Source organism: Bacillus sp. 11C (assembly GCF_055486375.1).
On the sequence record NZ_JBUPVZ010000004.1, the window covers coordinates 173,014 to 230,684 of the forward strand.

At 42.2% G+C, this 57,671-nt stretch carries 61 protein-coding genes (2 of these 61 only partly in view); all 61 read right to left on the reverse strand.

The window, feature by feature from the left end:
* Nucleotides 1–562, reverse strand: partial view of an aspartate-semialdehyde dehydrogenase gene (gene asd, locus ACY3LV_RS07815; protein ID WP_087991642.1) — the 5' portion only. 479 nt of this gene lie to the left of the window's left edge; 562 of the gene's 1,041 nt are visible here — the first part of the coding sequence; it begins with the start codon at nucleotides 560–562; its stop codon lies beyond the left edge, outside the window.
* Nucleotides 563–687: 125 nt separating this feature from the next.
* Complete coding sequence (gene dpaB / locus ACY3LV_RS07820; protein ID WP_087991641.1) at nucleotides 688–1,290, reverse strand: dipicolinate synthase subunit B; 603 nt, start codon at nucleotides 1,288–1,290, stop codon at nucleotides 688–690.
* A 2-nt stretch (nucleotides 1,291–1,292) separates the two neighbouring features.
* Entirely contained in the window at nucleotides 1,293–2,186 is an 894-nt protein-coding gene (gene dpaA / locus ACY3LV_RS07825; protein WP_148961801.1) for a dipicolinic acid synthetase subunit A, read from the reverse strand.
* Nucleotides 2,187–2,372: 186 nt separating this feature from the next.
* Nucleotides 2,373–2,630 (reverse strand): YlmC/YmxH family sporulation protein, encoded by a 258-nt coding sequence (locus ACY3LV_RS07830; RefSeq protein WP_464863614.1) that lies wholly within the window; start codon nucleotides 2,628–2,630, stop codon nucleotides 2,373–2,375.
* Nucleotides 2,631–2,707: 77 nt separating this feature from the next.
* Nucleotides 2,708–3,937, reverse strand: coding sequence for a M16 family metallopeptidase (locus ACY3LV_RS07835; RefSeq protein WP_148961802.1), 1,230 nt, complete (start codon nucleotides 3,935–3,937; stop codon nucleotides 2,708–2,710).
* Nucleotides 3,938–3,976: 39 nt separating this feature from the next.
* Complete coding sequence (locus tag ACY3LV_RS07840; RefSeq protein ID WP_333560416.1) at nucleotides 3,977–4,936, reverse strand: polysaccharide deacetylase family protein; 960 nt, start codon at nucleotides 4,934–4,936, stop codon at nucleotides 3,977–3,979.
* Nucleotides 4,937–5,052: 116 nt separating this feature from the next.
* Nucleotides 5,053–7,170 carry a polyribonucleotide nucleotidyltransferase gene (gene pnp, locus ACY3LV_RS07845; RefSeq protein ID WP_464863615.1) on the reverse strand — a complete coding sequence of 706 codons (2,118 nt, stop codon included), beginning with the start codon at nucleotides 7,168–7,170 and terminating at the stop codon, nucleotides 5,053–5,055.
* 172 nt (nucleotides 7,171–7,342) lie between these two features.
* Nucleotides 7,343–7,612, reverse strand: a complete 270-nt coding sequence (gene rpsO / locus ACY3LV_RS07850; protein WP_003154182.1) for a 30S ribosomal protein S15 — start codon at nucleotides 7,610–7,612, stop codon at nucleotides 7,343–7,345.
* 156 nt (nucleotides 7,613–7,768) lie between these two features.
* Entirely contained in the window at nucleotides 7,769–8,719 is a 951-nt protein-coding gene (ribF, locus tag ACY3LV_RS07855; RefSeq protein WP_148961804.1) for a bifunctional riboflavin kinase/FAD synthetase, read from the reverse strand.
* 18 nt (nucleotides 8,720–8,737) lie between these two features.
* Entirely contained in the window at nucleotides 8,738–9,667 is a 930-nt protein-coding gene (truB, locus tag ACY3LV_RS07860; RefSeq protein WP_148961805.1) for a tRNA pseudouridine(55) synthase TruB, read from the reverse strand.
* Nucleotides 9,668–9,750: 83 nt separating this feature from the next.
* The gene (gene rbfA / locus ACY3LV_RS07865) at nucleotides 9,751–10,104 is read right to left on the reverse strand and encodes a 30S ribosome-binding factor RbfA (RefSeq protein ID WP_009967251.1); all 354 of its coding nucleotides are present in this window, start codon (nucleotides 10,102–10,104) and stop codon (nucleotides 9,751–9,753) included.
* Between the two features lie 16 nt (nucleotides 10,105–10,120).
* A complete protein-coding gene (locus ACY3LV_RS07870; protein ID WP_010328005.1) occupies nucleotides 10,121–10,399 on the reverse strand; it encodes a DUF503 domain-containing protein in 279 nt (92 codons plus the stop codon).
* The gene (gene infB, locus ACY3LV_RS07875) at nucleotides 10,396–12,543 is read right to left on the reverse strand and encodes a translation initiation factor IF-2 (protein ID WP_148961806.1); all 2,148 of its coding nucleotides are present in this window, start codon (nucleotides 12,541–12,543) and stop codon (nucleotides 10,396–10,398) included. Before infB ends, ACY3LV_RS07870 begins: the two co-directional genes overlap by 4 nt.
* Before the next feature lie 19 nt (nucleotides 12,544–12,562).
* Nucleotides 12,563–12,865 (reverse strand): YlxQ family RNA-binding protein, encoded by a 303-nt coding sequence (locus tag ACY3LV_RS07880; RefSeq protein WP_087991633.1) that lies wholly within the window; start codon nucleotides 12,863–12,865, stop codon nucleotides 12,563–12,565.
* 1 nt (nucleotide 12,866) lies between these two features.
* Nucleotides 12,867–13,142: a glucose-induced regulator RulR gene (gene rulR / locus ACY3LV_RS07885; RefSeq protein ID WP_064813803.1), complete on the reverse strand. Its 276-nt coding sequence runs from the start codon at nucleotides 13,140–13,142 to the stop codon at nucleotides 12,867–12,869.
* A 13-nt stretch (nucleotides 13,143–13,155) separates the two neighbouring features.
* Complete coding sequence (gene nusA, locus ACY3LV_RS07890) at nucleotides 13,156–14,274, reverse strand: transcription termination factor NusA (RefSeq protein WP_148961807.1); 1,119 nt, start codon at nucleotides 14,272–14,274, stop codon at nucleotides 13,156–13,158.
* Nucleotides 14,275–14,308: 34 nt separating this feature from the next.
* Nucleotides 14,309–14,779, reverse strand: a complete 471-nt coding sequence (gene rimP, locus ACY3LV_RS07895) for a ribosome maturation factor RimP (protein ID WP_003231915.1) — start codon at nucleotides 14,777–14,779, stop codon at nucleotides 14,309–14,311.
* Between the two features lie 327 nt (nucleotides 14,780–15,106).
* Nucleotides 15,107–19,420 carry a PolC-type DNA polymerase III gene (locus ACY3LV_RS07900; RefSeq protein ID WP_333560420.1) on the reverse strand — a complete coding sequence of 1,438 codons (4,314 nt, stop codon included), beginning with the start codon at nucleotides 19,418–19,420 and terminating at the stop codon, nucleotides 15,107–15,109.
* A gap of 109 nt (nucleotides 19,421–19,529) precedes the next feature.
* A complete protein-coding gene (proS, locus tag ACY3LV_RS07905) occupies nucleotides 19,530–21,224 on the reverse strand; it encodes a proline--tRNA ligase (RefSeq protein WP_333560421.1) in 1,695 nt (564 codons plus the stop codon).
* Between the two features lie 32 nt (nucleotides 21,225–21,256).
* Nucleotides 21,257–22,525, reverse strand: a complete 1,269-nt coding sequence (rseP, locus tag ACY3LV_RS07910; protein ID WP_333560422.1) for an RIP metalloprotease RseP — start codon at nucleotides 22,523–22,525, stop codon at nucleotides 21,257–21,259.
* A gap of 6 nt (nucleotides 22,526–22,531) precedes the next feature.
* On the reverse strand, nucleotides 22,532–23,683 hold the full coding sequence (gene dxr, locus ACY3LV_RS07915) for a 1-deoxy-D-xylulose-5-phosphate reductoisomerase (protein WP_148961811.1): 1,152 nt from the start codon (nucleotides 23,681–23,683) through the stop codon (nucleotides 22,532–22,534).
* 60 nt (nucleotides 23,684–23,743) lie between these two features.
* The gene (gene cdsA, locus ACY3LV_RS07920) at nucleotides 23,744–24,553 is read right to left on the reverse strand and encodes a phosphatidate cytidylyltransferase (protein ID WP_333560423.1); all 810 of its coding nucleotides are present in this window, start codon (nucleotides 24,551–24,553) and stop codon (nucleotides 23,744–23,746) included.
* Between the two features lie 3 nt (nucleotides 24,554–24,556).
* Nucleotides 24,557–25,339: an isoprenyl transferase gene (locus ACY3LV_RS07925; protein WP_333560424.1), complete on the reverse strand. Its 783-nt coding sequence runs from the start codon at nucleotides 25,337–25,339 to the stop codon at nucleotides 24,557–24,559.
* A gap of 121 nt (nucleotides 25,340–25,460) precedes the next feature.
* The gene (gene frr, locus ACY3LV_RS07930; RefSeq protein ID WP_087991625.1) at nucleotides 25,461–26,018 is read right to left on the reverse strand and encodes a ribosome recycling factor; all 558 of its coding nucleotides are present in this window, start codon (nucleotides 26,016–26,018) and stop codon (nucleotides 25,461–25,463) included.
* Nucleotide 26,019: 1 nt separating this feature from the next.
* Nucleotides 26,020–26,742: a UMP kinase gene (gene pyrH, locus ACY3LV_RS07935; RefSeq protein ID WP_039073977.1), complete on the reverse strand. Its 723-nt coding sequence runs from the start codon at nucleotides 26,740–26,742 to the stop codon at nucleotides 26,020–26,022.
* Between the two features lie 145 nt (nucleotides 26,743–26,887).
* Entirely contained in the window at nucleotides 26,888–27,769 is an 882-nt protein-coding gene (gene tsf / locus ACY3LV_RS07940; RefSeq protein WP_087991624.1) for a translation elongation factor Ts, read from the reverse strand.
* Nucleotides 27,770–27,870: 101 nt separating this feature from the next.
* Nucleotides 27,871–28,611 (reverse strand): 30S ribosomal protein S2, encoded by a 741-nt coding sequence (rpsB, locus tag ACY3LV_RS07945; RefSeq protein ID WP_039073975.1) that lies wholly within the window; start codon nucleotides 28,609–28,611, stop codon nucleotides 27,871–27,873.
* 143 nt (nucleotides 28,612–28,754) lie between these two features.
* Nucleotides 28,755–29,258: a Swarming motility protein SwrB gene (locus ACY3LV_RS07950; RefSeq protein ID WP_148961814.1), complete on the reverse strand. Its 504-nt coding sequence runs from the start codon at nucleotides 29,256–29,258 to the stop codon at nucleotides 28,755–28,757.
* 28 nt (nucleotides 29,259–29,286) lie between these two features.
* Nucleotides 29,287–30,051 carry an RNA polymerase sigma-28 factor SigD gene (gene sigD / locus ACY3LV_RS07955; RefSeq protein ID WP_010331078.1) on the reverse strand — a complete coding sequence of 255 codons (765 nt, stop codon included), beginning with the start codon at nucleotides 30,049–30,051 and terminating at the stop codon, nucleotides 29,287–29,289.
* A gap of 22 nt (nucleotides 30,052–30,073) precedes the next feature.
* Nucleotides 30,074–30,574 carry a chemoreceptor glutamine deamidase CheD gene (cheD, locus tag ACY3LV_RS07960; RefSeq protein ID WP_087991621.1) on the reverse strand — a complete coding sequence of 167 codons (501 nt, stop codon included), beginning with the start codon at nucleotides 30,572–30,574 and terminating at the stop codon, nucleotides 30,074–30,076.
* Entirely contained in the window at nucleotides 30,571–31,200 is a 630-nt protein-coding gene (gene cheC / locus ACY3LV_RS07965; protein ID WP_087991620.1) for a CheY-P phosphatase CheC, read from the reverse strand. The genes cheD and cheC overlap by 4 nt, the downstream gene beginning before the upstream one ends.
* Before the next feature lie 18 nt (nucleotides 31,201–31,218).
* Nucleotides 31,219–31,689 carry a chemotaxis protein CheW gene (gene cheW / locus ACY3LV_RS07970; protein WP_087991619.1) on the reverse strand — a complete coding sequence of 157 codons (471 nt, stop codon included), beginning with the start codon at nucleotides 31,687–31,689 and terminating at the stop codon, nucleotides 31,219–31,221.
* Nucleotides 31,690–31,710: 21 nt separating this feature from the next.
* On the reverse strand, nucleotides 31,711–33,726 hold the full coding sequence (cheA, locus tag ACY3LV_RS07975; RefSeq protein ID WP_148961816.1) for a chemotaxis protein CheA: 2,016 nt from the start codon (nucleotides 33,724–33,726) through the stop codon (nucleotides 31,711–31,713).
* 5 nt (nucleotides 33,727–33,731) lie between these two features.
* A complete protein-coding gene (gene cheB, locus ACY3LV_RS07980; protein WP_148961817.1) occupies nucleotides 33,732–34,802 on the reverse strand; it encodes a protein-glutamate O-methylesterase CheB in 1,071 nt (356 codons plus the stop codon).
* A gap of 1 nt (nucleotide 34,803) precedes the next feature.
* Nucleotides 34,804–35,700, reverse strand: coding sequence for a flagellum location/number ATPase FlhG (flhG, locus tag ACY3LV_RS07985; protein WP_333560425.1), 897 nt, complete (start codon nucleotides 35,698–35,700; stop codon nucleotides 34,804–34,806).
* Nucleotides 35,691–36,791 carry a flagellar biosynthesis protein FlhF gene (locus ACY3LV_RS07990; RefSeq protein ID WP_333560426.1) on the reverse strand — a complete coding sequence of 367 codons (1,101 nt, stop codon included), beginning with the start codon at nucleotides 36,789–36,791 and terminating at the stop codon, nucleotides 35,691–35,693. Before ACY3LV_RS07990 ends, flhG begins: the two co-directional genes overlap by 10 nt.
* Complete coding sequence (flhA, locus tag ACY3LV_RS07995) at nucleotides 36,791–38,824, reverse strand: flagellar biosynthesis protein FlhA (protein ID WP_464863616.1); 2,034 nt, start codon at nucleotides 38,822–38,824, stop codon at nucleotides 36,791–36,793. Before flhA ends, ACY3LV_RS07990 begins: the two co-directional genes overlap by 1 nt.
* A 32-nt stretch (nucleotides 38,825–38,856) precedes the next feature.
* Entirely contained in the window at nucleotides 38,857–39,939 is a 1,083-nt protein-coding gene (gene flhB, locus ACY3LV_RS08000; RefSeq protein WP_148961821.1) for a flagellar biosynthesis protein FlhB, read from the reverse strand.
* Nucleotides 39,939–40,718, reverse strand: a complete 780-nt coding sequence (gene fliR, locus ACY3LV_RS08005) for a flagellar biosynthetic protein FliR (protein WP_003238525.1) — start codon at nucleotides 40,716–40,718, stop codon at nucleotides 39,939–39,941. Before fliR ends, flhB begins: the two co-directional genes overlap by 1 nt.
* Before the next feature lie 7 nt (nucleotides 40,719–40,725).
* Nucleotides 40,726–40,995: a flagellar biosynthesis protein FliQ gene (gene fliQ, locus ACY3LV_RS08010; protein WP_003220888.1), complete on the reverse strand. Its 270-nt coding sequence runs from the start codon at nucleotides 40,993–40,995 to the stop codon at nucleotides 40,726–40,728.
* Nucleotides 40,996–41,009: 14 nt separating this feature from the next.
* Entirely contained in the window at nucleotides 41,010–41,675 is a 666-nt protein-coding gene (gene fliP, locus ACY3LV_RS08015; RefSeq protein ID WP_087991608.1) for a flagellar type III secretion system pore protein FliP, read from the reverse strand.
* On the reverse strand, nucleotides 41,668–42,327 hold the full coding sequence (gene fliZ, locus ACY3LV_RS08020) for a flagella biosynthesis regulatory protein FliZ (RefSeq protein WP_333560427.1): 660 nt from the start codon (nucleotides 42,325–42,327) through the stop codon (nucleotides 41,668–41,670). The genes fliP and fliZ overlap by 8 nt, the downstream gene beginning before the upstream one ends.
* Before the next feature lie 14 nt (nucleotides 42,328–42,341).
* On the reverse strand, nucleotides 42,342–42,704 hold the full coding sequence (gene cheY, locus ACY3LV_RS08025; protein ID WP_014476812.1) for a chemotaxis protein CheY: 363 nt from the start codon (nucleotides 42,702–42,704) through the stop codon (nucleotides 42,342–42,344).
* A 25-nt stretch (nucleotides 42,705–42,729) separates the two neighbouring features.
* Nucleotides 42,730–43,860 (reverse strand): flagellar motor switch phosphatase FliY, encoded by a 1,131-nt coding sequence (gene fliY / locus ACY3LV_RS08030; RefSeq protein ID WP_333560428.1) that lies wholly within the window; start codon nucleotides 43,858–43,860, stop codon nucleotides 42,730–42,732.
* Nucleotides 43,850–44,848 carry a flagellar motor switch protein FliM gene (gene fliM / locus ACY3LV_RS08035; protein ID WP_003220879.1) on the reverse strand — a complete coding sequence of 333 codons (999 nt, stop codon included), beginning with the start codon at nucleotides 44,846–44,848 and terminating at the stop codon, nucleotides 43,850–43,852. The genes fliY and fliM overlap by 11 nt, the downstream gene beginning before the upstream one ends.
* A 33-nt stretch (nucleotides 44,849–44,881) precedes the next feature.
* Nucleotides 44,882–45,304: a flagellar basal body-associated protein FliL gene (fliL, locus tag ACY3LV_RS08040; RefSeq protein ID WP_333560429.1), complete on the reverse strand. Its 423-nt coding sequence runs from the start codon at nucleotides 45,302–45,304 to the stop codon at nucleotides 44,882–44,884.
* Nucleotides 45,301–45,516 carry a swarming motility protein SwrD gene (swrD, locus tag ACY3LV_RS08045; protein WP_087991602.1) on the reverse strand — a complete coding sequence of 72 codons (216 nt, stop codon included), beginning with the start codon at nucleotides 45,514–45,516 and terminating at the stop codon, nucleotides 45,301–45,303. The genes fliL and swrD overlap by 4 nt, the downstream gene beginning before the upstream one ends.
* A gap of 38 nt (nucleotides 45,517–45,554) precedes the next feature.
* On the reverse strand, nucleotides 45,555–46,349 hold the full coding sequence (flgG, locus tag ACY3LV_RS08050; protein WP_087991601.1) for a flagellar basal body rod protein FlgG: 795 nt from the start codon (nucleotides 46,347–46,349) through the stop codon (nucleotides 45,555–45,557).
* 21 nt (nucleotides 46,350–46,370) lie between these two features.
* Nucleotides 46,371–46,793, reverse strand: coding sequence for a flagellar hook assembly protein FlgD (gene flgD / locus ACY3LV_RS08055; RefSeq protein WP_148961826.1), 423 nt, complete (start codon nucleotides 46,791–46,793; stop codon nucleotides 46,371–46,373).
* Nucleotides 46,790–48,250 (reverse strand): flagellar hook-length control protein FliK, encoded by a 1,461-nt coding sequence (locus tag ACY3LV_RS08060; protein WP_333560430.1) that lies wholly within the window; start codon nucleotides 48,248–48,250, stop codon nucleotides 46,790–46,792. The genes flgD and ACY3LV_RS08060 overlap by 4 nt, the downstream gene beginning before the upstream one ends.
* Nucleotides 48,251–48,262: 12 nt before the next feature.
* The gene (locus ACY3LV_RS08065) at nucleotides 48,263–48,877 is read right to left on the reverse strand and encodes a MotE family protein (RefSeq protein WP_087991597.1); all 615 of its coding nucleotides are present in this window, start codon (nucleotides 48,875–48,877) and stop codon (nucleotides 48,263–48,265) included.
* An 11-nt stretch (nucleotides 48,878–48,888) separates the two neighbouring features.
* Complete coding sequence (gene fliJ / locus ACY3LV_RS08070; RefSeq protein ID WP_087991596.1) at nucleotides 48,889–49,332, reverse strand: flagellar export protein FliJ; 444 nt, start codon at nucleotides 49,330–49,332, stop codon at nucleotides 48,889–48,891.
* A gap of 2 nt (nucleotides 49,333–49,334) precedes the next feature.
* A complete protein-coding gene (gene fliI, locus ACY3LV_RS08075; protein ID WP_087991595.1) occupies nucleotides 49,335–50,651 on the reverse strand; it encodes a flagellar protein export ATPase FliI in 1,317 nt (438 codons plus the stop codon).
* Nucleotides 50,648–51,400, reverse strand: coding sequence for a flagellar assembly protein FliH (fliH, locus tag ACY3LV_RS08080; RefSeq protein ID WP_148961828.1), 753 nt, complete (start codon nucleotides 51,398–51,400; stop codon nucleotides 50,648–50,650). Before fliH ends, fliI begins: the two co-directional genes overlap by 4 nt.
* Nucleotides 51,393–52,409, reverse strand: a complete 1,017-nt coding sequence (fliG, locus tag ACY3LV_RS08085; RefSeq protein WP_087991592.1) for a flagellar motor switch protein FliG — start codon at nucleotides 52,407–52,409, stop codon at nucleotides 51,393–51,395. Before fliG ends, fliH begins: the two co-directional genes overlap by 8 nt.
* Nucleotides 52,410–52,421: 12 nt before the next feature.
* Entirely contained in the window at nucleotides 52,422–54,029 is a 1,608-nt protein-coding gene (fliF, locus tag ACY3LV_RS08090) for a flagellar basal-body MS-ring/collar protein FliF (RefSeq protein ID WP_333560431.1), read from the reverse strand.
* A 45-nt stretch (nucleotides 54,030–54,074) separates the two neighbouring features.
* Entirely contained in the window at nucleotides 54,075–54,395 is a 321-nt protein-coding gene (gene fliE, locus ACY3LV_RS08095) for a flagellar hook-basal body complex protein FliE (RefSeq protein WP_148961830.1), read from the reverse strand.
* 11 nt (nucleotides 54,396–54,406) lie between these two features.
* Nucleotides 54,407–54,859: a flagellar basal body rod protein FlgC gene (flgC, locus tag ACY3LV_RS08100; RefSeq protein ID WP_289347220.1), complete on the reverse strand. Its 453-nt coding sequence runs from the start codon at nucleotides 54,857–54,859 to the stop codon at nucleotides 54,407–54,409.
* Complete coding sequence (gene flgB, locus ACY3LV_RS08105) at nucleotides 54,859–55,248, reverse strand: flagellar basal body rod protein FlgB (protein WP_148961832.1); 390 nt, start codon at nucleotides 55,246–55,248, stop codon at nucleotides 54,859–54,861. The genes flgC and flgB overlap by 1 nt, the downstream gene beginning before the upstream one ends.
* 381 nt (nucleotides 55,249–55,629) lie before the next feature.
* Entirely contained in the window at nucleotides 55,630–56,409 is a 780-nt protein-coding gene (codY, locus tag ACY3LV_RS08110; protein WP_003238551.1) for a GTP-sensing pleiotropic transcriptional regulator CodY, read from the reverse strand.
* Nucleotides 56,410–56,448: 39 nt separating this feature from the next.
* Nucleotides 56,449–57,671 carry the 3' portion of an HslU--HslV peptidase ATPase subunit gene (gene hslU / locus ACY3LV_RS08115; protein ID WP_087992062.1) on the reverse strand. Its footprint extends 181 nt past the window's final position, so the window shows 1,223 of its 1,404 coding nt (coding positions 182–1,404); its start codon lies beyond the right edge, outside the window; it ends in the stop codon at nucleotides 56,449–56,451.

The following is a 57,671-nucleotide window of genomic DNA, read 5'->3' on the forward strand; positions in this document are numbered from 1 at the left end:
TGATCGCGGGCTCAATTTCTTCTTGATTTAAAATCGCCTGTGTTTGGCTGTAAAGCTCTTTTACAGCTTCATTTCCCGCTCCTGAAACCGCCTGGTAAGTTGATACGATGACTTTGTTTAAGCCGTATGCTTTGCGGATCGGTTCAAGAGCCGCAACCATTTGGATTGTAGAGCAGTTCGGATTGGCAATAATGCCGTTGTGTTCATGCAAGTCTGCTTCATTCACTTCAGGCACAACAAGTGGTGTATTTTCGTCCATACGGAACGCACTCGTATTATCTATAGCAATAGCGCCGCGTTTTACAGCTTCTGGTGCCAATGCCTGTGATACGCTTCCGCCGGCGCTGAACAAAGCAATATTTACCCCTTCAAAGCTCTCGGGAGAAGCTTCCTGAACAGTCAGCTCTTGGCCTTTAAACGTGACTTTTGTCCCCGCAGAGCGTTTGGAAGATAGCAATGTAAGTGTGTCCATTTCAAAGTTTCTGTCTTCAAGTGTTTTCAGCATTTGTTGTCCTACAGCCCCTGTCGCTCCGACAACTGCTACGTGTAAACCTCTTCCCATCTGTAAAACTCCTTCCGCCAATCAGCATCATTGAATTGATTTGACTATGATTTTACGTTTTATTTTACCATAGAATATGCGGGTGATGACCGAATTTTTTAGTTTGGGAAAGATTTTCTGTAAATTTAGTCATTTCCCTGATAATTCTCAACCAGAACCGGCTGAAGCTGCTGATGCATAACCGCCTTTTCAATGGTTTGCGGAAGCAGATCCATTTTGGCTACCATTGAATTCGGTTTTTTAAATGGATCGTCTTGCCCGAATGGAATAAAAAAGATATTTTTTGTTGACATGAGCCTCATTAAATTTGTTCCGTTTAAACCGAGAGCATCATTTGTCGAGATACCAAGAACGACTGGCCTATTGTTTCGGATTGTCGCTTTTGCCGCCATCAGCACCGGACTGTCTGTCATAGCATTTGCAAGCTTGCTCATTGAGTTGCCGGTTAAGGGCGCAATGACCATGCAGTCAAGGGGCAGCTTCGGCCCAAGGGGCTCTGCCTTTACAATCGAATCAATGGCCTCATATCCGGTCAGGTCTTCAATTTTTTTAACCCATTCCGCTCCTTCTCCAAATCGGGTATTTGTGGATTTTACGTTAAAAGTGACAACCGGACGGACTTCTGCCCCTCCGTTGACCAGGGCCTCAATTTGCGGGAAAACCGCTTCATATGTGCAGTGCGATCCAGTCAGCCCAAACCCGATTCTTTTTCCTTTTAATGACGACATGCTTACTTCCCCTCCTCAGCTTGTAATTCAGCCAATAGCTTGCTCAAGACGTTTGCGAGGATTTGCCCAGCTGTTTTAGGAGCGACAATTCCTGGTAGACCAGGGGCAAGAAGTGCTTTAATCCCCTGTTTTTCGGCATATTTGAAATCCGTTCCCCCGGGACGTGAGGCCAGATCCAATATTAAAGTTTTTGGTGTCATGCTAGAAAGTACCTTTTGATTTAAAATCATACTCGGTATTGTATTAATACAAATATCTATATCTTTTACATACTCTTTCAGCTCATCGGTATGAAAAGGGACGAGTCCCATTTCAGTAATACGTGCCAAATGCGCTGAACTTCTTGCCCCCACTTTTACATTCGCTCCAAGCGCGGCAAATGTGCGGGCAATCGTCATCCCGGTGCGCCCCAGACCTAGAACGGCCACCTGAGATCCGTGTATCGTATAATCCGTGTGCTGAATAGCCAGCATAATCGTTCCTTCTACTGTCGGAATAGAATTGTATATCGCAATGTCATCCCGTTCAAACAGCTTAACAAGTTTTCTGTTTGCTTGAGCTGCAATGTTTTCTAAATAGGCGTTAGAAATTCCTGAGAAAATGACACAGTGTGCAGGTGTTTTGTCGAGATGCTCCTGTTTTAACACAACCTCTTCATTCGAAAATACAGTCGATACGACACCTTCTCCTGTTGTTGCAGACACTGGGAGAATAACACTGTCTATTTGCTGAAAAGGAATTTCATCAATGTTGCATTTTACTGCTCCGGTAAAACCGTGATCCAATTGGTCAAAACCGACAAGATAGATGTCAGCCTGCTGTTCAGTGAGCTTTCTTATTATTTCGAGCTGTCTTGCGTCACCGCCGATAACTGCAATTTTCAATCCGGTTAACATTTTAAACGTTCACCTTCTTTGTATATACTGGATCTCTAGTTGTTAAGCTCCCCTTCATCTTATGATCAAAAGGAAATACCGGTGAATTAAAACGCGCTTTTTTCATAGAAAAAAACACCGGCTGCCGAAGCCGATGTTTCATAAGTTTACTTTGGAGCCCGCACTACATTCTTTTGGGCTTTTTTCTTACTCTTGCCGAGGAGACATTTCCTCAGGCACGTCTAATATGATCATATCTGATCCGATTTTTTGAATATGATGCCAGGGGACACGAATGTCTTGACCATGTTTTCTCAAACCAAACCACTTAATTGTCGGAATGAGGAGTGCCGTAATCTGTCCATCCTGTTCATTGATTTCTAAATCGGTCTGGCCGAGTACTCCCAGCCGTTCAGCTCTTTTGATGTCTACAATTTCCTTTCCTGATAATTCACTGAGCCGCATGTCTGTCACCCCCTTGTACTATGTATGATTAAAGGAATTAAAAAATGCCTGCTCCGTTATGGGGCAGGCTTTTCCTTTTAATATGGCATATTGCCGGAGGGGCTGATGAGTGCCAGTGCATAATCTTCAGTAAACAGTTGTCTGGCAAGGCCGTTGACTCGCTCTAAGTTTACGGCGTTTAATTCCTTGATGATCTCATCTAAAGTTTTATGTTTGCCGAGCAGCAGTTCATTTTTTCCATTTCGGCTCATTTTGCTGTTTGTGCTTTCTAAGCTCAGCATCAAGCTTCCCTTCATTTGCTCTTTGCTGTTTTCCAACTCTTTAGAGGTAATACCTTCGCGTTTTAATGTAGCAAGGGTTTCTTGAATTGTTTCTGACAGCTGCTGAAGCTGATTTGCACCGGTCCCGCCGTAAATGGTAAGCATACCGCTGTCCTCATAAGAGCTGTGATAGCTGTAAACAGAATAAGCGAGCCCTTTATCTTCACGGACATCCTGGAACAGGCGGCTACTCATGCTGCCTCCGAGCACATTATTCAGGACAATTAAATCATAAATGCGTTCATGGCCAACCTCAAGGCCTTTAAAGCCAAGGCATAAATGAGCCTGCTCTGTTTCTTTTTTTCTCGTCAGTTTTTCCGTGTAGAAATCGGGCTTCGCGAGGCCTGTCGCTTTGCCTTTCGCCTCGTATGACCCGAACCATTTTTCTACATCTTTGATAAAACTGTCAGATATATTGCCCGCTACCGAAATGACCACTCGGTCCGGTGTATAATAATCATGCATGTATTGTCTGAGAGAGTCGCCGTTGAAGGAAGCAAGCGTTTCTTCCGTACCAAGAATAGGATAGCCTAAAGAATGATTGCCGTAAGTGGCTTTGCTCAGTAAATCATGCACAATGTCGTCCGGCGCATCTTCGTACATTTTAATCTCTTCATATACTACATTTTTTTCTTTTTTCAGCTCGTTTTCATCAAACGTGGAATGAAAAAACATATCTGCTAATACGTCCAGTGCGTAATTTGCATGCTCGTCAAGCACCTTTGCATAGTAGCAGGTATATTCCTTTGAGGTAAACGCATTGACCTGACCGCCAATACGATCAAAAGATTCTGCTATTTCGCGTGCAGATCTTGTGCTCGTCCCTTTAAAGAACATGTGCTCTAAAAAGTGAGAAATCCCGTTTATCTCCGGCTTTTCGTGCCGCGAACCGGTGCCGATCCACACGCCGATCGCAACAGAACGGACTGTCGGGTTATTTTCCAGCACAACTCTTACACCATTTTGACACGTATATCGTTTAATCAAATTTGTTCCTCCTATTCAAAGACAAGCTGCCTGCATCAGTTACTTCAACAGTCTTGTTTCATCCATTAGTTCGGTGACTGTTCCAAGCGCGTATCCTTTATCTTTTACCTTTGTAATCAGCGCTTCAAGACTTTCAGCCGTAGAGTCAGTCGGATGCATTAAAATCATGGCACCATTATGTATCTTGCTTAACACTCTCGTTTGAAGTACAGACGGAGCCGGTTTTTGCCAATCGATCGTATCAACTGTCCACATAACTGTTCCCATCTGTTTCTCAGCTGCAATGTCGACGACCGCTTTTCTAAAACTTCCGCTCGGCGGAGCAAACCACTTCGGCTTAACACCGAGCGTTTTTTCTATTTGCTCATTTGTCTTGTCGAGCTGCTCGGAAATTCTTCCTGTAGTCAGTTTGCTCATATCCGGATGATTGTATGAATGATTTCCGATTTCATGTCCTTCTTCCGCAATCTTCTTAGCAAGCTGTTCATTTTTCCTCACCCAATTGCCTTCTAAAAAGAACGTAGCCTTGACCTGATGCTTTTGCAGAACAGGGAGCATTTTTTCTAAATATTCATTTCCCCATGCCACATTGACTAAAAAAGCCACCATCGGTTTGTCAGGATTTCCTTTATAAATAGGCTCAGGCTGAAGAGACTCAAGATGAATGTTTGGTTTTACTTGCCTGTACACCAAATCGTTTTCCCGAAACTCGCCGTGCTTTTTCATTTTTTTATATGATTTTTCAATATTGACCATCAACCCATTGTAACCGGGAATGGTTTTCCAGACCTTATCTACTCTGGCATCCTGGGGCCTAACTTCATATTCCGGCGCTTTTTGAAGCAATTCTTCATATAGCGGGTCTTTGGACGCCGTGACAGTCACCGTATCTTTTTTCATTGCCCCTATATAATCAAGTGTGTGCGGATTTTTCATCATCTCAAATGAGACAAAAAAAAGAAATAGAAAAACGGCAAACGGCACAAATTTTTTGTACATGTTCTGTCCCCCCTCACCTCACATTATGAAGGATAAGGACAAGGTAGAACCTGCCTGCATTTTAAAAGCTTCAAAATAAAGAAGCCGGGTCTCCCAGGCTCCTTTTATGTTTTCATTTAAGATTGTTGTTCTTCTTTTTCTTTCTCTTCACGGAGCACCGCTTTACGGGATAAATTGACTCGTCCTTGTTTATCAATTTCAGTGACCTTGACAAGAATCTCGTCCCCGATTTTCACAACATCTTCAACTTTTCCTACGCGTTCAAGCGCAAGCTCTGAAATGTGCACCAAACCGTCTTTTCCGCTGAAAATTTCAACGAAAGCTCCGAATTTTTCAATTCGTTTCACTTTACCTAGGTAAAGCTGGCCGACTTCAACCTCTCTGACAAGGTCTTCAATGATCTTTTTCGCTTCTTGGTTGCTGCTTTCAACTGTTGAAGAAATAAAGATGGTGCCGTCCTGTTCAATATCAATTTTAACACCGGTTTCTTCGATGATTTTATTGATTTGTTTTCCGCTTGGCCCGATGACATCGCGGATCTTATCAGGATTAATGGCCATTGTTAAAATCTTAGGTGCATATTGAGAAAGCTCTTTTCTTGATTCGCTTAATGTCGCAAGCATACTGTTAAGAATTTCCATTCTTCCTTTTTTCGCCTGCTGAAGCGCTTCTTCAAGAATCTCTCTGGAAAGTCCTTCGATTTTAATGTCCATTTGCAGCGCTGTGACGCCTTTTTCAGTTCCGGCTACTTTAAAGTCCATATCTCCAAGCGCGTCTTCCATGCCTTGGATGTCAGTCAGAACAGTGTAATGTTCGCCTGATTTGACAAGACCCATCGCAATACCCGCAACTGGGGCTTTAATTGGTACACCGGCATCCATCATTGCAAGTGTGCTTGCGCAAATACTTGCTTGAGACGTAGAACCGTTTGATTCAAGCACTTCTGATACAAGACGGACAGTGTAAGGGAAGTCTTTTTCAGACGGAATAACTGGCTCAAGCGCACGCTCACCCAGTGCTCCATGTCCGATTTCACGGCGTCCCGGTCCGCGCATTGGCCCTGTTTCCCCAACGCTGAATTGCGGGAAGTTGTAGTGATGCATAAACCGTTTCGACTCTTCGACACCTAAGCCGTCAAGGATTTGCACATCTCCAAGAGCGCCTAGCGTACATACGCTGAGAGCCTGTGTTTGTCCCCTTGTAAACAGCCCTGATCCGTGAGTTCTTGACAAGAGGCCGACCTCAGAAGAAAGCGGGCGGATTTGATCGACACCGCGGCCATCCGGTCTTACTTTCTCTTCAGTAATCAACCGGCGCACTTCATTTTTCACCAGCTTGGACAAAGTCTGCTTCACTTTCTTGATTGTGTCTTCATCATGCTCTTCATCCTCGAATTTCGCCACAACTGCTTTTTTCACTTCATTAATGGCATCTTCGCGGGCATGCTTTTCATGAACCTGGATGGCTTTCAGCAAATCTTCTTCTGCTAAAGCTTTTACTTTTTCACTAAGCTCTTCATCAATTTCATAGAGCGCAATTTCTGATTTTTCTTTGCCGACTGCTGCTACAATTTCTTCTTGGAATGCAATCAGGCGTTTAATTTCTTTATGGCCGAACATAATGGCTTCAAGCATGGTTTCCTCAGGAACTTCATCCGCTCCCGCTTCTACCATGTTAATGGCATCTTTCGTGCCGGCAACGACAAGATTGATGTCGCTTTTCTCAAGCTGATCGACTGTCGGGTTAATGATAAATTCATCATTAATGCGTCCGACAGTAACCCCTGCAATCGGTCCTTCAAACGGAATATCCGATACAGAAAGAGCCAGAGATGAACCGAACATAGCAGCCATTTCAGAAGAGCAGTTTTGGTCAACACTCATGACAATGCTGATGACTTGAACTTCATTACGGAATCCATCAGCAAACAAAGGGCGGATCGGACGGTCGATTAAACGGCTGGCAAGAACCGCTTTTTCACTTGGACGCCCTTCTCTTTTAATAAATCCGCCCGGAATTTTCCCTACCGCATATAATCTTTCCTCATAATTTACAGTAAGCGGGAAGAAATCAAGCGGTTTTGGTTCTTTTGAAGCGGTTGCTGTACTAAGCACTGCTGTATCACCGTAACGGATCATAACAGCACCGTTTGCCTGTTTGGCAAGCTGGCCGGTTTCAACGGTAAGCGTTCTTCCGGCCCAATCTATGGTAAAGACATGTTTTTCTTGTCCCATACGATTACGAACTCCTCTCTTCGTTGTGTGAAATAATCAATTACTCCTATTATGAACGAAATGAATTGAACATATCAATGTCAAAGTAGTATGTAAAAGGATTTCAATGATTTGTTATAAGAAATTTCGCTTTAATACGATAAAAAAGCGGGAATCCTCCCGCTTTTTACGATTATCGACGTAAGCCTAGTTTGTTAATTAACTCACGATAACGAGTTACGTCTTTATTACGTAGATACGTAAGAAGATTACGACGCTTACCTACCATTTTAAGAAGACCGCGACGTGAGTGGTGGTCTTTCTTATGAGTACGTAAATGCTCGTTCAAATTGTTAATTGAGTCAGTTAGGATAGCGATCTGAACTTCTGGAGATCCAGTATCAGATTCGTGTGTTTTGAACTCACTGATGAGTTGGTTTTTACGCTCTTGAGTAATTGCCATCCTGTTTCACCTCCAAATCATATTTAGCCCCAGTTACCTAGCAACCGTCGGTGACTTCGGATTGCCAAGCAATGGTTTTAAGACTACGCAAACTATCATACTAAAAATCGCGCCTATATGCAAATATTTTAAAATGAAATTTGTGTACATTGCATGTTATTTCCGCAAATTGCTGAAATAACGGATGGCTTCCTGCTTGTCTTTCTCAATTTGCTCTGTTAATTCTTTGATGCCATTGAATTTCCGCTCGCTCCGAATCCGTTTATACCACTCAATTTTTATAGCGGCTCCGTATACCTCTTGATCAAAATCAAACAGATTGACTTCGATTGAAGGCTGCTCCGGGCGTTTTTCATAAAATGTCGGCTTATAGCCGATATTGCAAACGCCGTTGTAGACTTCGCCGTTCACTTCCGCTTTTACGGCATATACACCCGTCGGCGGAACGATATAGCTGTTATTTAAACCGACATTTGCTGTCGGAAACCCGATGGTCCGCCCTCTTTTATCACCGTGAATGACAATTCCTTTTATAAAATAAGGCTGTCCAAGCAAGACATTCGCCAATTCAACGTCTCCGTTTTGAAGCGCGGTACGGATATACGAGGAACTGATTTTTTTATCTTGTTCCGTTAATTTTTCTACCATTGTGCACTCAGCTTCTCCATCTAAATCATTCGGCATGGTCTCCATTGTTCCCTTACCGTATTTGCCGTACGTAAAGTCAAAGCCCGCAACAGCGTGCTGTACATTAAGACCGACAATATACTGGTCTGCAAACTGCTTAGGAGAAAGAGAAGCAAATGCTTCATTAAATTTAACGACATACAGAATCTCTGTGCCTAATTGTTCAATTTGGTTTATTTTATCTTCCAGAGGCGTAATCAGATCCTTTGGCTCCTGATTCCTCCTCAATACATGGGAAGGATGAGGATGAAAGGTCATCACAGCTAATGCCAGGCCCTTTTCTTCAGCTATCTGCTTCGCTGTGCCGATTACCTTTTGATGTCCTAGATGAACGCCGTCAAAATACCCTAACGCCATCACAGACTTTGCCTGCTCCTCTTTGATTAAATGATGAGGATGTGTAATATGTATCGTCTTCACAGAACGGTCACCTTTTTTCTATTGTTCGCTTTTTTGCAGCAATACTTTTGCCGGCTTTAACAGCCCTTTTTTTGTAGGATGGGGAAAATAGATCGCCAAACAATTTCCAGATTCCGTAAAGACAGCAATGCGGTCTTCGCTTGTCATCTCAGAAAACTGCTCGGGCGTCTCAAGCAAAGCCCCATTTTCTACTTTCTTAGCTAATGTATCACTTATGATCCATTTCGGCAAATGATTGAGCGCGCCTTCAATAGGAACTGTATGCTCTCCCACGGTCCCGGACTGGGCCTGTGTTTCAAGTTCATCAAAGGTAAAGCATTCGTCAAGAGAGAAGTCTCCGGATGCCGTACGGATTAAATGAGACATATGAGCCGGATATCCGAGTTTTTCTCCGATCATAACCGCCAGCGTCCTTACATAGGTCCCTTTGGAGCATGTCACTGTAAACCGAAAGCTTGCCGTTTCTCCATTATGTTTAATCTCTGTCGTCAGGGCAATGTCTTCAATAGTAATCATACGTTTTGGACGTTCTACCTCAATACCTGCTCTTGCGTACTCGTATAATTTTTTGCCGTTTACTTTGACAGCGGAATACATGGGAGGAATTTGCTCTTGTTTACCCTTTAAGCTATTTAAAACTTTTACTGCATCTGCTTTATCAATGGCTTGATTGACAGGCTTAGTTTCAACCCTTTCGCCAGTCTGATCCTCTGTTGTCGTTGAAAAGCCAAGTGTTATTTCCGCATCATATGTTTTAGACTTTTCAGTCAAGTATTCGACTATTTTTGTCGCCCTTCCCACACAAATCGGAAGTACACCAGACACTTCTGGATCGAGTGTTCCCGTATGTCCTACTTTTTTTGTTTTTAACAGTTTTCGGATCTTCATGACACAGTCGTGCGATGTCATGCCAACCGGTTTATGTAAAAGGAGAACTCCGTTAACCATTTGTCTTTCACTCCTTCTTTTGGTTTTTTCTCTTTAAAACGAAGAAAAGAGGACAGACGATATACGCCTATCCTCTCCATTTTTTATTCAGATGGTTTCTCTGAATGTAATTCGTGAATCAGCGTTTCGATTCGATTTCCGTAATCGATTGATTCATCGAACTCAAATTCAATTTCAGGCGTTTTTCGAAGTCTGATGCGGCTGCCGATTTCAGATCGGATAAATCCTTTCGCCTTTGCCAGCCCTTTCAGCGCTTCCTCCCGTTTTTTCTCGTCGCCGAGAACCGAGATATACACCTTTGCAATTTGCAAATCACCTGATACACGTACATCCGTTACAGTCAGAAAACCTATTCTCGGATCTTTCAGCTTGCGGCTGATAATATCACCGAGTTCTTTTTTCATTTGCTCGCCGACACGGTTTGCTCTCATACTCAATTCAATCACCTCTAAGTTAAAACCACTCTGTCCTAGTGATCGTCCGTTCAATTTCAGGAAAAGAATCGATAAACGCTAGGACGCGCTGCAGCTCTTTTTCTGTTTGAACGCGAGAGGAAGAAACAGCGGCGATTCCGAAGCTGGTCCTTTGCCATGTGTCCTGATAGTCAATCTCCGAAATCGAAACATTGAACTTGTTTTGAACCCTGGTTAAAACCCGCTTCAGAACGGCACGCTTTTCTTTTAGCGATCCTGCATCATAAATGATGCATTCACATTCCGCAAATCCGATCACTTTCTTTCAATTTCTTGCATGACATAAGCTTCCAGGATGTCACCTTCGCGAATGTCATTGTATTTCTTAATTGTAATACCACATTCATAGCCTTGTGAAACTTCTTTCACATCGTCTTTAAAACGTTTCAAAACGTCTACTTCGCCTTCGAAGATGACGACGCCGTCACGGATTAAACGGAGGCCGCTGTCGCGCGTAATGGTTCCTTCAGTAACATATCCGCCGGCAATTGTACCTATTTTAGATACTTTGAATGTTTGGCGTACTTCTACTTGGCCAATTACTTTTTCTTCATATTCAGGATCAAGCATACCTTTCATGGCAGCTTCAATCTCGTCGATTACTTTGTAAATGATACGGTGAAGACGAATATCTACATTTTCAGCTTCAGCCGTACTCTTAGCATTTCCGTCCGGTCTCACATTAAACCCGATAACTATTGCATTGGAAGCAGATGCCAAGATAATGTCAGATTCAGTAATTGCACCAACGCCTGTGTGGATGATTTTCACTTTAACGCCTTCTACTTCAATTTTTTGAAGTGCGGCCGTTAAGGCTTCAGCAGATCCTTGAACATCAGCTTTTACGATGAGGTTAATGTCTTTTACATCACCTTGTTTAATTTGCTCGAATAAATCATCAAGACTGAGTTTCGCTTTATCGCTGCGCTGCTCTTCAAGCTGTTTCGAAGCACGGGCTTCCCCGACAGAACGAGCTGTTTTTTCATCCTTAAAGACAAGGAATTGGTCTCCAGCTTGAGGGACATCGTTCAAACCGGTAATTTCAACCGGAGTTGACGGGCCGGCAGTTTTTACACGGCGTCCAATATCGTTGACCATGGCACGGACACGGCCAAATGTATTGCCGACTACGATAGGATCACCGACATTCAGTGTACCAGTCTGTACGAGCAATGTCGCAACTGACCCTCTGCCTTTATCAAGTTCCGCTTCAATAACCGTTCCTTTTGCCTGGCGGTTCGGATTCGCTTTCAATTCCTCTACTTCACTGACAAGCAAAATCATTTCAACGAGTTCATCAATGCCTTTTCCAGTTAAAGCAGAAAGCGGAACAAAAATAGTTTCTCCGCCCCAAGCTTCAGGGACAAGTCCGTATTCCGTCAGTTCTTGCATCACACGGTCAGGATTTGCGGATTCTTTATCAACTTTATTCACAGCAACAATAATTGGAACCTCAGCTGCTTTTGCATGGTTAATCGCTTCTACGGTTTGCGGCATTACACCGTCATCTGCAGCCACAACCAGAATCGTAATATCAGTTACTTCTGCACCGCGTGCACGCATTGTCGTAAATGCGGCGTGGCCCGGAGTATCCAAGAACGTAATTTTCTTGCCGTTCTCTTCAATTTGGTAAGCACCGATATGCTGGGTGATTCCGCCTGCTTCTCCTTCAACAACCTTCGTTTTACGGATGCTGTCAAGAAGCGTCGTTTTTCCATGGTCAACGTGACCCATGATTGTCACGACAGGAGGACGAATTTCAAGATCCTCTTCTTTATCGGGCTCTTCATATTTTTCCAGTTCTGTTTCTTCAAGCACAATGACTTCTTCTGTTTCTACACCATATTCTGATGCAATGAGTTCGATTGTATCTTTATCAAGCTCTTGGTTAATGGTTGCCATTACGCCAAGAAGCATCAGCTTTTTAATGAGTTCTGAAGGCTCTTTGCCAAGCTCCTCAGCCAATGCGCCGACTGTTAAAGTGCCGGAGAATGTAATTTTCTCAGGAAGCTCTTTTTTCGGCTTTACAGGCTTTTGCTGATATTGATTCTTATTGTTGTTGTTGCGTTTATTTTTTTTGTTGTTGTTATTCTTCTTGTTTTTGTTAAATTGATTATTCTGCACGTCATTCTTCTTTCCGTCTCGAATTTTATTTGGTTGATTTCCAGCAGATTGCTGATTAACCCCTTGCGTCTGTTTGTTTTTGTTCGTTTCTGCAGGCTTTTGAGATTTAACGGCTGCGCCGCCTTTTTTATATTTGGCATCAAGCTGTTTAATAGCCTTTTCTTCAAGCATGGCCATGTGATTATTCACTTCTAAATTCATGTTTTTCAGTGCGGTCAAAATTTCCTTACTTGAAACATTTAATGCTTTTGCATATTCGTATACTCTCATTTTAGCCATTCGTTCACCCCCAAAAATATTAATCGAGCAAGCTGATCAGCTTATTCGCAAAACCTTGGTCAGTGACGGCGACAACGACACGGGCTTCTTTACCGATAGAGCGTCCAAGAACCGCGCGACTCTCGACTTTTTTATAAGGGACTTTATAATAGCTGCACTTGTCGGTTACTTTTTTCGCTGTGTTAGATGATGCATCCTCTGTAAGCAGGACAAGCTTTGCACGCGCATTCCTGATTTCTTTAATTACCAAGTCCTCGCCTGACACGACCTTACGAGCTCGATTGGCCAGACCCAGCAAGGGAAACCATTCCATTCCAGACATTTTATTTTTTCACCTTTTCCGCCAGCTCTAGCAATTCTTCGAAAATCTGGTCATCGATTTGTGATTGAAATTGATTTTGCAAAGTGTTTTTCTTTTTTGCTGCTAAGATGCACTCTTTATCCAGCGTTAAATAAGCACCCCGCCCGTTCTTCTTTCCGGTCGGGTCTACTGAGACTTCGCCTTCTTTCGAACGTACAACTCGGATCAATTCTTTTTTAGGCTTCATTTCACCAGTCACTACACATTTGCGTAACGGGATCTTCTTGTGTTTATTCACCTAAGGCCACCTCTTATTCATCCGATTCAGCAGTTTCAGGCTCCGTAAAGAGCGGCTCATCGTCGTCTGCTTCAAGTTCTCTCGGATAGATTCCAAGTTCTCTTGCGTCCGTTTCGCTCTTAATATCAATCTTCCAGCCTGTCAGTTTAGCAGCTAAGCGTGCGTTTTGTCCTCTTTTGCCAATCGCCAGAGACAGCTGGTAATCAGGGACAATAACAGTTGTCGCTTTTTCTTCCTCATTAACGATGACTTCCAGCACTTTCGAAGGACTGAGTGCATTTGCGACAAATTCTACAGGATCGCTGGACCAGTTGACAATGTCAATTTTTTCACCTTTTAATTCATTGACGATCGCCTGAACACGCTGGCCTTTAGGGCCTACGCATGAGCCGACAGGATCCACGTCAGGGTCGTCTGTGCGGACCGAAATTTTTGAACGGTCGCCGGCTTCTCTGGCTACAGATTTCAGCTCGACAGTTCCATCATAAATTTCAGGCACTTCGATTTCAAACAAACGCTTTAACAGGCCTGGGTGTGTTCTTGACACATAAATCTGCGGGCCCTTCGTCGTTTTTTCTACTTTTGTGATAAATACCTTAATGCGGTCATGAGGCTTGTAGCTTTCATTTGGCATTTGCTCATTAACCGGCAGCAAGGCTTCTATTTTGCCTAAAGACACGTAGATAAACTTATTGTCCAGACGCTGGACGATGCCTGTCATGATGTCTTCTTCACGGTCGATAAATTCAGAATAAATCACACCGCGCTCAGCTTCGCGCACACGCTGTGTGACGACCTGCTTCGCTGTTTGAGCAGCTATGCGCCCAAAATCCTTAGGCGTTACTTCGATTTCGACAACATCGCCGACCATATATTCCGGATGGATGCCCTGCGCCTCTTCAATAGAGATCTCCAGTCTTTGGTCGTATACTTCGTCAACGACATCTTTTCTTGCAAATACACGGATGGAGCCTGTTTCACGGTTTAAATCCACTCGTACATTTTGCGCTTGATTAAAATTCCGCTTATAAGCAGAAATTAACGCAGCTTCGATTGCTTCAATGATAATTTCTTTACTGATGCCTTTTTCTTTTTCAAGAATCGTGAGAGCATCTAATAATTCACTGCTCATTTAACGGTCTCCCCCCTTAAAGCATTTGTATTCATTAGAACGTAACAGCTAATCGTGCATTAGCTATCTTTTCATACGGAATATTGATCCGTTTCTTTCTTGTTTTGATCGTGATCTCAACTGTCACTGTTTGTCCATCAAATTCAGCCAGTTCACCTTCAAACACTTTTACGCCATCAATAGGCTCATACGTCTTAATGTACACATTTTTCCCAAGTGATTTTTCAAAATCGGCTTTTTTCTTTAGCGGACGCTCAGCTCCTGGAGATGAGACTTCAAGAAAGTAATTTTGGCTGATTGGGTCTGCCTCATCAAGCTTTTCGCTTAAAGCTTCGCTTACTTTGGCACATTCCTCAATATCCACACCGTCATCGGAATCAATAAACACGCGAAGGAACCAGCTTTGACCCTCTTTGACAAATTCAATGTCAACGAGTTCCAGCTGAAGGCTGTCTACGATTGGCTGAGCCATCTCTTGAACGGTGTCAGTCACTTTTTTGCTCATGTTCTTCCTCCTTGTGCTGTCGATCTCATGTTCGTCTCGTCACTCTGCATAAAAACCCTGCTTCAAAAGAGCAGGGGCTTAAAAGTAAACGATGAACATGTCGAGACAAAATTCTCCTGTTCAATACAAAAGAGCGGGTTTCCCCACTCTTTGCCTCGGTAATCGTTAGCATTTCCAATAAAACTATACCATAACCATATTTTTATTGCAAATGGATATACACTTACCTTCACCTAAGCAAATGACAGAGACTCTTATGTTACAATGTCACTTTTTGCGCTTATGTATGCATAGAAGCAGAATTTCCTGAGAAATTCTGCTTCTATATTAAAACAGTGACAATTGGTTTTGATCAGGCAGTGATTCCAGGCAGCCATGGCGATCTAAATACTCTAAAATCGTTTTTGACACTTTCCCTCTCTTTTGCAAATCTTCTTTAGAGAGGAATTCGCCTTCTTCACGAGCCTTTACAATATTCAGAGCAGCGTTCGTTCCTAATCCAGGAATGGAGTTAAACGGCGGGATAAGGCTGTTGCCGTCTATAATAAACTCTGCAGCACTGGAGCGATATAAATCGACTTTTTGGAATGTATAGCCTCTCTCACACATTTCAAGCGCTAATTCTAACACAGTGAGAAGGTTTTTTTCCTTCGGTGAAGCATCAAGCCCTTTAGCGTTAATATCCTCCATTACGGCTTTGATTGCTGTAGAACCCTTGATCATTGTATCGATATCAAAGTCGTCTGCACGAACGGTAAAATAAGCCGCATAATACAAAAGCGCGTGATGCACTTTAAAGTAAGCGATGCGGACCGCCATTAATACATAAGCCGCGGCGTGGGCTTTCGGGAACATGTATTTAATCTTTTTACAAGAATCAATATACCAGTCCGGGACATTGTTATTTTTCATTTCTTCTTCCCATTCAGGCGTTAATCCTTTTCCTTTACGCACAAATTCCATGATTTTAAAGGCAAGGGATGGCTCAAGGCCTTGATAGATTAAATAAACCATAATGTCATCACGGCAGCCGATAACCTCACTCAGTTCACAAATATTATTGTGGATGAGCTCTTGTGCATTGCCGAGCCATACATCCGTTCCGTGAGATAAGCCTGAAATCTGAACGAGCTCGGAAAAAGTTGTCGGCTTTGTATCTTCAAGCATCTGCCGCACAAATCGGGTTCCGAATTCAGGAATTCCCAGGGTACCCGTTTTACAGCCGATCTGTTCTTCTGTAACACCGAGTGATTCGGTTCCCTGGAAGATTTTCATCACTTCAGGATCATCTGTTGGAATGGTTTTCGGATCAATTCCGCTTAAGTCTTGAAGCATCCGAATAACGGTCGGGTCATCGTGTCCGAGAATATCGAGTTTTAACAGGTTGTCATGGATGGAGTGGAAATCAAAATGAGTGGTTTTCCACTCTGAACCTGTGGCATCCGCCGGGAACTGAATTGGTGAAAAATCATAAATGTCCATATAATCCGGGACAACGATAATACCCCCAGGGTGCTGTCCGGTCGTACGTTTAACACCTGTACATCCCTGTACGAGCCGATCTATTTCGGCCCCGCGCATGTGGAGATTGTGGTCCCCGGCATAGCCTTTTACATATCCGTAAGCTGTTTTTTCTGCAACTGTTCCTATCGTTCCTGCACGATATACATTGTCTTCTCCGAACAATACTTTTGTGTAATTGTGTGCGTGCGGCTGATATTCCCCTGAAAAGTTCAAATCGATATCAGGTACTTTGTCCCCTTTAAATCCTAAGAATGTTTCAAACGGAATATCATGGCCGTCTTTTTTCAAAGGCGTTCCGCAATGAGGACATATCTTGTCAGGCAGGTCAAAACCGGAACCGACAGACCCGTCATTAAAGAACTCAGAATGCTGGCACTCAGAGCATACATAATGCGGCGGCAGCGGGTTGACCTCAGTGATCTCAGTAAGCGTCGCAACTAATGAGGAGCCTACGGAACCACGGGAACCTACGAGATATCCGTCATCTAGTGAACGTTTTACAAGTTTGTGAGAGATCAAATAAATAACAGCGAAGCCATGGCCAATGATACTTTTTAATTCTTTTTCAATCCGCGCTTCCACAATTTCAGGCAGCTCTTCGCCGTAAATGCTTCTTGCACGCTGATAGCTCATTTCTCTGATCTCTTCATCAGCGCCTTCGATTTTCGGTGTATACAAATCATCTTTAATTGGCTTGATGTCATCGATTAAAGAAGCAACCTTTTGGGTATTGGCGACAACGATTTCCTTCGCTTTTTCTTCGCCTAAGAAAGAAAATGCTTCAAGCATTTCGTCTGTCGTTCTGAAATGCACTTTCGGCAGTTCATGTCTGTTCAGCGGATTTGCCCCGCCTTGAGAGGATACTAAAATCTTTCTGTAGATTTTATCCTCGTCATTCAAGTAATGAACATTTCCCGTAGCAACAACCGGTTTATTTAGCTTTTCACCCAGTTTCGTGATATTTGCAATAATTTCTTTAAGCGATTTTTCATCGCGGACCAGTTCAAGCTCTAGCAAGTGACGGTACACTTCAGGCGGCTGAACTTCGAGATAATCATAGAATGACGCGACATCTTCCACCTCTTCAGGCGATTTTTGCATCATTCCTTCAAAAACCTCTCCCCTGTCACAGGCTGAACCGATCAGAAGCCCTTCCCTATATTTCTCAAGCTGAGATCTCGGGATACGAGGCACTCTGTAAAAATAATGGATATGAGAGAGTGACACAAGCTTAAATAAATTTTTAAGCCCCGTGCTGTTCACAGCAAGTAATGTTGCGTGATAAGGTCTCGATCTTTGATAAGCGTTGGACTGACCCATATTTTCATTTAACTCATCATGGTACTGAATGCCTTTTTCAGCCGCGTCCTTCAGCATTTTCAGGAGCAAATAAGCAGTCGCCTCAGTATCGTAGATCGCACGGTGGTGCTGTGTCAGTTCGATATCAAACTTTTTACAAAGTGTGTTCAAACGGTGGTTCTTAAATTCCGGATAGAGAAAACGGCCAAGCTCAAGCGTATCAATGACTGGGTTTTTAGCTTTTTCGACTTCAAGAAGCCTTTTATAAGCTACGTTTAAGAATCCCATATCAAAACTTGCATTATGAGCGACAAGGATATCATCGCCGATCCATTCTCTGAAATCTCTTATGACATCTACGACATCCGGAGCGTCGCGAAGCATATCATCGGTGATGCCGGTCAGCTCTATGATTGTGGCTGAAAGCGGACGATGCGGGTTCGCAAACGCCTCAAATTTATCAATAATTTCTCCGCCTTTTACTTTTACTGCAGCCAGCTCAATAATGGTATCGTATACAGCAGACAGTCCTGTCGTCTCGACGTCAAAAACAACATATGTTTCTTCCTCAAGCAACCGATGTGCAGCGTTATAAGCAATTGGCACGCCATCATCAACGAGATTCGCTTCCATCCCGTAAATCATTTTAATTCCATGCTTTTTTGCGGCAGAATACGCATCAGGGAAGGATTGAACGACAGCATGGTCAGTCAAAGCGATGGCCTCATGCCCCCATTTTTTTGCCTGTTCGACAAGCTTTCCGACACCCGTAACAGCATCCATTTGGCTCATTGGGGAATGCAAATGCAATTCCACTCTTTTTTCTCCTTCAGATGCAGAATCTTCACGGGTTTTTGCTTTCATTTCGTTTACGTCATTTGCGATCATGACGAGATCTCTGACAAAAGTGTCATTTTGAATGCTGCCGCGTGCTTTTACCCACATTCCTTTTTTCAGAGACTTCATCAGTGCCGCATCTTCTTTTTCACGTGCAAACATTTTGATTAAAATACTATTTGTGTAGTCTGTAATTTTGAAGATACACAGCGTACGCCCGCTTTTCAGCTCTCGTGTCTCCACATCAAACACGTAACCCTGGACCGTAGTTCTCCGTTCTTCGTCCATGATGCTGTCAAGTGTCCGGATTTCTTCGTTATCTTTAATTTGATAACCGATGACAAGAGGCCCAGATGGTATTTGATCTTCATCACTTTCTTTATCTTTCTTCTCCATTTCAATCAGCGCCTGCATGGCCCGCTCTTGGTCTTCCGCAAGCTTTTGCTCCCGAAACTTTTGAACTTCTTGCTCGGATACAAAGATTTCGGCATCAAGCTGAAGGTCCGGGAAACCAAATTGACGGTATCCGGCTTGAATCATAGAACTATATTTGTTCTTAAGAGCAGCCGCTTCCGTGTCCGTTTTTGTTTTGACAATCAGTTTATTGCCTTTCAATTTCGGTTTTTGCTGGTTTAAAAGACTGATAATCGGCGGTGAAATGCCTTGCAGTTCTTCAATACAGCGTGACCAGTAATCTTGTACTAGACTTTCGCTGACCTCGGCATCTTGCACTTCGATTGAAGATGTAACTTTTGCTATGTGGGCAAACGATTGCGTCAGCCTCGTTGTTAATGTGTCATATATTTGAAAAGGCAGCAAAGATTTAAATTCAAAATGAAAATGCCAAGACTTAGACGCTTTGTGTATCGCCAGCTTTTTGATCTCGCCATCTTCAAAGTATGTCATGAAGGTATCATCTGTCATATTAATCTGCTGCAGAAGAATTTGAAACTGCCTTCTGTTTACTGATAACTGTTCCATTAAGACAGTACCCCTCCCTAAAAACTTCATAAGTGAAGGTACCTCAGGCAAATGAGGTACCTTCACTTATTTCTATTTTAACATGTTTTTTGATAAATCGTTATGGTGATTACTGCTTGCTGATAAAAGCAGATAGTTCGTCTGCTGAAATTTCAGTTGACTCACCCGTTTTACGGATTTTCACTTCGACAATTCCTTCGTCCGCACGTTTTCCGACAGTAATGCGGATTGGAAGGCCGATGAGATCTGAATCAGCGAATTTTACACCGGCGCGCTCAGCACGATCATCATAGAGCACTCCATAGCCTTCCGCTTTTAAATCGGCATACAGCTTTTCAGCAAGCTCTCTTTGCCCATCGTTTTTCACGTTCAAAGCAAGAATATGAAGATCGTACGGCGCAATGCTTTTTGGCCATATCAATCCTTTATCGTCGTGGTGCTGTTCAGCAATAGCAGAAAGCGTTCTTGATACACCGATTCCGTAACAGCCCATCAGCATTGGTTGTGCGCGACCGTTTTCATCTAAGTATGTCGCATTCATCGCTTCTGAATAGCGTGTTCCAAGCTTAAAGACTTGTCCGACTTCGATTCCTTCTGCAAAACGGATTGTACCTTTGCCGTCTGGTGAAGGATCACCCTCTTTAATAAAACGAAGATCAGCAAATTCTTTAATTTGCGCGTCACGATTTACGTTGACATTTTTATAGTGATGATCTCCTTCATTTGCACCGGCAACAGCATTGACCATTGCTTTCACAGCATGATCGGCATATACTTCAACATCTTGTTTGACACCGACAGGGCCGACAAAACCGGGTTCTGTTCCAAGCTGCTGAATAACCTCTTCTTGTGAGGCAAGCTCCACAACTTCCGCATGAAGCAAGTTTTTCACTTTAATCTCGTTAACTTCATGGTCCCCTCTTACAAGCACTAAGACGAAACGGTCATCTGCTTTAAACAGCACGGACTTCATGCAGGTTTCAGCGGAAACCTGTAAATACGCAGTCAGTTCTTCGATTGTTTTCGCGTTAAGCGTGTGGACTTTCTCTAAAGCTTGAGGCTCTTCATCAGAAGGGACTTCTTGATAAAGAACTTCAGCCATTTCGATATTAGCCGCATACTGTGATTCATCAGAATACGCAATCGTATCCTCTCCGATTGCAGAAAGTGCCATAAACTCGTGCGTATCCTTTCCTCCCATTGCGCCTGAATCGGCGATGACAGGTCTTACATTAATGCCGCAACGGGCAAAAATATTAGAATAAGCCTCGTACATTTTTTGATACGTATTATCCAGGCTCTCTTCAGATGCATGGAAAGAATACGCATCCTTCATAATAAATTCGCGGCCTCTTAACAAACCGAAGCGTGGACGTTTTTCATCTCTGAACTTAGACTGAATTTGATACAGAGTCAGAGGGAGACGCTTATAAGATTTAACCTCATCGCGAACAAGTGAAGTGATAACTTCTTCATGCGTTGCCCCTAAAGCAAATTCACGGCCATGACGGTCTTTTAGTCTCATCAGTTCAGGACCATACGTATACCATCTGCCTGATTCCTGCCATGTCTCAGCCTGCTGCAATGCGGGCATAAGCATTTCCACGGCATCTATTTTCTCCATTTCTTCACGAACAATCTGCTGAATGTTTTGAATCACTTTATACGCAAGAGGCATATAGCTGTATACCCCGCTCGTATTCTGTCTGATAAATCCTGCTCTCAGAAGAAGCTGATGGCTTTTTGCTTCGGCATCAGCTGGAACTTCACGGAGCGTAGGAATAAGCGTCAAGCTTTGTCTCATTTCTTCGCACCTCTGATTGATTTACTTTTCGTTTACAAGAACAGCCGCTGGATATCGTTCCATGTGACAACCAGCATAAGAAGCATTAAGAAAGCTACTCCGATAAACACAACAAATGCTTCTTTTTCCCTGTTAATCGGTTTGCCCCGAATCGCTTCAATAAATAGAAATAACAACCTTCCTCCGTCAAGTGCCGGAATCGGAAGCAGGTTGACAATCCCAAGGTTAATGCTTAAAAACGCAGCAAACTGGAATAAGTTCACTAACCCTGTTTTCGCCACCTGGTCTGTCATGTCATATATGCCGACAGGACCTGACAACATATCAAGTTTAAATTGGCCTGTTACTAATTTGCTTAAGTTGGTTAAAATGGCTTTAGTGACATCAACTGTTGATGTCGCGCCGTAAGCAACTGCTGAGAGAACGCCTTTTTCAGTCGGCGCATAGGAACCGAAACGCCCGATTATTTTTTTGTTCTCATCTTTAACAGCTTCCGGAGTCACTGAAATATGAAGCGTTTTGTTATCTCTTTTTACTGCAACGTCCATTTCTTTTTCCGGATTTTCTTTTACAGCAGAGACAATGTCCGTCCAAGACCTCATTTTCTCTCCGTTAATGCTTTGAATATAATCCCCTTCTTTTAGCCCCGCTTCGGCCGCCCGTCCATTGTCAGTCAGCTGCCCGAGCACAGGCTCATTTGACGGCACGCCTTGAATCAGCCCAAGCATCACTAAAATGACGTAAGCTAAAATAAAGTTCATAATCGGCCCTGCAGCAATCGCTTTAATTCGCTGCCACACAGGTTTGGAACCAAATTGGCGATTATACGGCGCAATCTGCACTTCTTCTCCGTCTACAATGAAAAAGGATGTTTCACTGACGGTAAAGCTGGAAAGTTCATCTTCTTTCCCCTGTTCATAGCCGGTGATCTTCATGTCATGCTCTAAATCCGCAGTTTCTACTTCAATGACTAAAGCATCCGGGTATTTTTCCTTTTGATTGATGATGACTTTCTCAACTTGATTGTCTTTATTAAACAGAAGCCCGACCGTGTAACCGGGTTTTACCTCAATCATTTCCGGATCTTCGCCAGCCATACGGACAAATCCGCCGACCGGAAGCAGCCTGATGGTATAAACTGTTTCATTTTTTTTGAAAGAAAAGATCTTCGGACCGAATCCGATCGCAAATTCACGGCAGAGAATTCCCGCTCTTTGGGCTAGCAATAAATGACCCAGTTCATGGAAGAAAACGAGCGTTCCGAAAATAATAATAAACGCTATAACTGTATTCACGAACATACCACCTTATGTGAGTATTGAATTGACGTATCCCCGGGTATCTTTGTCCACTTCTTGAATGTCCGCCAGGTTCGGTTTGTTCATTACCTGATGGCGGGATAGTGCCTTTTCGATACAGTCTTCAATAGCCAAAAACGGTATCTTACCGGCTAAAAAGGCAGCGACAGCTACTTCATTTGCTGCATTTAACACTGTCGGCATTGTTCCTCCCATTTTACCTGATTCAAACGCAAATTGTAAGCATCGGAACCTGTCAAAATCAGCTTTCTCAAAATGAAGGCAACCGATTTCCCATAATTCAAGCCTTTTGGCATCTGGTAATGGCAACCGGTCAGGATAGGTTAGGGCATATTGAATTGGAACCCTCATATCAGGAGTTCCAAGCTGTGCGATCACACTTTTGTCATGAAACTCAACCATTGAATGGATGATGCTCTCCTTATGTAAAACCACATCAATTTGTTCATATGGGATATCGAAAAGCCAATGTGCCTCGATTACCTCTAATCCCTTATTCATCATTGTAGCCGAATCGATCGTAATTTTTGCACCCATTGACCAATTCGGATGTTTTAATGCGTCCTCAACTGTTACTGATTCGAGCTCCTCCCGCGTCTTGTCCCGAAAGCTTCCGCCGGAGGCTGTAATGATGAGGCGTTCAATATTTTTTGCCTGTTCGCCTTGGAGTGCTTGAAATATTGCCGAATGCTCACTGTCAACAGGCAGCAGCGGAACATCGTATTTCTTAGCATGTTCTTTAACTATATGCCCGGCAGTGACAAGAGTTTCCTTATTTGCAAGCGCAATTGTTTTTTTCTGTTCAATTGCCTTTAACGTCGGGATAAGACCGACGCTTCCGAGCAAGGCATTGACAACAACATCAACTTCCTCCATAACTGCCGCTTCAATCAGGCCTTCTTCTCCAAGCCCGATTTGGCAAGCAAATGAAAAAGAAACTTGTTTTAATTTATGATATGTATCCAGATCACCGACAGAGACAAACTTCGGCTGAAAAGCCTCAATCATCGGAACAGCCTTATCAATATTTCTGCCAAACGACATAGATACCAGCTGAAATTGATCTTGATGCGTACGTAATACGTCAAGCGTCTGTTCGCCGATTGATCCTGTTGCTCCTAAAAGACAAATATTTTTCAAAGTGCCACGACTCCTATTCTTTTTGCTGCATAATCATTCTCATATTCATATTAGACTTTTTTATGAAAAAAGGGCAAGCAGAAAGTACAAGAAAGGCATGACAAACAAAAAACTGTCAAAACGGTCCAAGATACCGCCATGACCCGGGAGAATATTCCCAGAATCCTTAACATCGTAATGTCTTTTCAAGGCGGATTCCACTAAATCTCCAAGTTGTCCGAAAATGGATAAAAACAGTGTGATCAACAGCAGATAGATATACGGGATCGGAAGATGTACAACAAGTTGAAAAATCGTCGCAAGTACAAGTGCGATGACAATTCCGCCTGCGAATCCTTCCACTGTTTTATTCGGACTGATTTCAGGCCACAGTTTTCGCTTACCCAGCGCTTTCCCGACAAAATATGCACCGGAATCAGTAGACCAAATCACAACACACGCGTAAAAAATGTATGTTAACCCATATTGGTCAAGATTTCTGATTTCTATAAAATAATGAAAACACATTCCAATGTAAATTGCTGCAAGCGTAATAAACCCGACTTCATCAAAAGTAAAGGTGTTTTTCACCAACACTGTGTAAGTCAGCAAAAGCAGTACCGCGAACAAAGCGACTTCCACTTTTGAAATACCGTCCGCCTCTAAAAACGAATACTGGCTTGGCAATAAGAACATCCACAATAATAAAAGACCGATCAAACCTGGCAGTGAAACCATTCTCAGCTTTTTCATCCGTAATAGTTCAAAAAGCGCTACACTGCCCATAGCATAAACTAATATGGTGAACGGCAATTTCCCGACAATAACCAAAAATAAAAATACAATTGCTGCCAGAACACCTGTCAAAATTCTTTGTTTCATGTCCACCATCCTCTAAATTCCGCCAAACCTCCGGCCCCTCCGCTGATACTCTCCTAACGCCTCTAAGAAGTGATCTTCTTTAAAGTCAGGCCACAGGACGTCAGTGAAGACAAATTCGCTGTAGGCAACCTGCCATAGCATAAAATTACTCAGTCTGATCTCCCCGCTCGTTCGAATTAAAAGTTCAGGATCCTGCAAAGATTCAGTCATTAAATAATTAGAAAAAAGAGATTCATCAATGTCTTCAATATTCAAAGACCCTTCCTTCACTTTTTCCGCGAGCGATTTTGCAGCAGTGACAATTTCAGTACGGGCTCCATAATTGAGAGCAAAATTAAGGATCATTCCGTCGTTTTGCGCCGTATCCTGTACAGCCTTTTCAATTGCACGTAAGGTGTGCGCCGGCAGAGCCGTTTCATCTCCTATGATCCGAACCCGTACATTTTCCTCAATAAGCTCTGGAAGATACGTATTTAAAAATTCTTCCGGAAGCTTCATTAAAAAATCGACTTCCATTTTCGGCCTCTTCCAGTTCTCTGTTGAAAATGCATACAATGTCAGTACTTTGACACCTAGTTCGTTCGCAAGCTTCGTTGTCCTTTTTACCACCTTCATCCCTTCATGGTGGCCTGCAATTCGGGGAAGAGAGCGTTTTTTAGCCCAACGGCCATTTCCATCCATGATAATGGCGATGTGTTCGGGAATTTCTCCCTTAAGTATGTCTTCTTTTGTATAACGTTCTAAGTTGGAAGCCGCAGTTTGCTGATTCTTCCAATTTTTGAGTATGTTGAGCATGAGATTCCTCCGTCACCCAAAAAGGTTGCATTCCCTGCTGATAATCAACAGTATTAACAAAAAAACCCCCTGTAAACATGAGAGGGTCTTTTCACTATTATCTATTGTACATAGTTTTTCATTAAACTTCCATGATTTCTTTTTCTTTGTCTTTTGTGACACCGTCAATTTTTGACACATATTCATCTGTCAGTTTTTGAACGTCTTCAGTGGAAGCACGCAGTTCATCCTCAGTAATGTCTCCGTTTTTCTCAAGCTTTTTGAGATCATCGTTCGCATCGCGGCGTACATTTCGGACAGCTACTTTCGCTTCTTCAGCATATTTTTTTACAACTTTGACTAATTCTTTCCGTCTTTCCTCTGTCAGCGCAGGAATTGCAATTCGGATCATATTCCCGTCACTTGTCGGCGTTACGCCTAAGTCAGCCTTTAAAATCGCTTTTTCAATATCACCAATAGCTGTTTTGTCATAAGGCGTTACCACAAGCATACGAGCTTCAGGCACGTTAATAGAAGACAGCTGATTTAAAGGTGTCTGTGCTCCGTAATATTCAACCGTTACTTTATCTAATAAAGATGGATTGGCACGGCCTGCACGTACAGTAGCCAATTCGCGCTGATAAGCAGCAATTGCTTTTTCCATTTTTTCTTTTGTTTGAGTTAATACTTCTTTTGACACGTTATTTCCCCCTCACGATCGTTCCGATTGATTCACCGATAACGGCACGTTTGATATTTCCTTCTTCCATAATAGAAAAGACGATAAGCGGAATGTCATTATCCATACATAAAGATGATGCTGTTGAATCCATGACTTCCAGACCGTCTTTTAGAACGTCAAGATAAGAAAGCGATTCATACTTAACAGCTGTTTCATCTTTTCTAGGATCAGCATTATACACACCGTCAACATTATTTTTCGCCATTAAAATAACGTCTGCTTCAATTTCAGCAGCCCGCAGTGCAGCTGTCGTATCAGTTGAGAAATATGGGTTTCCTGTGCCCGCAGCGAAAATAACGACACGTTTTTTCTCTAAGTGGCGTATCGCTTTTCTTCTTATGTACGGTTCAGCAACTTGTCTCATTTCAATGGATGTTTGCACTCTGGACTGGATTCCGAGTGTTTCCAAGCTGTCTTGAAGAGCAAGCGAATTCATAACTGTCGCCAGCATTCCCATATAGTCAGCAGTTGCACGGTCCATGCCCAGGTCACTTCCTGTTTTTCCGCGCCATAAGTTGCCTCCGCCTACTACAACAGCCACTTCGACTTCAAGCTCAGCGATTTCTTTCACTTGCTTTGCAATGGATTGAATGACAGTTGGGTTAATTCCGTTTCCCTGTTCTCCTGCCAATGCTTCTCCGCTAAGCTTTAATACGATACGTTTGTATTTTGGTTTTTCCATGATAACCTCCAAGTGTAAACATTGCCGTTTTCTATTATGCAAGAGAAAAAAAGGTTTGTAAATATAGTTTTAAAAATAGGGAACACAAAGTGTGTCCCCTATACTGCCTGAAAAGACGCGACTTGGCCGCGAAATCTTTTCGCCATTATTTTTTCACTTGGTTCATTACTTCTTCAGCAAAGTTTTCTTGACGTTTTTCGATGCCTTCTCCAACTTCATAGCGGACAAAAGTTTGAACAGTTGCGTTTTTCGCTGCAACAACTTGTTTCACTTTTTCATCTGGGTTTTTAACGAACGCTTGGTCTAAAAGACAAATTTCTTCGAAGAATTTGTTCAGACGGCCTTCAACCATTTTCGCTACGATGTTTTCAGGTTTGCCTTCTTGAAGGGCTTGCTGAGTTAAGATTTGACGCTCATGATTTTTTTCTTCTTCAGATACTTGATCACGAGAAATATAACGAGGGTTAACTGCAGCAACGTGCATTGCAATATCTTTCGCAGTTTCTTCGTCAGTAGTACCGTTGAGAACAGTTAATACGCCGATGCGGCCGCCCATGTGAAGGTAAGCACCGAATGCAGAGCTGTCGTCTTTTGTAAGAACTGTAAAGCGGCGAAGAGTGATTTTCTCACCGATTTTAGCAACTGCGCTTGTGATGTACTCTTCAACAGTAGCGCCATTTTCCATTTTTTGACCCATTGCTTCTTCAACATCTGCTGGAGCATTTGTAAGAAGATGGTCAGCTAAAGTGTTAAGAAGCTCTTTGAAGCCTTCGTTTTTCGCAACGAAGTCAGTTTCAGAGTTGACTTCAAGGATAACGCCTTTGTTGCCGTCAGTTTTAATAATAGTAGAACCTTCAGCTGCGATACGGTCAGCTTTTTTCGCTGCTTTCGCAATTCCTTTTTCTCTTAAAAGGTCAATTGCTTTATCCATATCTCCGTCAGTTTCAGTTAACGCTTTTTTACAGTCCATCATGCCCGCGCCAGTTTTTTCACGCAGTTCTTTTACTTGCTGTGCAGTAATTGCCATTTGTATTCCTCCTTATATGTTTAAACAAGAGTATGTATATCACACATTTTTCTTGAAAAAAGGTGATAAAAGGCAGTCCCTCTTATCACCTTTTAAATAGGTTACGCAGTTGTTGTTTCTGTTTCTGGTGCAGTTTCTTCAGCAACTTCCGCTTCTTCTTCGCCTTGCTTCGCTTCTAGGATTGCATCTGCCATTTTAGAAGTTAGAAGTTTAACAGCACGGATAGCGTCATCGTTCGCTGGGATTACAACATCGATTTCATCTGGATCACAGTTAGTATCTACGATACCGATGATAGGGATGTTTAATTTGCGAGCTTCCGCAACAGCGATGCGCTCTTTGCGAGGATCGATGATGAATAATGCATCAGGAAGATCCTTCATATCTTTAATTCCGCCTAGGAATTTTTCAAGACGCTCTAATTCTTTTTTCAATTGAACGACTTCTTTTTTAGGAAGTACTTCAAACGTACCGTTTTCTTGCATTTTTTCAATGTCTTTAAGACGTTTAATACGTTTTTGGATTGTTTCAAAGTTTGTTAATGTACCGCCCAACCAGCGTTGGTTGACATAGTACATGCCAGAGCGCTGAGCTTCTTCTTTAACAGAATCTTGAGCTTGTTTTTTTGTTCCGACGAAAAGGATTTTTCCGCCTTCAGCAGCAAGATTTTTAGTGAAGTTGTAAGCTTCCTCTACTTTTTTGACTGTTTTTTGAAGGTCAATGATGTAGATTCCGTTACGCTCCGTGAAAATGTAACGCTTCATTTTTGGGTTCCAACGGCGTGTTTGGTGACCGAAGTGAACACCAGCTTCAAGCAATTGCTTCATAGAAATGACTGACATGTTATTTCCTCCTAATATAATGGTTTTTTTCCTCCGCTTAGGTCATTTTTGTGCAGAACTGCCGCCTGCAGCACCCTCTGCATAAATCGTTAAGCGTGTGTATTTAACACCAAGACATAATATAACACAGCTTTATCCGACAATCAAGAATCCTTTACACCTTTGGAGCGAAATTTTAAAAATAGCTCGATTTCTGTCTTTCCGCTCTTCAGTTTCTGAGCTATTTGACTGGCTGAATACCCCTGTTCATATAAATCTATGACCTGGTCTTCAAAAGATTGGACATCGCTGTTTACACTCTCTTCCTGACGCTCAACCTCAGTAATCAGGCCTTCAATATGTTCAGGAAGATTTTCTTCTTCTTGAACTGCATCCCGCTCTGCATATTTTTCAGAGCGCTGAAGGTCTGACTTTTGGGTTTCTTTTTCGGCTTGGCTTGAAGGTGAATCGGTATTTTCTATCAGTTTCTCATTTTCTTCTTTTAATTCAAGAAGAAATGCCGCTAAGGTGTTTTCCGTCTCTTCAAGTATCTTTTTTTGCTGTTTTTCTGTTTCTTTCACAGCCGCGAGCCTCGTATACAGGATAATGACAGCGTACAGAAGAACGCCGTGGAGCGCAAAGCTTAAAAGCCATAATAGTGTTGACATGTTTTTCACTCGCTAACCATGAAATTCATTATTGAATCACTTTTTCAAGCAGATTCTTTAATTTAAATAGTGCCTTTGAATGGATCTGTGATATGCGGGACGTAGAAAGATTTAATACTTGCCCGATTTCTGTCAATGTCAACTCCTCTTTGTAGAACAAACTGACTACCAGCTGTTCTTTTTCAGAGAGTTCGTGAATTTTTTCGGCAAGCTGTGCAATTAGTTCATCCTTCATAATCTTTTCCTCAGGCGGAACATTTTTGTCATCTCTGATCATGACCTGAATGTTTTCACCATCATCTTGATCATGAAGCTTTTCATCAATTGACAGCAGATTGGCAAAAAAACCTTCATTCATTGTTGACACTACATCCTGTACCGTCATTCCGAGTTCCTCTGCAATTTCTGCGGGCGTTACGTTCCGAAGATAGCGCTGTTCAAGCTTTTCAATTGTCGCTTCAACCTTCTTTGTTTTTTCACGTGAGGTTCTGGGCAGCCAATCTTCTTTACGAAGCCCGTCTATGATTGCACCGCGAATTCTAAACGAGGCGTAGGTATCAAATTTTAAGTCCCGGCTGGGGTCAAATTTTTCAAGGGCATCATATAAACCAAGCATACCAAGGCTCATAAGATCGTCTTTATGCACTGATTTTGGCAGTCCGACAGAAATTCTGCCTACATGATATGTGACAAGCGGCATGTAACGGCGCATTAAATCGTCACCGGCTTTAGGATCTTTCCACTCTTTCCAGCGCGTCCAAAGCACCTGATCTTCATAATTCAAGGATTGCATTGTTATCCCCCTAATACCTTAATTAAATCGTTTTTTCACCTTGTTTAACAGTTCGAATATGCAGCATGCAGGACTTCGGTTCAAATTCTATCGTCCGGCCGCTTGAGCCGCCCGTATCTTCACTAATGATGGGAATTTTATATAAAGACAGCTGTTCCTTTATCGCTAATACATTTCTCGGTCCGATCTTCATCAAATCATTTGTCGATTTAAATTTAAACATTTCTGATCCGCCGGCTAACTTTGCTTTTAATGCAAATTTCCGGCACCCCGCTTCTACCAGCATATCAATTGTGGTTTTCACGGCGGTGTCAGCGTACTTAGCCCGATTGAGTTCGGCAGTTTTCGATAACGTTGAATCCGGCAGCATAACATGGACAAGCCCCGCTGTTTGCTTTTCTTTATCGTAAAGCACCAGCCCCACACATGATCCTAAACCAGAGGTCCGGATAGTATCCGGAAAGCGGGCGATCTTTACGTCAGCAATTCCAACCTTTACAACAACAGCCTCAGTTGTACTCATATTGATGCACCCAAGGCGACAAAGAGCTTTTCAAATGAATCATAGTCCGGCAGCATAAACATATGCGCTTTCAGCTCCTGCTGATGGCCTTGGTCAAAAATTGACGTGTCGACAACAATGGCGTGTTCTCCAACCTGACTGAGCTCCATCAGCCCTTCGCTGATCACAGCGCCGAACATGTCCAATGAAACTTCAGGAACGCTTGGATAAAGCTGGAGTTTCGTCAAATCCGCCAAGGCTGTTAAATATGATCCTGCTAAAATATTGCCCAGTTCATGCAAAGCGGATGAGCTCATATGATCTTCACCTAAGTCCTCTATATCAAATTCGGGGTTTCCAATCAGCTCTCTGATAAACTGCTCCGCCTGATAAAAAGGCATTATAAAGAACATTGAACCCGTTAAGTCGCCTTCCATTCTTAAAAAGATGCTGGCAACCGGGATATCGGCGCCGCCGAAAAAATCGACAAGATCATCGAAAGACAGCAGCTTTGCAAACGGGACTTCCATATCTATCTTTCTATTTAACAGCAGGGCCATTGCAGAGGCGGAGTGGCCGGCGCCAATATTGCCAACTTCCCGCAAAATGTCCATCTGCTCTTCTTTGATTCCATTAAAAATACTCATGTCATAACCCCTTTAAGATTAAGCTTGATCGGGCACAGCGGACTGAGATGATTCTTTATCCAAAACCGCGTTCGCATCAATAATATTTAAAAGTCTGTTCTCTTGTTTCACAATCTGTTCGATCGATACATCTGTATCTTTCTGGACGCTTTCTGGAGCAGATTCTATTTCATTTTCGTGTACGGTAATCACATCATTCGCTTCATCCACAATCCAGCCGACTTCAATATCACGATAAGCAATAATGATAATTCGTGTTTCATCGGTAATTTCATACTCTGGCAAATTCAGGCGCTTTCTTAAATCAATAACCGGAGTCACCACCCCGCGCAAATTGATTACCCCGCAAATATATGGTTCGACGCCAGGCACTCTCGTCGGCTTTTGCCATTTTTCAATTGATTTCACCTGAGTGACGGAAATGGCATATTCTTTGCCATTTACCACAAAGACAATCATTTTTTCGCCTGTTTTAATTTCTGCAGTCATGTGAGACACCTCCTCGAATGGTTAAATAATCAGTGCATTACAATCAATAATGAGCGCTACGTCTCCGTCTCCTAAAATAGTAGCTCCGGAAATTGCAAAGACGTTTGTTAAATAATCTCCGAGTGATTTCAGCACAACTTCCTGCTGGCCAATAAAGGAGTCCACCACAAATGCAGTAGGTTTGTCGCCTTTTTTCACGACAATGATATGGAGCTGTTCCGCGTCTAATCTTGTATCTTCTATTTTAAACTCTTCTTTTAAATAAACGACAGGGACAATGTGCCCTCTGAAGTCAATCACTTCACGGTCATGCGTTTGTAAAATGTCTTTTCTGTTAATAACTGCTGTTTCAATGATTGAAGAAATCGGAATGGCAAATATCTCTTCTTCCAATTTGACCAGCAGAACTGAAATAATGGACAATGTAAGCGGAAGCTGGATGCTGAATAGAGAGCCTTGGCCTTCTGCAGATTTTACACTGACTGAACCGCCAAGAGACTCCAGTTTATTTTTCACAACATCAAGTCCGACGCCGCGGCCGGAAATATCAGAAATTTGATCAGCAGTTGAGAACCCTGGAGCAAAGATCAATTCGTAAATTTGATTGTCTTCTAAGGTTTCAGCTTCTTTTTCCGTAATGACGCTGCGCTCAAGCGCTTTTTCAAGAATTTTTTTACGATTAAGGCCTGCACCGTCATCCTCTACTTCGATAAAGACATGGTTGCCACTGTGATAGGCTTTCAGCACAACATTTCCCGATTCCGTTTTTCCTTTTTGCAAGCGTGTTTCCGGAGACTCGATACCATGATCAATACTGTTTCTGATCAAGTGCACGAGAGGATCTCCAATTTCATCAATTACTGTTCGATCCAGTTCAGTTTCCGCACCGATGATCGATAGTTCTATTTTTTTATTCAGCTCTTTTTGAAGCTGGCGAATCATTCTCGGGAACCGGTTGAAAACAGTTTCAACCGGAACCATTCTCATATTTAGAATAATCGATTGCAAATCTCCGGAAATTCTGGTCATTCGTTCAACTGTTTCAGTCAGTTCATTGTGCTCAAGCTCTTTTGCAATCTGCTCTAGACGCCCGCGGTCAATGACAAGCTCTTCGAATAAGTTCATTAAAGAATCAAGTCTGTCAATGTTGACACGAATTGTTTTAGATCCGCCGGCTGTATGCTTCGCCTGGTCATCGTTTTTAGCAGGCTGTTTTTGTTTCTCCTGCTTAACAGGTACAGGGGCTGGTGAATCCGCCGACTTAGGTTCTTCCGGCTTTTCAGCTGATGTTAAAGGAGCCCCTTGAATGACTTCGACATGCTCAATTTCTGAAACTCCATTGATTAATTGTTTAATTTCTTCCGCTGATTGGTGTGTTAAGAAGCAAACTTGAAAGTCAGTGCCGAAATCTTCTGTTTCGAGCACTTCCGCACTTGGGATTGTTTTGGCTACTTCTCCGACTTCATTAAGCTTTTCAAACACCATATATACACGAACTGCTTTTAACATACAGTTTTCGTTCAGAGAAATTTTGATTTCATATCGTTTAAAACCTTGCTCCTCAGCTTCTTGTATGACAGTCCGTTCAAATTCGTCATATTCCCAATCAGATGCTGAACTCTGTGCTTCTGCAGGTTCCGCAGAAGCAGCCGTTTCAGCATGCGCACCATTAACATCAAGCTTGGCGCTTACTTCTGAGATATCTCTTTTACCATCTCCGCCGTCAATAATAGACTGAACCATAGCTTCCAGGTGGTCCAGAGCTTCAAACAAAATATCAAGCCAGTCTGCGGTAACTGCCATGTCTCCGTTTCGGAATGCATCCAGCACGTTTTCAAGCAGGTGGGTTAGATGTGCTAAATCCGTATAGCCCATCGTTGCGCTCATTCCTTTTAATGTATGGGCAGCCCTGAATATATCATGAACGAGCTGAAGGTCAGTCGGGTCTTTCTCTAAAAGGAGAAGCTTTTCATTACATGTTTGTAAATGTTCTTTACTCTCATCAATAAAGACATCTAAATACTGATTCATATCCATTTGAATCACACCCTCTCTTTTTTCACACAGCTTGTGATGGATGCTGCGATATCTTTCACATGTTTAATCTCATGAATGAGGCCCGCTTTAACAGCAGCTTTTGGCATCCCATATACGACACAAGATTCTTCAGACTCCGCAATGGCTTTCACATTGCCGGCCGTAAGCATGTCTTTGAGGCCGGCAGTGCCGTCACTGCCCATCCCGGTCATAATAACCGCTACTTTTTCATAGTCTGCCAGTTTACCGACAGAACGGAATAAATAATCGGCTGATGGTTTATGACGGCTCGGTGTATCGAGATTATCAAGAACGATCTGGAGTCCCCCGCTGTTTTTGATAACAGATATGTTTTTTCCGCCCGGTGCTATGTAAACACAACCGTTAAGAGCTGCTTCACCATCTTTAGCTTCTTTTACTTGAATGTCAGATAAATGATTCAGACGCTCAGCCAAAGAAGCAGTAAAACCTTCAGGCATGTGCTGAACAACAACCACTGGTGCGCTCAAATCCTTAGGAAGCTTCGGTATCACCTTTTGTAACGCCCTCGGACCGCCTGTTGATGTGCCGATACACACAATTTGTCTGCCTGTGCTTGTTTTCAGTTTGCTTAATTCAGGCTTTACAGCACGCACTATAGGCTCAGGCCGCACTGCCTGTGATACTGGATGTTTCCTCTGTCCGGAAAGTCCAGCCGCGACAACACGCTCAACTAATTGTTCTTTAATTTTATACAAATCCAGAGATATAGAACCCGATGGCTTTGTAATAAAGTCAAAGGCACCGATCTCTAAACAATTAATTGTGCACGCTTTTCCTTTCTCAGTCTGGCTTGACACCATGATGACCGGCAAGTTATAAATCTCAATAATTTTGCGCAGTGTGTCTGTCCCATTCATGACCGGCATTTCAACATCAAGAGTAATAACATCCGGCTTTAGCAATTCGATCTTCTTAAGCGCTTCTTCTCCGTTTCTCGCAGTTCCGATTACTTCTATCTGCTTTTCCTCGGTTAGAAAATCACTTATCATTTTTCTCATGAAAGCTGAATCATCAACTACAAGCACACGAATCAAATTAAGCCCTCCTCATTAAAAAAGAAGATAATTTCTCAATAAATGTCTGTTTGTCTTCTTTGTGTCTTGTTTCTTCTCTTTCAAACAAGGCGTCCGCTAAAAGACGGACTGACCGGCTGGCTTTTGCCTGAGGACTTTTTATGAAAAAAGGAACCTGTTCGACAACTGCTTTGCTCACGATCGCATCGTCAGAAATGGAACCAGCAAACTGAACCTGAACATCTAAAAACATATGAATCGTGCGGGCAAGGCGGGTAAAAGCCTCCAGCCCTTCCTTTTGATCACGGCACCGATTGACAGCCACCTTCATTGAAAGCTTATTTTCTGTCAAAACTAAGTGCTTGACAGCGCTGTATGCGTCCATAATGGCCGTCGGTTCAGGAGTTGTTACGATCAAAATATCTTCCGCTGATAAAATAAAAGGCAGCTGATCTTTTGATAAGCCCGCTCCCATGTCAAACAGGACATAATCGAACTGGCTTAACGCATGAGAAAGCTCATTGGCAAAAAACGTCCATTTTCTCTGATCCAGCCGAAACATCACATCAAGACCGGTTCCCCCTGATATATACCGCAAACCCTTTGGCCCAGTGGATAATGACTGCATCAAAGGTTTACGATCGGTTAATATATCGATAATTGTGGCGGACGATGAGTTTCCCATTAATATATCAATGTTCCCCATCCCGATATCAAGATCGATGAGCAGTACCTTCTTACCTTTATCCTGCAGCGCAAGGGCCATGTTTAAGGTAATATTGGATTTCCCGACACCGCCCTTGCCGCTGATGACAGCAAGTGTCTTTGCTTTTTGTGAATAAACCATTGGCAGAACACGCTGACGCTTTTCCATTTTCGCCCGTAAAGTTGCTGCTTGGTCAAATCTGTTCATCTGCACAGCATCCTTACAAAATCAAGAGGTGATACAGTCTGTATATCCTCCGGCACATTCTGGCCGTTTGTGATAAACCCGACACCTATTTTGGATTCTGAAAGTATATTAAATACAGAACCTAAGGAAGCAGTTTCATCTATTTTCGTAAAAATAAACTGATTGACAGGGACAGATGAAAACCGTTTGACAATATGCTTCATATCCTCATATTTTGCAGTCGCGGATAAAACGAGAAATGACTGAATACTGCTCTCAAAAGGGATTGTCTCTTTCAGTTCATCAATGTACCGCTGTTCCTTGAAGTTTCTTCCAGCTGTATCAATAAACACATGGTCATACTCAGTGAATAACTCTTTCGCCTTCTCGAATTCTTCTTTTGTGTAACAAACTTCCAGAGGAGCCTGCAGCAGTTCGGCGTATGTTTTCAACTGTTCAACAGCTGCAATCCGATACGTATCTGTTGTAATAAAAGCGATTTTTTTCTGTTTTTCAAGCATAGATATGGCTGCGAGCTTAGCCAGTGTTGTTGTTTTGCCTGCTCCCGTTGAACCAAACAGCACGATATACTTTGAATGAATAGGCTCCTGCCACTTGTCTGCTGAAGGCAGTGTATCACATAGTATATCTTCGAGTTTACCGATCACGTTTTCTTCCGTCAGACCGCCCGTTTCCACAGAACAGCGAAGCAGTTTTTTCAGTGCGTTCGTCTTCGTTGACTCTTTAATCCCGCTTTCTTGCAAAAGCTTTTCTGTTTTTCGCAGCGGCTCAGGAAGTACAGATTGATAAACTGAAAAATCACCAGGCTCATGCTGCTGCGGAAATTGAGGGGGATATGTCCTCTCCTCTATTTTCGGACTGCTGACCGGAGTTTTTAAGGTTTGTTCCGGCTCAGCTTCCTTCTGAGGTGTTTTTTTCTTAGGAAAGTCCTGATCCAATACGGCAATTACTTCAACAGCAGGCTTGTTGATGAGTCCAAACCATTTCCGCTTTTTAATCTTTTTCGAATTTAAGATGACGGCATCATTACCTAACTCTTTTCTGATAAGAAGTGCCGCTTCTTGCATTGAAGCAGCAGTAAATTTTTTTATTTTCATTAAATATCCACCACTCCAATGCTTTGTACCTCAACATTCGCCTCAAGTTCGTTATATGAGAGTACCGGAAGATCAGGGAAGTATCTTTCAAGAAGCTGTTTCACATACATTCTGACAGGCGGCGAACAAAGAAGAATCGCAGTTTCCTGACGTAATGAGAGCTGTTCGGCTTCTTTAGCGACAGAGCGCACAATACTTTCTGAAATATCTGGTTCAAGCGACAAATAATTTCCGTGTTCCGTTTGCTGTACACCGTCAGCTATTGCCTTTTCTACACGGCCCGAACAAGTAACAACCTTCAACACTTCATTTTCTTTGGAAAACTGGGCTGTTATTTGTTTAGCCAGTGCCTGTCTTGTATACTCTGTCAAAAGATCAGAATCTGTTGTTAATTTCCCATAATCAGCAAGCGTTTCAAAAATCGTTACTAAGTTTCGGATTGAAACTTTTTCTTTTAAAAGCTTAGCCAGCACCTTCTGAATATCACCGACAGACAACGGATTAGGCGTAACCTCTTCAACAAGCACCGGATACGTTTCTTTCAAGTGATCGATCAGCTGTTTCGTCTCCTGTCTCCCAATCAATTCGTGGGCATACTGCTTAATCTTCTCTGTAATATGGGTTGAAACGACTGAAGCAGGATCAACAACTGTATAACCAAGCATGTCAGCTTCATCTTTTATCGATTCGCCAATCCATTTTGCCGGCAGTCCGAATGACGGTTCCACTGTTTCAATCCCTTCAATGAGATCATCTTCCGGCGTAGGCGACATTGCTAAATAATGATCAAGCAACAGCTCGCCTTTTGCTATTTCGTTCCCTTTAATTTTTAATCGGTATTCATTAGGCTGCAATGCTATATTGTCTCTGATGCGCACCACAGGAATGACAAGGCCGAGTTCCAGAGCCAATTGACGGCGAATCATCACAATTCGATCTAATAAATCACCGCCTTGATTGGCATCAGCAAGCGGTATCATACCATATCCAAACTCAAATTCTATCGGATCTATGTGCAGAAGCTGAACAACGCTTTCAGGGCTTTTAAGGTCGTCAACCTCAGCCTCTTCCTCGAGAATCTCATCCACTTCTTCTTTTTCCTTACCTGATTTAGATAGCATATAAGCGCCGAAAGCAAGCAGTCCTGCAAGCGGTCCCGTCAGAAAAATGCCAATCGGAGTGAAAATACCAAGAAGCAGAATTGTAGATGCTGCGACGTATAAAAGCTTTGGATAAGCAAACAGCTGCCCTGTAATGTCATGCCCTAAGTTTCCTTCAGAGGCAGCTCTTGTCACGACAATACCCGTAGCTGTAGAAATTAACAGCGCCGGAATTTGCGAAACAATTCCATCCCCTACAGTCAGCATCGTAAATTGTGAAGCGGCCTCTTGAATGGACATGCCCTGCTGAAGCATTCCGATAACGATACCGAAAATAATATTGATCATTACAATAATGATTCCGGCAATCGCGTCACCTTTTACAAATTTACTGGCACCGTCCATTGCTCCATAAAAGTCAGCCTCTCTTGCCACTTTTTCGCGGCGGTGCTTCGCTTCCTGTTCGGTAATCATCCCTGCGTTTAAATCAGCATCAATACTCATCTGCTTCCCCGGCATTGCGTCCAGCGTAAATCTTGCTGCAACCTCGGAAACACGTTCAGCACCTTTCGTAATGACGATAAACTGAATAATAATCAGGATGATAAATACAACAAGTCCAACTAATACATTTCCGCCGACAACGAAATTTCCGAACGTCTCGACGACTTTTCCGCCTTCACCATGTGAAAGAATTGAACGGGTCGTTGAGACGTTCAAGCCCAAACGAAATAGGGTTAAAAGCAGCAACAGTGACGGGAATATCGAAAACTGCAGCGCTTCCTGCATATTCATTGTGGTGAGAAGCACGATCAATGCAAGAGAAATATTAATAATGATCAAAATACTTAACAGCCATGGAGGAAATGGAATCACCAGCATTGCCACAATGAGGACAACACTTATTAAAACGGATAAATCTCTTGTTGACATGCTGCTTTTTCTCTCCTTTTAAATCGAAAAATTCAATATACTTTTTGTTTTGTTTTATATACGTAAGCCAGAATTTCAGCCAAGACTTTAAAAAATTCTTCCGGCACAGCCTGGTCAATTTCTACCTGATCATATAACGCACGGGCAAGCGGTCTGTTTTCGACCATCATGACATCATGCTCTTTCGCAATTTTCCTGATATTTAACGCGAGGTGGTCAACACCTTTTGCAACGATATAAGGAGCGTCCATTTTTTCTTCGTTATATTTCAGGGCAATCGCATAGTGAGTCGGGTTTGTGATAATGACATCTGCTTTTGGAACTTCCTGCATCATCCGCCTCATTGCCATTTCCCGCTGTCTTTGTTTAATTTTAGACTTGATAATCGGGTCTCCTTCAGACTTTTTGTACTCATCTTTTATATCCTGTTTTGACATTTTAATGTTTTTCTCATGGTCAAACTTTTGATATAAATAATCGAGACCAGCAAGAATCAACAAAGCCCCTGCACCGCTCAGCCCCATCCACAGGGTGAGTTTTGAAACAAAAGAAAGTGCCTCTTCGGGTGTCAGAAGCGGGAGCCGGAGAATTTCTCCATAATGCAGCCAAAGCACAGCGAAAGCAGAAAAACCGACTACAGTGATTTTCAGAATGGATTTAAGCAGTTCTACTATTGCCCGCATGCTGTAAATCCGTTTAAAGCCTTTAATCGGATCAAGTTTTTCAAGCTTAGGCTTTATGACCTCTGTAGAAAATAAGAAACCCACCTGCATGTAGTTGCTGACGACCCCTGCGACAAGAGCGACAAGCATAATCGGCGCAAGGACAAAGGCCGTATCCTTTAATAAGCTGATAAACAGCATATGCACATTTGATTCTGAGAGCTTCATTGTGAGCGACTTGGTATAAAATGTTTCTATAAATAACAGCAGCCTGTCCCTCATAAACGGCCCAATCGCAATGAGTGAAAGGAATATCACTAATAAAGAAACGGCAGTATTGACATCTGCGCTTTTGGCAACCTGTCCTTTTTTTCGCGTATCCTGCCGTTTTTTCGGAGTGGCTTTTTCTGTCTTCTCTCCCGCAAAAAACTGCAGGTCAACTCTAAGCTTCATTAAGAAACACCGACCAATGCTAAAAGATTCCGCATCGTTTCAATCGTTAAACTGAAGACATTCCGCACAACGACGAAGATAACAGACATACACACAATGAGCATGATGAAACTGACAGCGATCTTTAAGGGCAGACCGACCACAAATACATTTAATTGTGGAACAGTTCGAGCCACAATGCCTAATGCTAAGTCAACCAGAAACAAACTGGCCACAACAGGTGCTGACATTTGAAAAGCAATAATAAACATCGCATTAAAGCTTTTGGCGATAAAATAAGCAAACTTCTCATCGCCGAAATTCGGAAATGCCTGATCAACTGAAATATACTGAAAGCTGTAATAAATACCGTCGAGCAGCAAATGATGGGCGTTGACACTGAGCATAAACAAAAGTGCCATCGTATAGATAAACTGGCCGATCAGCGGACTTTGTGCTCCGGTTTGCGGATCAATAACGTTCGCAATTGAAAAACCCATTTGAAAATCAATAAACGAGCCGGCAATTTGAACTGCGGCGATCATCATATAAGCGATTAATCCCAGACAGAGACCAACCAAAGCTTCTTTAAACGCCAGGAGCATATATTGCCCATCTATCTCCAAAGAGGGAGGTTTATCAATGGTGCTGAAACAAATGACCGCGAGAAAAAAAGCAAATCCAATTCGATGAACAGCTGGTACATTTCGGTGTCCGAATAGCGGAATCGTTACAAAAAAAGCAGAAATTCTAATAAAAACCAATAAAAAAGCAGGAAATAAATCAATAATCGAATTCATCTCTACATTACCCTGCAAAACGATTTAAATTAGAAAACAGCTCTGTTGTAAATGAAAGAATGGTAGACAGCATCCATGGGCCAAAAAAAATCAGGGCCAGAAGAACTGCCACGATTTTCGGAATAAACGCCAAAGTCTGTTCCTGTATTTGAGTTGTCGCCTGAAATATGCTGACGATTAAACCGACCAGTAAAGCAATAGCCAATAATGGCCCGCTGATCATTAGCGTTACGTATACGGCTTTTTCCGCCATAGAAATTACAAATTCTGAACTCACGTTTAGCACCTACCCTAAAAGCTCTGAAGCAAAGATTTCACAATTAAATACCAGCCGTCTACTAAAACAAAAAGTAATATTTTAAAGGGCAGAGAAATCATAACTGGAGGGAGCATCATCATTCCCATTGACATTAAGACGCTCGCTACGACCATATCTATAATTAAAAATGGGATAAAAATCATAAAACCTATTTGAAACGCTGTTTTGAGCTCCGATATGGCAAAAGCGGGAACCATTGTTGTTAGCGGGATATCCTTTAATGATTCGGGTTTATCCATTTTCGCGTAATTCATAAATAGCGCCAGATCCTTCTGCCTTGTGTGTTTACTCATAAATTCTTTAATTGGTTCCTCAGCTTTCGTATACGCTTCGTCCAAGCTGATTTTGTTGTCCATCAATGGCGTCAGCGCCTCTTTATTAATCTCTGAAAAAGTAGGAGCCATAATAAAAAACGTTAAAAACAGCGCCAGCCCGATCAGAACCTGGTTTGGCGGCATAGATTGTGTCGCCAGTGAAGTCCTGACAAATGATAGAACAATGACGATGCGAGTAAAACAAGTCATAAGAATCAATATTCCAGGCGCCACTGAAAATACAGTTAACAATAATAGTAATTTAACAGATGAACTTACGTTTTGCGGATCGCTTGAACTGAAAATATTTATAAACTCATTCATGATGACGTGGGCCTTTCTTTTTTCCTTCAGAACGGTTTTGTTTTAACTCTTCAAGCTGCTCTTTTAACGCTTTTGAAAATGAAGGCAGTTTTTGCTGCGATTGATGTTCAGAACCCTTAAGCGGCTTCACAATCTTTTGCCACTCTATTTTGCTTGACATTGCCTCTTCATGCTGGCTGAGAATAACCTCAACCTCTTTTTCATCCTCAATTTCTTTCAGCAGCTGGATCGTTTCTCCTACACCAACGACGAGCACATTTTTTCCGACTTTGATCAATTGGATGGATCTGTTTTGTCCGACCGATGTGCCGCCAATATTTTCAACATATTGAAAAGGCTTAAGGAGCCGATTTCTTTTGTTCATGAGCTTAACCAGCCCGTAAATCAGCATGACAACAAATAGTAAAGCGAAAATCATCTTCACGAAATCAAAAGCTGAGACAGAAGGAGCAGCAGCCCCCTCCGTCTCATCAGCAGTTTGTGTTGTTTTTTCTTCCTTTTGCTCTGACTTATCTGCAGTTTTTTCATCTTTCTTTTGAAACCATTCGTTTACAGTTGAATTATCAGAGTCTGCCGCGGCAGCCGTAATCGGATGTACACTGTATAGAACGAAAAAACAAATAAAAGCGATGAAATATTGACTCTTTTTCAACAGCCGTACACCCTTTAACTTAATGTTTTGTTGATTGCTTCAAGCACACGGTCTGCCTGGAAAGGTTTTACGATAAAATCCTTGGCGCCGGCCTGAATGGCATCGATAACCATTGATTGTTGTCCCATAGCAGAACACATAATGATTCTTGCCTGTGCATCAATTTGTTTAATTTCTTTTAATGCTGTTATGCCATCCATTTCCGGCATCGTGATATCCATGGTAACAAGATCAGGAGAATGCTCTTTATATTTTTCTACTGCTTGTGCTCCATTTTCAGCTTCCGCTACTACTTCAAAACCGTTTTTCACCAAAATATCTTTAATCATCATTCGCATAAATGCTGCGTCATCTACAATTAAAATTCTGTGTGCCATAATCTATTTCTCTCCTTGTGTTTCGTTATTTTAAATTATTAATGCGCTCTGCTTGGCTTAAAATGTCAGTGACTCTTACTCCGAAGTTTTCTTCAATAACAACGACTTCGCCTTTGGCAACGATTCGCCGATTCACTAAAATATCTACCGGCTCACCGGCTAACTTATCAAGCTCAATAATACTTCCGGCAGAAAGCTCCAAAATCTCTTTTACGCTTCTCTTCGTTCTGCCAAGCTCAACAGTGATCGAAAGCGGAATATCCAAAAGCATATCCAAGTTGTTTATAGGGGCTTGAGAAGCCTCATTGGGATCAAATGCGGAAAATTCCACCGGTGAAACCTGAACTGGTGCTGCTTTTTTTTGTGTTCCCTGCCTTTTTGGCGGCTGTTGCTGTGGTTCCCTACGCGGCTCTGGCGTCACAGGCGCTTTCGGCTGCTCATATGTAACATCAGGCTGCGGCGTTGTTTCTTCCTCTGCACTTTCTGTGTTCATAAGATTTGAAATTAAATCTTTCGCAAATGTCAGTGGGTAAAGCTGCATAATGCTGGAGTCTATTAAATCTCCCACCTTTAAGTTGAAAGAAACTTTCACCAGCATTTCATCATCAGGAATACGGTCTGTTCCCTTTTCTTCAGTGACATCGAGCAATTCAACCCGAGGCGGTGAAATATCAATTTTTTTACTGAATACAGTAGACATTGATGTGGCTGCCGACCCCATCATTTGGTTCATCGCTTCTTGAACCGCACTTAAATGGATTTCACCTAGAGAAGGGTCCGCGCCTTTTCCGTCTCCCCCAATCATTAAATCAGCTATGATTGCCGCGTCATTTTGTTCCACGACCAGCAAGTTGCTGCCGCTGAAGCCTTCCGTATAATTCACTTCAATAGCTACATACGGTTCAGGAAACGCATCGCTGATTTTGCTTTTAGGAATGACAGCTACGCTAGGAGTCGTAATATCGACCTTTTGATTTAAAAGCGTTGACAGGGCTGTCGCAGAACTGCCGAATGAAATATTTCCGATTTCACCGATCGCATCACGCTCCATGTCCGATAAGTCATGTACTTCCGGAACCTCTGGCTCATCCGGCGTACCGCCAGTGCCGTTAAGAAGCGCGTCAATCTCATCTTGAGATAATCTATTATTCTCCATCTTGTTCACCTCTTATGTCGTGATCTAAAATTTGCACTGCCTGTTTTCGATTCACCCGGCCGGCTTGTCCTAAAAATTTCGGCTTATCTCCGACCAATACAGTAAGAGGATCCGTGACTGATTTGTCCAAAGTTATGCAGTCTCCGACTTCTAAACTTAAAAACTCTTCTATTGTCAGTTCAGATGTGCCAAGCTCGGCCACGACAGGTATTTGTGCTGTCATGATACGTTTTTCAAGCGACTTTGTTTCCTCAGGCTTCGGCTCATTTCTATCTGATTGCATCCAATAGTGGACCGAAAGCTTCGGTATGAGCGGCTCGAGGACAATATGCGGGATACAAAGATTAATAACACCGCTGATTTCACCGATTTGGGTATTGAGCGAGATGACCACGACCGTTTCATTAGGAGATACCATTTGAACGAATTGCGGATTCACTTCAAACTCAGTCATTTCCGGTTCAATATCAGCAATTGACTGCCAAGCTTCTTTATAATTTCCCAGTGCATTTTCAAATAAATTAGAAATGATTTTTGTTTCAATTTCTGTCAAGCTGTCAACCTTATTATGACTGATTCCAATACCGCCCATTACCCGATCCATCATCGTATAAGCAATTGTCGGATTAACCTCCATCATAATTCTGCCTTCCATCGGATGGACATCAAACAGATTCAGAATCGTCATGTTCGGTATTGACCTGATAAATTCCTCATACGGGACCTGGTCAACTGAGCTGACAGATATGTGAATATAGGTTCTGAGCTGAGCAGAAAAGTGAGTCGTTAGAAGTCTTGCAAAATTGTCATGAATTCTCGTTAAACTGCGGATCTGATCCTTAGAAAACCGCAGCGCACGTTTGAAATCATAAACCTTCACTTTCTTCTCTTTTTCTTCTTTTTTCAGCTCTTCAGCGTCCATTTCACCAGTTGATATTGCAGAAAGCAGTGCATCTATTTCATTTTGGGAGAGAACTTCTCCTGACATTTTCCTCACCTCCGTATTCTGTCAAATGATTGTTTATTGCAGATTAAAGGAGGTAATATACACTTTTTCTACTTTTCCTTCTTGGAGGTAGCTATTTATTTTATCTTTTAGTTCCTTCTTAAAGGCTTCTTTTCCCTTGTCTCCCTCAATCGCATTAGCATTGGTATCAGCCAGCAGTGATATTACAGCGTCCTTCACTTGGAAATCACGTTTTTCAAGTTCTTCTTTTGATTTATCAGAGTCGGTCTCAAGTTTAATAGCAAGACGGATAATGTTATCAGACTTTAAATTTGTTGTGATCTCTTCTACATCAACAGAAGATGCAACGATTTCATCAATGCTTTTTTCCGTTTCACTTTTTTCGGACTCACTGCCTAGAACAAAATAAGCCGCCGCCCCAAGAGCACCTATTACGATAAGAATCATTAGTAAAATGATCATTAAATTTTTCTTCATTCCGGTTCCTCTATTCCTTGATCCATTGAAAATATTTGTATTTTCCGGTAGAAAGTTGCGATCTTTTCCAGAACAGCTTCTTCATCTTCTTTTACTACAAACTTCTTACCATTTGAAAGAGTAATTGTAGTATCCGGAAAGCATTCAATCTGTTCAATAAACAGCGCATTCAGTGTAAAGGGCTGCCCATTCAAACGAGTTACTTTAATCATAAAACAGCGGAGAAGCGATTATCGCCTCCCCTCCCTCCTTAACGTTTAAGGTTAACCAGTTCTTGAAGGATTTCATCTGATGTTGTAATAATTTTTGAGTTTGATTGGAATCCGCGCTGGGCAACAATCATTTCAGTAAATTCGTCAGTTAAATCAACGTTAGACATTTCGAGAAACCCTGATTTAAGGGAACCTGTACCGCCGTCACCAGGCTGGTTGGCTGCACTTGCCGCTCCAGAGTTTAAAGATTCACGGTATAAGTTGTTGCCGATTTTATCTAAACCGTCGCTGTTTGCAAAAGTAACAACCCCGATTTGTCCGCCGTCTTGTGTTTGGCCGCCCGCATCAACGATTGATACGTTACCATCAGAGCCAATACTGAAGCTTTGTGCATCAAGAGGGATCTGAATCGTTCCCCCAGTCATATTTAACACATGGTAGCCATCACCGGTAACAAGTGTTCCAGTATTATCTAAATAGAAGTTTCCTGCACGTGTATAAACTGTTCCGTCACCTGAATCAATTTGAAAGTACCCGTCACCGTCAATCGCTAAATCAAGTGTTCTTCCTGTGCTTTGTGTTGCGCTTGTTGAATGAATTGTATCAATTGTGCCAGATGATGAACCTAAACCGATCTGCTTAGAGTTCGTACCTCCAATTGCTCCTCCAGCCGCAGAACCGCCGGCAATCGTTTGGCTTACCATATCTTTAAAGGTAACACGGCTCTTTTTGAATCCTACTGTATTCACGTTGGCGATGTTGTTGCCGATAACGTCAAGCTTTGTTTGAAAGTTTTTCATACCGCTGATTCCAGAATAAAGTGAACGTAACATAATGTATTCCCCCAGATTTTTTTATTTAGAAGACTGTGCGACAGTCAGCACATTAGACGGGCTGATTTCAGTACCATCATTAAGAACGAGATAATATTTTCCTTTTGACTGTTTTACTGAGTTTACTGTGCCTGTTTTTTCTGTTGCACCTCCGTCAGCAGTCCAAGAAACTTCTTTGCCCATCCAATCAAGGTACGTTGTAAACGGATCTTGTTTTTCGACGAATTGAGCCATTGTGGTATTTAAATTCACCATTTGCTCCAAGCTTGAAAAAGTCGCCATCTGGCTGATAAATTCTTTGTCATCAACCGGGTTGAGCGGATCTTGGTTTTGGACTTGGGCCATTAATATTTTTAAGAATTCATCTTTCCCCAAGCTGCTATTGTTAGTTGACACGGTGCTTGTTTTTTCAGGCAGTTTATATTCTGAACTGATAGATGTCATTCTTCTTCCTCCATTTCAACCATCGACAGTTCATCGAGCAGATCGCCGAAATCATTTGATTCCTTTTTCTGTCTTTGCTGTTTCTGCCCCTCTTGCTGCTGTCTCTGTTCATCAGCAAGCTGGCCGTATATCGGCTGGTCCCCGCTTTGAACCGGGAGAGTAAAACGGTCAATTTGGACGGCCATATTCGGCAGTGATTGCTTCAGCTGAGGAAGATGCTGTTCTAGCAGTTCTTTTGCTGATTGACTCGATGCAATAATTTTACTCTGAAACATCCCATTTTCATTTGTCAGCTTGATTGTGACAAATCCTAAATGTTCAGGATTCAGCCGAATGGTGAAACTTCCCGTTGATCTGCCGAATGGCGTATATTTCATCTGCTTCCACGCATTGATAACTTGATCAGCCGCCGTTTTTGTCTCGGCAGTTGGTAAATCAGATGAGAGCTGCTGCAGATCGAGTGGTTGAACTGCCCCAGTGTTCCTGTACCCTGAAAAAAGCATTTGGAGTCCTGATTTACTATCTACGGGCTGAATACTTCCAGAAGCATCCGACGCGCTTTTGCTGAATGAATTCTGTGAGAGCGGTGTGAGGACACGCTTTCCAAAGTCTTGCGATGATTCGGATGATTTCGATAACAAGAAAGCTTTCAGCTGGCTTTCAGCTAAATTCCATTCTTTAGTCCCTTTTTGAGGAAGCATAGACATTTGCTCCATTAAACTTTGAAAACTTTTCAGCTCTGACGCTGTCATCGAATAAAGTTTTGAACCCGACTCATCTTTAGTGAATATTTGCTGTTTAAGATCCTGAATGAGCTGTTGAGATACGCCCTTTTTTTCTAACGCAGAAAGAAATTGTTCTCCATTCTGGTAAATGACATGAGCGTCATTTCCATTCCCGCGTTCAGTCAGCTTATTCCCTTCTAGCAGTTGGCTAATGAACATCTGAATAAGGGCAAGTTCTTTATCATCCTCAGATACTTCATTATCCTGATTCGATTGCTCTGTATCAACATTCAGTTCTCCATTACTGTCAGCAGCAGGATCATTGTCAGCCAGAGCCGTTTTACCTTCTGAGATCATTTTTTCTAATTCTGCGAGCAATTGATCCGTTCCGCCGGACATTTTTGATTCAACCGCTTGCAACAGATTCTGCAACAATTGCTGAGCCGTTTCATCCAACTGTTTCCCTGTTAGTTTGCTTAATGTTTGCAGAAGTTCCGCTTTATGTTTGTCTTGATCTTCAGGACTTGCTTTTAGCCAATCACTGATCTTTTTAAGGGCATCTGCTAGCTGGTCTCCGGAATTAGGAGCATCCTTCCCTTGTTCTGAGATTTCATTCAAACTCGCCTCAGACATAAGCCAGTTTTGAAAAACTCCCTGGCTACTTTTTATGGTTTTAGCCGCAGTACCCGCTGTAGTTTGCAGCAAAGGTCCCGCCAATTCAAGCAGCTTCACCTTTAATTCCCCCTATTCTTGACTGGCAGCAATTTTTTCTGTATAGGTTGCCGCTTGCTCAGGAGTCATTTTCGCCAATATGTCGGCAAGCTGCTTTTTGCTTAGGCCATTCAATATTTTCAGCGCTTCCTGCTCATTTAATTGGGCAATAATTTTAGCAGCCTTTCCGCTGTCCATGCTCTTATATACACTGATCACTTTGTCATCCTCAGAAGAAGAATTCGAACCTGATGTTTCTTTAGTATGATCTTCTGAAGACTTCTTTTGATCCTCCGCCGTCTTTTCAAGAGAACGAATCTTTTGGTTGAGCCTGTCGATTTCAGATTTACTCGTTTCTAAATCTTTATTCAATATACTGATTTCACTTTTTTGATCCTTAATGGTCTTTTCCAGAGCTGCCGTATTACTGCTATCCTTACTTGATGCTGTGTCTTTTTTATTTTCGGTTTCAGGAACCCATTCTTTAAGAATCGGCGTTTTTGCCGCAGCCTCCTGTATCGGCTTTAAGACATTGACACCAGCCGCCCAAAGAACAATTCCCCCTGCGATTAGAAGAAACATCAGCGGAAGGATAATGATAAGCAAAACCGAACGGAACTTACCTGATTCTTTCTTTTTGCCTGACATTACATTCGCCCCTAATGGCCTTGAATCATAAACTGCTTGATTGAAATGTCGTCCATTTCTTTCATCTCTGCAGCTTTGTCTTCAAGAGCAAACATTTTAAACTGTTTTTCACGCATTTTTTCAAACTTTTTTACTTCAATATTTTTCTCTGTCAAAATTTCTTGTTTTTGATTCATCTGATTTCGTTTCATAATGACAAGCTTTTGATAATGATAAATTGTGTTGTCAAGATTTGACACAAATTGCTGATAATGCCTCATTTCTTGTACACTCATACCGCTTTTCAATTTCTCTTCCTTATTTTGTTCAAGCAATTCCTTTTTGCTCATATTCTCATATAATTTTTCAGCAACATTTTCAAATTCAGAAACTGATTGCTGATACTCAGATAAGGATTGATCTTTCTCATTTTCTTTTAGTTCCAGCAGCTTTTGGAATCTAAATTGATAGGCCACGTTTATTCCTCATTTCCTGTCAAACTAGTTAATGCAGCAATGCTCTCTTCCAATAATGCCGATTCGTCTGTTCCCTGTTTTAAAAATTGAATAAGCTGCGGATAAAATTGTATTGCTTCATCGATTTCTCTAGAGGATCCTCTTTTGTAAGCTCCGATATTAATGAGATCTTCCGAATTTTGATAAGTTGATAAAAGCTCACGGAATTTATTAGCTGCACTCAGGTGTTGCCTTGTCGATATGTTAGACATCACCCTGCTGATGCTTTTTAGTACATTAACTGCAGGAAACTGGCCTTTATTGGCAAGCGCCCTGTCCAACACGATATGTCCGTCTAAAATCCCGCGAACAGTGTCAGCAATCGGCTCATTCATGTCATCACCATCTACCAATACTGTGTAAAACGCCGTAATGGTTCCGTGCTCATTTGCACCTGTTCGTTCTAATAAACGTGGTAAAATAGCGAACACAGAAGGTGTATAACCCTTTGTTGTCGGCGGCTCGCCGGCAGCCAGTCCAATCTCACGCTGGGCCATTGCCACCCTTGTGACTGAATCCATCATAAACATGACATTTTGGCCTTTATCACGGAAATACTCGGCAATTGCCGTCGCTGTATATGCCGCTTTTAATCTCATTAATGCCGGCTGATCTGAGGTGGCAACGACGACAATCGATCGTTTCAGCCCCTCTTTCCCAAGATCTTTTTCAATAAATTCCCGAACCTCTCGCCCGCGTTCTCCGACAAGTGCAATGACATTTAAGTCAGCCTCTGTCTGCTTGGCGATCATCCCCATTAATGTGCTTTTTCCGACACCGCTTCCTGCAAAAATACCAATTCGCTGGCCTTTACCGACTGTCAGCAAGCTGTCAATCGACCTGACTCCGACACCCATCTTTTCTCGAATAGGCGGCCGTTTCATCGGATTGGGCGGTGATTGCTCTGTCGATACAGGCGAAAGCCCTTTCGGCAGAAGTTTTCCATCAAGCGGCTCGCCAAAAGCATCGATGACTTGTCCGATCAGTCCGGCTCCGACTTTAACCCGAAGAGATTCACCAGTGGCTTCTACAATACTGCCGGGCGCAATGCTTGCAGCCTCTAAATAAGGCATAAGCAAAATATTCTCTTCCTGGAAACCGACAACCTCAGCTTTAATAACTGTACCTGATTGCCCTTTTGCGTAAATAAGGCACACGTCTCCAATTGAGCTTGCAGGCCCTTTTGATTCAATCATCAGGCCGATCACCCGTTTGACTTTTCCATACCGTTTATACGAGTCCGTCATTTCAATACAATCTATCAGACTCTGTGTCTTCATTCAGCTGCACCCGCTTCCAGCGCTGTCAGAAGTTTATCTTTCAATTGCATTAATTGAGTGTCAACACTCGCATCTACTCTGCCAAAAGGAGTTTCTATATAACATGATCCTTTTTGAGCTTTTTCATCAGCATATATGCCAAGCCGGCATTCTTTATAAAGAAGCTGCATGATTTCATCTTTTTGCTGAAAAACAGTCTCATAGTAATACGGATCCACATATATTGATATATCGTCATATTCCCTTACTTCGTTTACGACCTGTTTCACAAGCAGGAGAAATGCCTCTTTATCATCAGATTTTTGCCGCCACACTTTTCCAGCTAGTGCAACGGCAAGCTCGACGATTTCTTCTGAAGCGTCTTCAAGCTTATCCTCAACAGCTTTTCTGGACATTCCAGTTATGCTGTTCGCTTGGCCGATCAGCTCGGCATACTGTTCAAGCGCTTCAGTTCTGCCCAATGCCATACCTTGTTCAAAGCCCTCGGCTTTTGCTTCCTCGATCAGCTTCTGTTTTTCAGCCGCCCAATCATTTTTTTCCTGTTCAATTTGACGGCGAATATTTTCTATATGGCTGTTGGCCTGCTCAGAAATCCGGTCAGCTTCCTCTTTCACCCGCGCCATAAGCGCTTCTGGGTTCTCTTCAGCCTGCAAAAGGTGAGAATGATCAATGTGCACCTCTTGTATAGAGAGTTTTCTTCTATCCTTTTGTGGAGAAAAAGATGATTCTTGTTTAATGATATTAGACAATAATATCGTCCCCTCCGCCTCTTGCTATCACAATTTCACCGGCTTCTTCAAGCTTTCTGACGATGCTTACAATTCTAGACTGAGCTTCTTCTACATCTTTCAAGCGTACAGGTCCCATAAATTCCATTTCTTCTTTGAAGGTTTCAACCATACGCTGTGACATATTGTTGAATACAATTTCTTTGACTTCTTCGCTTGCAACCTTTAATGAAAGGAGCAGATCGTCGTTTTCAACATCGCGGATGACCCTCTGAATTGCGCGGTTATCAAGTGTAACAATATCTTCAAAGACAAACATCCGCTTTTTAATTTCTTCAGCAAGATCGGGATCCTGAATTTCCAATGAATCCAAGATCGTCTTCTCTGTTCCTCTGTCTACCCCGTTTAACACTTCCACAACAGCTTCAATTCCGCCTGTTTGTGTATAATCCTGAGTAAATGCAGAAGATAATTTTTGTTCCAGAATCCGTTCTACCTCATTAATAATTTCAGGTGACGTTCTGTCCATAACTGCGATTCTTCTGGCGACCTCAGCCTGTACTTCGGGATTCAGCTCGGATAAAATTTGCCCGGATTGAACAGGGTCTAAATAAGACAAAATTAAAGCCATCGTCTGAGGATGCTCTTGCTGTATAAAATTTAAAATTTGTTCAGGCTCCGCTTTTCTGGCAAAATCAAATGGTTTAACCTGCAAAGAAGAAGTCAGCCTGTTTAGAATGTTTTCCGCCTTATTCTCTCCAAGCGCCTTCTCAAGAACTTGTCTCGCATAGCTTAGGCCGCCTTGAGAAATATAATCTTGCGCAATGGCTATATTATGAAATTCTTCTATAATTTCATCCTTTTTTTGATGATCGACACTTCGAACCCCTGATATCTCCAGGGTAAGCCTTTCAATTTCTTCATCGGTTAAGTGCTTATATACAGAAGCTGACACATCTAACCCCAAGGAAATCATGAGAATGGCTGCTTTTTGTTTTCCTGTAAGCTTATCTTGATCACGTCTCGCCATTTCTAATTCCTCCTAATCCTCGGCCAGCCAGCTTCTCAGCAGTTTTGCAAAATCTTCCGGCTTGTCTTTCGCCATCTTTTCAAGCTGTTTTCGTCTGACTGTTTCCGCTGTTTCATTTTCCTCTTCATTGATATCAGGCAGATTGATCGGTTCTTGAGGAACCTCATACTCATATTCCTCAAATTCATCCTCTTGCGTCCGTTTCTTTCTAACCAGCATAATAATGAGAATGATGATGGCAGCAATCAAAATACCTCCTGCAATATAAACCCAAATCGGCACACCTAAGGCTTCTTCTGTATCAGCGTCCATATTTACTTTGCCATCAAAAGGCTGGACGGATAAGACAATTTTATTATTGATGTCCTCGTCGGTAAGCTCCTGGTCTTGTGCATCCTTATCAATAGAAGTTCTGACTACAGTTGAAAGTATTTTTTGAATATCTTCTTGTCTTTCAGCTGAAAGCGACTCGATATTTTTTGCGTCCGGCGGCTCCACCATCACTTGGATTCCCAAATCTCTGACTTTATAAGGGCTCTCTGCGATTTCTTTATGAATCCGGTTAACCTCATAGTTGATTTTTTCGCTGCTTTTTTCATAACCTCCGCCTTCGGTATTTTCCCCGTCAGCTTCGTAATTTGTTACATCATCGTCGCCTGTTCCGGCGATTCCGCCATTGGCTGCACCGTCACCCTGATATGTTTCAGATACCTTTTCCGCGCTGACTGCAATGCCTGCCATGTTTTCTTTATCTACAGGTTCGACAAGGTCTTCTGTGCGATTTTCTTTTGTGAAATCAATGTCTGCTGTAACGGAAACAACGACTTTATCTTGTCCCATCATCGTACCGAGCAGTGTCTGAACATGTTTTTGAACGTCTTTTTCGACTTGAGATTTAATCCCTTGCTGTGAAGAATAACTATCCGCGTAGGACCCTGCATCGCTGTCTGATTTATCGTAGTATGTAGAATTTTGGTCCATAATGACGATATTATCTTCTTTTAGGTTCGGCACACTTTTCGATACTAGATGATACAGTCCGTTAACCTGGCTTTGTTCAAGGGTATAGCCCGGTTGTACCTGCAGGACGATTGATGCGGATGCTGCAGATTGCTCCTCACCGACAAACACAGCGTCTTTCGGGAGGTTAATCATTACTTTGGAATTTTTAATACCGTCCATTTCATTGATCAAATTCGACAGTTCTGTCTGTGTTGCTTTCACTTTGACCATATCAAACTCATTGTCTGTCAAACCAAAGCCGGCATTCTGCCCAAAAAATGAATAATCAATTGATCCGGTTTTAGGAAGTCCTTCTGCAGCCAGCTGCACTTTCAATGAATCAACCTGATCCTCCGGAACACTTATCACTGTTCCGCCGTTTGAAAGTTCGTTTGGCACTTTTTTCGCATCAAGTTCTTCTTTGATATGCCCTGCTTCTTCAGCAGATAAATCTTTGTACAGCGGCGCCATTTTTGAACTGGAAGCAAAAACACTGATAATAATTCCAATAATAATAATTGCCGCTAAAGCACTAATCATTAAAATCTTTTGTAATTTAGATCTGTTTTTCCAAAACTCACTCGTTTTGTTTTTCATTTGCATTAGAGTACGATTCATGTTAACCCCCGGTCATTCCACTCTTTCTCTTAATCGTAAGACCCTCTACATTTGCATTCTCATAATCTCCTGATAGGCTTCCACAGCTTTATTGCGGAACTCTGTTGCAGCAGTTAGAGAGACGCTTCCTTTTTGAGCGGCGATCATGACCTCATCAAGATTTACATCTTTTCCTGCAGCCAAGGCATTAGTCATGTTGTCAGAAGCTACTTGGGACTCATTTAACGAACTAATAGAGTTTTTTAAAAGCTCCGAAAAGCTTGTTTGATTTGAAGAATCTGTTTTTTGGCTATTGTTTACTTGATTTGTTGCATTTTGAGTGTTTTGAGTATTTTGAACCTGAAAAGGAGAAATTGCATTAATCACATTCGTTCACCTTACCTTCCGATTTCTAACGCCTTCATCAGCATTCCCTTTGTGGCATTCATTGCTGTGACATTCGCCTCGTATGATCTTGTGCTGCTGACAAGGTCAACCATTTCTTTCAACGGGTCAACATTAGGCTTTTGTACATATCCTTCAGCGTTTGCATCTGGGTTTGCCGGATCATAGACAAGATTAAAATCTGAATCATCTTCCGCGATTTTAGAAACCTTTACACCGTTTCCGGCATTGCCGCTTCCGCTCATTTTAGAATTGAGAATTGAAGAGAACGATTCACCTTTTGACTGAAGAGAAACCATTTTTCTTCTGTAAGGCACCCACTCTCCGTCCACCTGCTTAGCTCTAGTCGTATCCATATTAGCCAAGTTAGACGATACAACGTCCATTCTGACACGCTGAGCTGTTAAAGCTGATGCTGAAACATTTAAGCTATGAAAAGCTGTCATTATTTCCCTCCTGTTAATACGGCTTTCAGCGAATTAAATTTACCGTTCATTCTTTCAACTAAAGCTTGATAGTTGATTTGATTTTGCGCCAATTCTGTCATCTCTTTGTCGACGTCAACATTGTTTCCGTTTTGCTGATACGATGTATTCGTACTCGTTACAATTGAATAATTCGAATCAGTATCAGAAAAATCAACATGACGATAGTCTGTTTTTGTCGCTTCGAGACGCGAGGATTCTTGATTTAATAAATTTTGGAAAGAGACTTTTTTCGCCTTATAGTTCGGTGTATCTATATTGGCGATATTATTAGTTATGACTTTTTGCTTAATATTCGCTCTGCCCAAGGCATTTTCAAGATTTTGTATCGTTCCAGAAAATAAGCTCAAATCCACTTACCTCCATTTCAGTTTTTTTCACCCTCAATATCCTTGTCGAGAATTGTAAAACTATATGCTTATTGTAAGAAATAACAGGCATAAAGTCTATGAAGTTCGTGTAAAAAAATGTCCTCACAATTATCTATTTTATAACTAGGTATATAGTCCTAGATTATTTGAACTATGTTTTCCGCCTTGATATAAGCCTGAAAATAGCGGAATTTCTGTTTTTTCGACATTTTTTTCGTTATTTTTGAGTCTTTTTAATGAAAAATGTAAGATTTATTAAAAATATTACAAAGAAAGACTTTCAACCCAGGAAATAAAGCTTATCAATTTCCTTTATTTGAGCATAAAAAAGAACCCCTTTAAAAGAGGTTCTTTCGGTGATTAATGAGATTTGAGATTTTCTAATTCAATTAGGAATTTGTTGTTAAGCACTTTGATATAAGTACCTTTCATTCCTAATGATCTTGACTCGATGACACCAGCGCTTTCCAGCTTTCTGAGTGCGTTCACAATAACAGAACGGGTAATGCCGACGCGGTCTGCGATTTTACTTGCAACGAGAAGGCCTTCGTTTCCGTCAAGCTCTTCAAAAATGTGCTCAATTGCTTCAAGCTCACTGTAAGAAAGCGAGCTGATAGCCATTTGTACGACAGCTTTACTTCTTGCTTCCTCTTCGATTTCTTCTGCTTTTTCTCGCAAGATTTCCATTCCGACAACTGTAGCACCGTATTCAGCGAGAATTAAATCATCGTCATGAAATTGATCCTGTAAACGTGAAAGAATGAGTGTCCCTAATCTTTCTCCGCCTCCGATGATTGGTACAATTGTTGTTAAACCAGCTTGGAACAGGTCTCTGTTCTCAACAGGAAAAGCAGTATATTCACTGTTAATGTCCAAGTTAGAAGATGTTTCAGGAACGTTAAACAGATTTTTCGTATATTCTTCAGGGAATTGACGATCCTCAAGCATTTTTTTCATGCGGTCATTTTCAATTTGCTGGTTAATAGAATATCCAAGGAGTTTGCCTCTGCGGCTTACAACGAAAATATTGGAATCAATTACGTCCCGCAGCGTCTCCGCCATTTCCTTGAAGTTCACCGGTTTCCCTGCCGCAGCTTGCAGCATGGAGTTAATAATTCTTGTTTTTTGTAATAAAGCCATGATAAATAATCCTCCTAAATATTCCTCATATTAAATTTTTCACAATATAAATTGACTTAAATCTTTATTTTTGGCTATCGTTCCTAGCTTTTCTTCGACATACTGTGGTGTAATCGTTATTTTCTCCATTGTGACATCAGGAGCTTCAAACGATAGATCTTCTAATAGACGTTCAAGTATTGTATGAAGGCGTCTCGCACCGATATTATCTGTGTCCTGGTTCACATGATAAGCAACTTCTGCAATCTTACGAATAGCTTCGTCAGAAAATTCAAGAGATATACCTTCCGTCTGCAATAATGCCTGATATTGTTTCAGCAGCGCATTATCCGGCTCAACCAAAATTCTCACGAAGTCGTCTACCGTGAGTTTGCTCAGTTCTACACGAATCGGGAAACGCCCCTGCAGTTCAGGAATCAAATCAGATGGTTTGGCCATATGAAACGCTCCTGCTGCAATAAATAACACATGGTCTGTTTTTACCGAACCATATTTAGTGACAACGGTTGAACCCTCAACGATTGGAAGGATATCCCGCTGAACGCCTTCTCTTGATACATCGGCAGAGGATGACGCGCCGCCGTTTTTTGCAATTTTATCAATCTCGTCGATAAAGATAATTCCGTTCTCTTCTGCTCTCTGAACAGCTTCCTGGCCGACTTCATCCATATCGATGAGTTTACTTGCTTCTTCATTCGTCAGAACTTTTCTAGCTTCTCTGACTGTCATTTTACGCCGTTTCTTTTTCTTTGGCATTAATCCACTCAGTGCGTCCTGCATATTCATGCCCATCTGCTCCATACCAGAGCCCTGCAGCATGTCGAACATAGAAGGCTGCTGCTCTTCGACTTCTACTGTTACATAGTGGTCTTCGAGCTCTCCTAAAGCCAGCTGATGCTCCATGCGTTTTCTTTTTTCTTCAATGTTTGCTTCTTCCTGGCTCTCCGCCTCATCTTCGCCACTCGGCTGGCTGCCGCCAAACAACATTTCAAAAGGATTTTTAACGCCTGATTGTTTTTTCTTCCCAGGAACTAACAGATGAACAATGCGTTTATTTGCATTTTCTTCAGCCTGCTCTTTTACTTCATTGATTTTCTCTTCTTTTATAAGCCGAACAGAAGTCTCCACAAGGTCTCTGACCATTGATTCAACATCTCTGCCTACGTAGCCGACTTCAGTAAATTTTGTTGCTTCAATTTTGATAAATGGCGCACCTGAGAGCTTGGCGATTCGTCTGGCAATTTCAGTTTTCCCAACGCCGG

Bases quoted from the DNA above. Each gene is read 5' to 3' on its own strand.
- rimP (WP_003231915.1), bottom strand. From the start codon at position 14,779: ATGAGCAAAAAAGTGACTGACACCGTTCAAGAGATGGCTCAGCCAATC.
- fliL (WP_333560429.1), bottom strand. From the start codon at position 45,304: ATGAAGAAAAATTTAATGATCATTTTACTAATGATTCTTATCGTAATA.
- truB (WP_148961805.1), bottom strand. From the start codon at position 9,667: ATGGTTAACGGAGTTCTCCTTTTACATAAACCGGTTGGCATGACATCG.
- ACY3LV_RS08065 (WP_087991597.1), bottom strand. From the start codon at position 48,877: ATGTCAGGCAAAAAGAAAGAATCAGGTAAGTTCCGTTCGGTTTTGCTT.
- fliY (WP_333560428.1), bottom strand. From the start codon at position 43,860: ATGGAGAATAATAGATTATCTCAAGATGAGATTGACGCGCTTCTTAAC.
- fliG (WP_087991592.1), bottom strand. From the start codon at position 52,409: ATGGCGAGACGTGATCAAGATAAGCTTACAGGAAAACAAAAAGCAGCC.
- cheY (WP_014476812.1), bottom strand. From the start codon at position 42,704: ATGGCACACAGAATTTTAATTGTAGATGACGCAGCATTTATGCGAATG.
- pnp (WP_464863615.1), bottom strand. From the start codon at position 7,170: ATGGGACAAGAAAAACATGTCTTTACCATAGATTGGGCCGGAAGAACG.
- ACY3LV_RS07840 (WP_333560416.1), bottom strand. From the start codon at position 4,936: ATGTACAAAAAATTTGTGCCGTTTGCCGTTTTTCTATTTCTTTTTTTT.
- ACY3LV_RS07830 (WP_464863614.1), bottom strand. From the start codon at position 2,630: ATGCGGCTCAGTGAATTATCAGGAAAGGAAATTGTAGACATCAAAAGA.
- rpsB (WP_039073975.1), bottom strand. From the start codon at position 28,611: ATGTCAGTCATTTCTATGAAGCAATTGCTTGAAGCTGGTGTTCACTTC.
- swrD (WP_087991602.1), bottom strand. From the start codon at position 45,516: ATGATTAAAGTAACTCGTTTGAATGGGCAGCCCTTTACACTGAATGCG.
- proS (WP_333560421.1), bottom strand. From the start codon at position 21,224: ATGAGACAAAGCTTGACGCTTATTCCTACGCTCCGTGAAGTTCCAGCT.
- flgC (WP_289347220.1), bottom strand. From the start codon at position 54,859: ATGACAGCTTTTCATAGCTTAAATGTTTCAGCATCAGCTTTAACAGCT.
- ACY3LV_RS07925 (WP_333560424.1), bottom strand. From the start codon at position 25,339: ATGCTCAACATACTCAAAAATTGGAAGAATCAGCAAACTGCGGCTTCC.
- ACY3LV_RS07900 (WP_333560420.1), bottom strand. From the start codon at position 19,420: ATGGAACAGTTATCAGTAAACAGAAGGCAGTTTCAAATTCTTCTGCAG.
- ACY3LV_RS07950 (WP_148961814.1), bottom strand. From the start codon at position 29,258: ATGTCAACACTATTATGGCTTTTAAGCTTTGCGCTCCACGGCGTTCTT.
- rpsO (WP_003154182.1), bottom strand. From the start codon at position 7,612: ATGGCAATTACTCAAGAGCGTAAAAACCAACTCATCAGTGAGTTCAAA.
- fliF (WP_333560431.1), bottom strand. From the start codon at position 54,029: ATGAATCGTACTCTAATGCAAATGAAAAACAAAACGAGTGAGTTTTGG.
- pyrH (WP_039073977.1), bottom strand. From the start codon at position 26,742: ATGGAAAAACCAAAATACAAACGTATCGTATTAAAGCTTAGCGGAGAA.
- cdsA (WP_333560423.1), bottom strand. From the start codon at position 24,553: ATGGTGGACATGAAACAAAGAATTTTGACAGGTGTTCTGGCAGCAATT.
- tsf (WP_087991624.1), bottom strand. From the start codon at position 27,769: ATGGCAATTACTGCACAGCAAGTAAAAGAACTGCGTGAAAAAACTGGC.
- nusA (WP_148961807.1), bottom strand. From the start codon at position 14,274: ATGAGCAGTGAATTATTAGATGCTCTCACGATTCTTGAAAAAGAAAAA.
- rseP (WP_333560422.1), bottom strand. From the start codon at position 22,525: ATGTTCGTGAATACAGTTATAGCGTTTATTATTATTTTCGGAACGCTC.
- cheA (WP_148961816.1), bottom strand. From the start codon at position 33,726: ATGGATATGAATCAGTATTTAGATGTCTTTATTGATGAGAGTAAAGAA.
- dpaA (WP_148961801.1), bottom strand. From the start codon at position 2,186: ATGTTAACCGGATTGAAAATTGCAGTTATCGGCGGTGACGCAAGACAG.
- infB (WP_148961806.1), bottom strand. From the start codon at position 12,543: ATGGCTAAAATGAGAGTATACGAATATGCAAAAGCATTAAATGTTTCA.
- flgG (WP_087991601.1), bottom strand. From the start codon at position 46,349: ATGTTACGTTCACTTTATTCTGGAATCAGCGGTATGAAAAACTTTCAA.
- cheD (WP_087991621.1), bottom strand. From the start codon at position 30,574: ATGAGTACAACTGAGGCTGTTGTTGTAAAGGTTGGAATTGCTGACGTA.
- flhA (WP_464863616.1), bottom strand. From the start codon at position 38,824: ATGTCAACAAGAGATTTATCCGTTTTAATAAGTGTTGTCCTCATTGTG.
- ACY3LV_RS07880 (WP_087991633.1), bottom strand. From the start codon at position 12,865: ATGTCTGGAATGGAATGGTTTCCCTTGCTGGGTCTGGCCAATCGAGCT.
- cheW (WP_087991619.1), bottom strand. From the start codon at position 31,689: ATGACTGCAGAAATTAAAACAGGCGAAAAAATGATTGTCTTTGTGGTA.
- flgD (WP_148961826.1), bottom strand. From the start codon at position 46,793: ATGACATCTATCAGTTCAGAATATAAACTGCCTGAAAAAACAAGCACC.
- fliR (WP_003238525.1), bottom strand. From the start codon at position 40,718: ATGAATTCGATTATTGATTTATTTCCTGCTTTTTTATTGGTTTTTATT.
- dpaB (WP_087991641.1), bottom strand. From the start codon at position 1,290: ATGTCGTCATTAAAAGGAAAAAGAATCGGGTTTGGGCTGACTGGATCG.
- cheC (WP_087991620.1), bottom strand. From the start codon at position 31,200: ATGAGTATTTTTAATGGAATCAAAGAAGAGCAGATGGACATTTTGCGG.
- sigD (WP_010331078.1), bottom strand. From the start codon at position 30,051: ATGCAATCCTTGAATTATGAAGATCAGGTGCTTTGGACGCGCTGGAAA.
- flhB (WP_148961821.1), bottom strand. From the start codon at position 39,939: ATGAAGCTTAGAGTTGACCTGCAGTTTTTTGCGGGAGAGAAGACAGAA.
- fliI (WP_087991595.1), bottom strand. From the start codon at position 50,651: ATGAAGACACAGAGTCTGATAGATTGTATTGAAATGACGGACTCGTAT.
- fliP (WP_087991608.1), bottom strand. From the start codon at position 41,675: ATGAATGAGTTTATAAATATTTTCAGTTCAAGCGATCCGCAAAACGTA.
- ACY3LV_RS07990 (WP_333560426.1), bottom strand. From the start codon at position 36,791: ATGAAAATAAAAAAATTTACTGCTGCTTCAATGCAAGAAGCGGCACTT.
- codY (WP_003238551.1), bottom strand. From the start codon at position 56,409: ATGGCTTTATTACAAAAAACAAGAATTATTAACTCCATGCTGCAAGCT.
- fliM (WP_003220879.1), bottom strand. From the start codon at position 44,848: ATGTCAGGAGAAGTTCTCTCCCAAAATGAAATAGATGCACTGCTTTCT.